52 protein-coding genes and 2 pseudogenes (2 of these 54 only partly in view) are annotated in these 56,753 nt (G+C 70.6%); 22 read left to right on the top strand and 32 right to left on the bottom strand.

Going from position 1 to position 56,753, the window contains the following annotated elements:
* Both AC0665_RS32175 and AC0665_RS32170 read left to right on the top strand, forming a co-directional pair.
* Positions 1-118, top strand: partial view of an MmpS family transport accessory protein gene (locus AC0665_RS32175; RefSeq protein WP_478608556.1) — the 3' end only. It extends 293 nt beyond the left edge of the window; the window shows 118 of its 411 coding nt (coding positions 294-411); its start codon lies beyond the left edge, outside the window; the stop codon is at positions 116-118.
* Positions 119-177: 59 nt separating this feature from the next.
* Entirely contained in the window at positions 178-495 is a 318-nt protein-coding gene (locus AC0665_RS32170; protein ID WP_468638824.1) for a DUF6980 family protein, read from the top strand.
* 13 nt (positions 496-508) lie between these two features.
* Here AC0665_RS32170 and AC0665_RS32165 read toward each other — a convergent pair whose 3' ends face one another.
* The 3 genes from AC0665_RS32165 to AC0665_RS32155 form a co-directional block, all read right to left on the bottom strand.
* Positions 509-1,039, bottom strand: a complete 531-nt coding sequence (locus AC0665_RS32165) for a GNAT family N-acetyltransferase (protein WP_478706382.1) — start codon at positions 1,037-1,039, stop codon at positions 509-511.
* 150 nt (positions 1,040-1,189) lie between these two features.
* Positions 1,190-2,419 (bottom strand): GNAT family N-acetyltransferase, encoded by a 1,230-nt coding sequence (locus tag AC0665_RS32160; protein ID WP_478608561.1) that lies wholly within the window; start codon positions 2,417-2,419, stop codon positions 1,190-1,192.
* Positions 2,420-2,597: 178 nt separating this feature from the next.
* Complete coding sequence (locus AC0665_RS32155; RefSeq protein ID WP_478706424.1) at positions 2,598-3,338, bottom strand: dienelactone hydrolase family protein; 741 nt, start codon at positions 3,336-3,338, stop codon at positions 2,598-2,600.
* A 101-nt stretch (positions 3,339-3,439) separates the two neighbouring features.
* Here AC0665_RS32155 and AC0665_RS32150 point away from each other — a divergent pair, with 101 nt between their 5' ends.
* The gene (locus AC0665_RS32150; RefSeq protein WP_478706381.1) at positions 3,440-3,922 is read left to right on the top strand and encodes a MarR family winged helix-turn-helix transcriptional regulator; all 483 of its coding nucleotides are present in this window, start codon (positions 3,440-3,442) and stop codon (positions 3,920-3,922) included.
* Between the two features lie 266 nt (positions 3,923-4,188).
* Here AC0665_RS32150 and AC0665_RS32145 read toward each other — a convergent pair whose 3' ends face one another.
* The 4 genes from AC0665_RS32145 to AC0665_RS32130 all read right to left on the bottom strand — a co-directional run bounded on the left by AC0665_RS32145 (position 4,189) and on the right by AC0665_RS32130 (position 7,846).
* Positions 4,189-6,174, bottom strand: a complete 1,986-nt coding sequence (locus tag AC0665_RS32145; RefSeq protein WP_478706380.1) for a protein-arginine deiminase domain-containing protein — start codon at positions 6,172-6,174, stop codon at positions 4,189-4,191.
* A 182-nt stretch (positions 6,175-6,356) separates the two neighbouring features.
* Positions 6,357-6,845, bottom strand: a complete 489-nt coding sequence (locus tag AC0665_RS32140; RefSeq protein ID WP_478608567.1) for a hypothetical protein — start codon at positions 6,843-6,845, stop codon at positions 6,357-6,359.
* A 38-nt stretch (positions 6,846-6,883) separates the two neighbouring features.
* Positions 6,884-7,258, bottom strand: a complete 375-nt coding sequence (locus AC0665_RS32135) for a peptidase inhibitor family I36 protein (RefSeq protein WP_468412430.1) — start codon at positions 7,256-7,258, stop codon at positions 6,884-6,886.
* Positions 7,259-7,423: 165 nt separating this feature from the next.
* Positions 7,424-7,846, bottom strand: coding sequence for a DUF350 domain-containing protein (locus tag AC0665_RS32130; RefSeq protein WP_363119634.1), 423 nt, complete (start codon positions 7,844-7,846; stop codon positions 7,424-7,426).
* 165 nt (positions 7,847-8,011) lie between these two features.
* Here AC0665_RS32130 and AC0665_RS32125 point away from each other — a divergent pair, with 165 nt between their 5' ends.
* Positions 8,012-8,758, top strand: coding sequence for a 2-phosphosulfolactate phosphatase (locus AC0665_RS32125; protein WP_478608569.1), 747 nt, complete (start codon positions 8,012-8,014; stop codon positions 8,756-8,758).
* 121 nt (positions 8,759-8,879) lie between these two features.
* Positions 8,880-9,935, top strand: coding sequence for an enoyl-CoA hydratase/isomerase family protein (locus tag AC0665_RS32120; RefSeq protein ID WP_478706379.1), 1,056 nt, complete (start codon positions 8,880-8,882; stop codon positions 9,933-9,935).
* 192 nt (positions 9,936-10,127) lie between these two features.
* Here the strand turns inward: AC0665_RS32120 and AC0665_RS32115 are convergent, their stop codons facing one another.
* Together AC0665_RS32115 and AC0665_RS32110 are read right to left on the bottom strand one after the other, a co-directional pair.
* The gene (locus tag AC0665_RS32115) at positions 10,128-11,168 is read right to left on the bottom strand and encodes a vWA domain-containing protein (RefSeq protein ID WP_363119631.1); all 1,041 of its coding nucleotides are present in this window, start codon (positions 11,166-11,168) and stop codon (positions 10,128-10,130) included.
* Between the two features lie 95 nt (positions 11,169-11,263).
* Positions 11,264-11,803, bottom strand: coding sequence for a phenolic acid decarboxylase (locus AC0665_RS32110; protein WP_468412422.1), 540 nt, complete (start codon positions 11,801-11,803; stop codon positions 11,264-11,266).
* Between the two features lie 94 nt (positions 11,804-11,897).
* Here AC0665_RS32110 and AC0665_RS32105 point away from each other — a divergent pair, with 94 nt between their 5' ends.
* Positions 11,898-12,329 carry a MarR family winged helix-turn-helix transcriptional regulator gene (locus AC0665_RS32105; RefSeq protein ID WP_478608574.1) on the top strand — a complete coding sequence of 144 codons (432 nt, stop codon included), beginning with the start codon at positions 11,898-11,900 and terminating at the stop codon, positions 12,327-12,329.
* Positions 12,330-12,532: 203 nt separating this feature from the next.
* On the opposite strand, the gene AC0665_RS32100 is transcribed toward AC0665_RS32105, so the two are convergent.
* The 5 genes and pseudogenes from AC0665_RS32100 to AC0665_RS32080 form a co-directional block, all read right to left on the bottom strand.
* Complete coding sequence (locus AC0665_RS32100) at positions 12,533-12,940, bottom strand: hypothetical protein (RefSeq protein WP_478706426.1); 408 nt, start codon at positions 12,938-12,940, stop codon at positions 12,533-12,535.
* An 83-nt stretch (positions 12,941-13,023) separates the two neighbouring features.
* Positions 13,024-13,404, bottom strand: a pseudogene (locus AC0665_RS32095) (Ku protein); the annotation flags it as partial.
* 71 nt (positions 13,405-13,475) lie between these two features.
* Positions 13,476-13,847 (bottom strand): hypothetical protein, encoded by a 372-nt coding sequence (locus tag AC0665_RS32090; RefSeq protein ID WP_468412416.1) that lies wholly within the window; start codon positions 13,845-13,847, stop codon positions 13,476-13,478.
* 326 nt (positions 13,848-14,173) lie between these two features.
* The gene (locus AC0665_RS32085; protein ID WP_478706378.1) at positions 14,174-16,381 is read right to left on the bottom strand and encodes an RICIN domain-containing protein; all 2,208 of its coding nucleotides are present in this window, start codon (positions 16,379-16,381) and stop codon (positions 14,174-14,176) included.
* Between the two features lie 77 nt (positions 16,382-16,458).
* Positions 16,459-17,844 carry a ricin-type beta-trefoil lectin domain protein gene (locus AC0665_RS32080; RefSeq protein ID WP_478706377.1) on the bottom strand — a complete coding sequence of 462 codons (1,386 nt, stop codon included), beginning with the start codon at positions 17,842-17,844 and terminating at the stop codon, positions 16,459-16,461.
* A 358-nt stretch (positions 17,845-18,202) separates the two neighbouring features.
* On the opposite strand from AC0665_RS32080, the gene AC0665_RS32075 reads away from it, so the two are divergent.
* Positions 18,203-18,994 carry a TSUP family transporter gene (locus AC0665_RS32075; RefSeq protein WP_478706376.1) on the top strand — a complete coding sequence of 264 codons (792 nt, stop codon included), beginning with the start codon at positions 18,203-18,205 and terminating at the stop codon, positions 18,992-18,994.
* Positions 18,995-19,021: 27 nt separating this feature from the next.
* Here the strand turns inward: AC0665_RS32075 and AC0665_RS32070 are convergent, their stop codons facing one another.
* The 9 genes from AC0665_RS32070 to AC0665_RS32030 all read right to left on the bottom strand — a co-directional run bounded on the left by AC0665_RS32070 (position 19,022) and on the right by AC0665_RS32030 (position 27,408).
* A complete protein-coding gene (locus AC0665_RS32070) occupies positions 19,022-19,645 on the bottom strand; it encodes a hypothetical protein (protein ID WP_478608583.1) in 624 nt (207 codons plus the stop codon).
* 50 nt (positions 19,646-19,695) lie between these two features.
* A complete protein-coding gene (locus tag AC0665_RS32065; protein ID WP_468412777.1) occupies positions 19,696-20,334 on the bottom strand; it encodes an HAD family hydrolase in 639 nt (212 codons plus the stop codon).
* Between the two features lie 141 nt (positions 20,335-20,475).
* Positions 20,476-21,615, bottom strand: coding sequence for an acyltransferase family protein (locus AC0665_RS32060; RefSeq protein ID WP_478706375.1), 1,140 nt, complete (start codon positions 21,613-21,615; stop codon positions 20,476-20,478).
* Positions 21,616-21,841: 226 nt separating this feature from the next.
* Positions 21,842-22,318, bottom strand: coding sequence for a hypothetical protein (locus tag AC0665_RS32055; protein ID WP_478608588.1), 477 nt, complete (start codon positions 22,316-22,318; stop codon positions 21,842-21,844).
* 104 nt (positions 22,319-22,422) lie between these two features.
* Positions 22,423-23,574 (bottom strand): S1 family peptidase, encoded by a 1,152-nt coding sequence (locus AC0665_RS32050; protein ID WP_478706374.1) that lies wholly within the window; start codon positions 23,572-23,574, stop codon positions 22,423-22,425.
* Between the two features lie 408 nt (positions 23,575-23,982).
* Positions 23,983-24,351 carry a peptidase inhibitor family I36 protein gene (locus AC0665_RS32045; RefSeq protein ID WP_468412402.1) on the bottom strand — a complete coding sequence of 123 codons (369 nt, stop codon included), beginning with the start codon at positions 24,349-24,351 and terminating at the stop codon, positions 23,983-23,985.
* On the bottom strand, positions 24,348-24,635 hold the full coding sequence (locus tag AC0665_RS32040) for an NAD(P)-binding protein (RefSeq protein WP_478706423.1): 288 nt from the start codon (positions 24,633-24,635) through the stop codon (positions 24,348-24,350). Before AC0665_RS32040 ends, AC0665_RS32045 begins: the two co-directional genes overlap by 4 nt.
* 493 nt (positions 24,636-25,128) lie before the next feature.
* A complete protein-coding gene (locus tag AC0665_RS32035) occupies positions 25,129-25,635 on the bottom strand; it encodes a DUF6624 domain-containing protein (protein WP_478608595.1) in 507 nt (168 codons plus the stop codon).
* Between the two features lie 288 nt (positions 25,636-25,923).
* Positions 25,924-27,408: an MFS transporter gene (locus AC0665_RS32030; protein ID WP_478706373.1), complete on the bottom strand. Its 1,485-nt coding sequence runs from the start codon at positions 27,406-27,408 to the stop codon at positions 25,924-25,926.
* Between the two features lie 243 nt (positions 27,409-27,651).
* Between AC0665_RS32030 and AC0665_RS32025 the strand changes: the two genes are divergently transcribed.
* Both AC0665_RS32025 and AC0665_RS32020 read left to right on the top strand, forming a co-directional pair.
* Positions 27,652-28,596 carry a helix-turn-helix domain-containing protein gene (locus AC0665_RS32025; RefSeq protein ID WP_478608599.1) on the top strand — a complete coding sequence of 315 codons (945 nt, stop codon included), beginning with the start codon at positions 27,652-27,654 and terminating at the stop codon, positions 28,594-28,596.
* 323 nt (positions 28,597-28,919) lie between these two features.
* Positions 28,920-29,087: a hypothetical protein gene (locus AC0665_RS32020; RefSeq protein WP_363119613.1), complete on the top strand. Its 168-nt coding sequence runs from the start codon at positions 28,920-28,922 to the stop codon at positions 29,085-29,087.
* Between the two features lie 122 nt (positions 29,088-29,209).
* On the opposite strand, the gene AC0665_RS32015 is transcribed toward AC0665_RS32020, so the two are convergent.
* Entirely contained in the window at positions 29,210-29,599 is a 390-nt protein-coding gene (locus AC0665_RS32015; RefSeq protein WP_478706372.1) for a thiol-disulfide oxidoreductase DCC family protein, read from the bottom strand.
* A 554-nt stretch (positions 29,600-30,153) separates the two neighbouring features.
* On the opposite strand from AC0665_RS32015, the gene AC0665_RS32010 reads away from it, so the two are divergent.
* Entirely contained in the window at positions 30,154-30,576 is a 423-nt protein-coding gene (locus AC0665_RS32010; protein ID WP_468638855.1) for a DUF6924 domain-containing protein, read from the top strand.
* 44 nt (positions 30,577-30,620) lie between these two features.
* Here the strand turns inward: AC0665_RS32010 and AC0665_RS32005 are convergent.
* Positions 30,621-30,924, bottom strand: a pseudogene (locus tag AC0665_RS32005) (IS5 family transposase); the annotation flags it as partial.
* Positions 30,925-31,172: 248 nt separating this feature from the next.
* Here AC0665_RS32005 and rox point away from each other — a divergent pair.
* The 5 genes from rox to AC0665_RS31980 all read left to right on the top strand — a co-directional run bounded on the left by rox (position 31,173) and on the right by AC0665_RS31980 (position 37,389).
* Positions 31,173-32,636: a rifampin monooxygenase gene (gene rox / locus AC0665_RS32000; protein ID WP_478706371.1), complete on the top strand. Its 1,464-nt coding sequence runs from the start codon at positions 31,173-31,175 to the stop codon at positions 32,634-32,636.
* A 169-nt stretch (positions 32,637-32,805) separates the two neighbouring features.
* The gene (locus AC0665_RS31995) at positions 32,806-33,312 is read left to right on the top strand and encodes a hypothetical protein (RefSeq protein WP_478706370.1); all 507 of its coding nucleotides are present in this window, start codon (positions 32,806-32,808) and stop codon (positions 33,310-33,312) included.
* A gap of 356 nt (positions 33,313-33,668) precedes the next feature.
* Positions 33,669-35,084, top strand: a complete 1,416-nt coding sequence (locus AC0665_RS31990) for a family 2B encapsulin nanocompartment shell protein (protein ID WP_468638859.1) — start codon at positions 33,669-33,671, stop codon at positions 35,082-35,084.
* Between the two features lie 70 nt (positions 35,085-35,154).
* Positions 35,155-36,486, top strand: a complete 1,332-nt coding sequence (locus AC0665_RS31985; protein ID WP_478706369.1) for a family 2 encapsulin nanocompartment cargo protein terpene cyclase — start codon at positions 35,155-35,157, stop codon at positions 36,484-36,486.
* 15 nt (positions 36,487-36,501) lie between these two features.
* Positions 36,502-37,389 carry a geranyl diphosphate 2-C-methyltransferase gene (locus AC0665_RS31980; RefSeq protein WP_478706368.1) on the top strand — a complete coding sequence of 296 codons (888 nt, stop codon included), beginning with the start codon at positions 36,502-36,504 and terminating at the stop codon, positions 37,387-37,389.
* A 63-nt stretch (positions 37,390-37,452) separates the two neighbouring features.
* Here AC0665_RS31980 and AC0665_RS31975 read toward each other — a convergent pair whose 3' ends face one another.
* The 4 genes from AC0665_RS31975 to AC0665_RS31960 form a co-directional block, all read right to left on the bottom strand.
* Positions 37,453-38,739, bottom strand: a complete 1,287-nt coding sequence (locus AC0665_RS31975; protein WP_478706422.1) for an APC family permease — start codon at positions 38,737-38,739, stop codon at positions 37,453-37,455.
* Positions 38,740-39,272: 533 nt separating this feature from the next.
* Positions 39,273-41,141, bottom strand: coding sequence for a GMC family oxidoreductase N-terminal domain-containing protein (locus AC0665_RS31970; RefSeq protein WP_478706367.1), 1,869 nt, complete (start codon positions 41,139-41,141; stop codon positions 39,273-39,275).
* A complete protein-coding gene (locus tag AC0665_RS31965; RefSeq protein ID WP_478706366.1) occupies positions 41,138-42,499 on the bottom strand; it encodes a hypothetical protein in 1,362 nt (453 codons plus the stop codon). The genes AC0665_RS31970 and AC0665_RS31965 overlap by 4 nt, the downstream gene beginning before the upstream one ends.
* Before the next feature lie 261 nt (positions 42,500-42,760).
* Entirely contained in the window at positions 42,761-43,474 is a 714-nt protein-coding gene (locus tag AC0665_RS31960; protein WP_478608623.1) for a FadR/GntR family transcriptional regulator, read from the bottom strand.
* Positions 43,475-43,682: 208 nt separating this feature from the next.
* Between AC0665_RS31960 and AC0665_RS31955 the strand changes: the two genes are divergently transcribed.
* The 3 genes from AC0665_RS31955 to AC0665_RS31945 all read left to right on the top strand — a co-directional run bounded on the left by AC0665_RS31955 (position 43,683) and on the right by AC0665_RS31945 (position 47,277).
* Positions 43,683-45,230, top strand: coding sequence for a fused MFS/spermidine synthase (locus tag AC0665_RS31955; RefSeq protein WP_478706365.1), 1,548 nt, complete (start codon positions 43,683-43,685; stop codon positions 45,228-45,230).
* Between the two features lie 288 nt (positions 45,231-45,518).
* Entirely contained in the window at positions 45,519-46,697 is a 1,179-nt protein-coding gene (locus AC0665_RS31950; protein WP_478608627.1) for a Cmx/CmrA family chloramphenicol efflux MFS transporter, read from the top strand.
* Between the two features lie 70 nt (positions 46,698-46,767).
* Positions 46,768-47,277 (top strand): hypothetical protein, encoded by a 510-nt coding sequence (locus AC0665_RS31945; RefSeq protein ID WP_468412368.1) that lies wholly within the window; start codon positions 46,768-46,770, stop codon positions 47,275-47,277.
* A gap of 24 nt (positions 47,278-47,301) precedes the next feature.
* Here AC0665_RS31945 and AC0665_RS31940 read toward each other — a convergent pair whose 3' ends face one another.
* Positions 47,302-48,225 carry an Imm49 family immunity protein gene (locus AC0665_RS31940; RefSeq protein WP_468638873.1) on the bottom strand — a complete coding sequence of 308 codons (924 nt, stop codon included), beginning with the start codon at positions 48,223-48,225 and terminating at the stop codon, positions 47,302-47,304.
* A gap of 432 nt (positions 48,226-48,657) precedes the next feature.
* Here AC0665_RS31940 and AC0665_RS31935 point away from each other — a divergent pair, with 432 nt between their 5' ends.
* The 3 genes from AC0665_RS31935 (at position 48,658) to AC0665_RS31925 (ending at position 53,033) form a co-directional block, all read left to right on the top strand.
* Positions 48,658-50,091, top strand: coding sequence for a 3-hydroxybutyrate oligomer hydrolase family protein (locus AC0665_RS31935; RefSeq protein ID WP_478706364.1), 1,434 nt, complete (start codon positions 48,658-48,660; stop codon positions 50,089-50,091).
* A 116-nt stretch (positions 50,092-50,207) separates the two neighbouring features.
* The gene (locus AC0665_RS31930) at positions 50,208-51,530 is read left to right on the top strand and encodes an aldehyde dehydrogenase family protein (RefSeq protein ID WP_478706363.1); all 1,323 of its coding nucleotides are present in this window, start codon (positions 50,208-50,210) and stop codon (positions 51,528-51,530) included.
* Positions 51,531-51,719: 189 nt separating this feature from the next.
* On the top strand, positions 51,720-53,033 hold the full coding sequence (locus tag AC0665_RS31925) for a phytase (RefSeq protein ID WP_478706362.1): 1,314 nt from the start codon (positions 51,720-51,722) through the stop codon (positions 53,031-53,033).
* Between the two features lie 125 nt (positions 53,034-53,158).
* Here AC0665_RS31925 and AC0665_RS31920 read toward each other — a convergent pair whose 3' ends face one another.
* Together AC0665_RS31920 and AC0665_RS31915 are read right to left on the bottom strand one after the other, a co-directional pair.
* Positions 53,159-54,223, bottom strand: a complete 1,065-nt coding sequence (locus AC0665_RS31920; RefSeq protein WP_478706361.1) for a fatty acid desaturase family protein — start codon at positions 54,221-54,223, stop codon at positions 53,159-53,161.
* Between the two features lie 162 nt (positions 54,224-54,385).
* Positions 54,386-55,909 (bottom strand): alpha/beta hydrolase, encoded by a 1,524-nt coding sequence (locus AC0665_RS31915; RefSeq protein WP_478706360.1) that lies wholly within the window; start codon positions 55,907-55,909, stop codon positions 54,386-54,388.
* A gap of 123 nt (positions 55,910-56,032) precedes the next feature.
* Between AC0665_RS31915 and AC0665_RS31910 the strand changes: the two genes are divergently transcribed.
* Positions 56,033-56,753, top strand: the 5' portion of a protein-coding gene (locus AC0665_RS31910; protein WP_478608891.1) for a helix-turn-helix domain-containing protein. The gene runs 224 nt beyond the window's last position; 721 of the gene's 945 nt are visible here — the first part of the coding sequence; it begins with the start codon at positions 56,033-56,035; the stop codon falls past the right edge of the window.

Below are 56,753 nucleotides of genomic sequence, written 5' to 3'. Positions count from 1 at the left end.
CGAGGGCTCCGAGGTCACCTGCAAGATCATTTACAAGGGCAAGGTCCTGGACGAGCAGAGCGCCAAGGGGCTGGTGACCGCCGGCGGCTGCACCGCGACCTCGCCGATCACGGAATAGCCCGCACAGGCTCCGCTCACGATCATGCTGTTGGACAACGAGGAGACGCGGCCCGAGTCATGACCGATCACTGCTGTGAGGCCATGACCAGCGGCGTGACCATGCGCTGCGACCGGCACGACGATCCCTTCGCCTGCCCGGACGCACTGGTCGACTTCAGCGCCAAGTTCCAGGAGTACGGCCTGATCATCCATGACGGTGGTCGATCCACCGTCACGATCGCGTTCTGCCCCTGGTGCGGACGGCGCCTTCCCGCCTCGCAGCGGGACCGGTGGTTCGACGAGCTGGAGCGGCGCGGCATCGACCCCTTCGAGGACGAGGTCCCCGCCGACTTCCAGGACGACCGCTGGCTTGCCGCTGTGGACCGGCAGAACTGAAGCAGCGCCACCCTCAGGACCACACGCCGAACCACTGCTCGGCGCCGAACTCCTCGAACCGCTCCACCTCGGTGAACCCCAGTCCGGCCGCGAGCCGCATCGACCGGGTGTTGGCGGTCTGGGTGCAGAGCACCACCGGCTCGCCGGGAAACGCGTCCGCGAACCAGTCGAGCACCGCCGCGCACGCCTCGGCGGCGTACCCGCGCCCCCACGCCTCGGGCAGGAACGTGTAGCCGAGCTCGGCCTCCTCGGCCTCCGGGCGGACATGGCCCGGCCGTTCGGGGTCCCGTCGATCGAGTGTGACGATGCCGATCATCGCTCCGTCGAGGTCGACGGCGAAGAGGCCAGGACGCCGTCCGGGTATCTCGGGCATGGCGCGCTCGAGCTCATCACGAGGTCGAGCACCTCCGAGGTAGGCGTACACCTCCGGTGATGCGAACAGCTCGACAAATGCCGCACGGTCCCGCGCCTCGGACGCGCGGAGCAGGAGCCGTTCGGTCTTCAGAGGGGCAGGTGGCCAGCTGACAGGCCCGAGTTCCGTCACGTCGGGCAACGTATCGCAGGCCGGGGGAGTGTGCCGCAACGTGCGTTGCTGCAAAGAGGGTTGACCGACAGCGCCCGACGGCGCGGGCCGGGCCGTTCTCACCGCTCCCGGAGGCACCGGGTGACGTCCCGACGCACTCCCGAGGCGACGTCAGAACCAGTGCAGACAGTGCGGGGGACGGTCGGGCCTGAAGAGGGCGTCGGCGCGGCCGGCCGCGTCGGCGTGATGGGCCCGGATGTGCCCCGCGCGCACCAGCGTGCTCGGGGCGGTGCCGCCGAGGTAGAGCGATCCCAGGTCGCTCACGTTCAGGGACAGGTCGGGCTCCCGGTCCGTCGGGACGCAGTCGGCCTTGCCGTCCTGGACGGTGAGCAGGTGGCGGCCGTGCTCGCCGAGGAACGGGTCCTCGACATCGAGGACGAGCTCGCCGTCCGCGAACCAGCCGCGCGCCGTCAGCGCACGCGGGACGTCGAGCAGCCGCACCCACAGCCAGTCCATGTCGTCGCCCACCTCGGCGGCACGGAAGTCCGCGAGCTGCCAGCGCAGCGGGTGCTGGGGCGGGACGTGGCGGATCACGACCTGGGAGACCAGGTCGTGATGCAGCACGAACCGGGCCAGGGCCGTGAAGACGGCGTCATCGCAGGCGATGGTCTCGTCGACCGTCAAAGTGCCGCCGTCGACCGCGTAGCTGGCGTACCCGTCCGGGACACCGTCGGTGCCCCGGTGGACGGCGATGTAGCGGGGCGCCGCGGAGATCGGGGGCTGACCCGCGCGCAAGGCCCACCAGCGGTGCGGCCGGGACAGCGCGCCGGGCTGGGCGCGGCGATACCGGTCGTAGACCTCCTCCAGGATCTCTCCGCACTCGGAGCGGCGCAGCACCTCGACCGAGCCGTTGTCCGCACCGGCCGCCGGTGCGCCGGCCGCCCCGTGCGCCCGTGGTGGGGCGAGGGCGGCCCGGTGGCGCTGCACCGTCAGCCGCTGCGTGTAGGTCGCAGGTCCGTAACCGAACCTGCCGTAGATCGGGGCCTCCGAGGCCAGGAGCACGGAAAGGAACTCCCCGCGGGCCCCTACCTCGGCGAGCTGATGCCGCATCATCGCTGTGAGCACGCCCTGGCGCCGGTGCGAGGGCAGGACGCCGACGGCGGTCACCCCCGGGGCCGGGACGACGGTCGCGCCGGGCAAGGTGAGTTCGAAGGCGTGCGTGGCGGCGGTACCGACGGCCCGCCCGTCCGCCGTCCGGGCCAGCAGACAGCGGTCCGTCTCGAGCGCCGACCACCACAGGCCCCCGCCGTCGACCGGGGTCTCCGGGAAGCGCCCGAACGCGGCATGGACGGTGTCGACGAAGACGTCGAAATCCTCGTCGGTGGTGGGACGGACCTCCATGCTGCCGCTGCCTCCTCGGGAAACCGGCACCACGGCGGGTGGTGCCCGGACACCATGCAGTCCTCACCCGTGGTCCGGTCAAACGAATTACGGCCGCGCCGGCGGTCGTGGTCCGCCCCGGCACGGGCCCGGGGCGGATGCCCCTCATGCCGCAGGCACTCGTGCGTGAGCCGGGGCCTCAACTGCCGTGCAGGGCGCGGCCGAGGAGAGGGAGCAGACGGTCCCAGTGGTGACGCAGGGCGGCGGGGTCGAAGGCATCCGTGTCGGCCATGGTGAAGCCGTGGACGGTGCCGGGGTAGATCTCGGAGGTGTGGTCGACACCTGCGGCGTCCAGCGCCTTGTTCAGCTCGGTCAGGGCCTCGGGCGTCAGGTCGCTTTCCGCATGGCCGAGATGGACCCGGGCGGTGATCCGGGAGAGGTCCAGGCGGTCGGACCCGTCGACGATCACGGGGCCGTGGAACGAGGCGACGGCGGCCACGTGACCGGAATGGGCCGCAGCGGTGCGCATCGCCAGGAGGCCGCCTATGCAGTAGCCGGTCACCGCCACCGGTCCCGCGGAGACCTCGGGCCGGGCGGCGAGGAACCCGAGGTAGGCGTCGGCGTCGCTCAGGACGCGTTCGGTGGTGTGTTCCTTGAGCAGGGGCATGACCTGAGCCATGACCCTGGGCCGAGCCTCTTCCCCGATGTGCTCGGGAAGGTCGATCACCGGTGCGGGGCCGTGGCGGTAGAACGGGTTGGGCACGAGCACGTAGTACCCGTGCCCGGCGAGCTCGTCGGCCAGTTCCCGCAGCACGGGCCTGATGCCGAAGCCGTCCGCGTACATGAGCACCCCGGGGTGCCGCTCGCCGTCGTCGGGGAAGGCGGCGAAGGCATCGGCCCGGCCGTCCGGAGTGGGGATCCACAGATTCTCGATCGGCAATGTCTTCCTCACGCGCCTTCGGATAGCGTTAGTCGCACTAACGTTTCTGTCCGGGTGAACGTACAGGGGCAGTCGGACCAGCACAACGGCGGATGGGTGCCATGATCAGCAGCGAAGCGGCGAACGGGCCCGGCGACGACGCGCTCAGGACTCCCGACCGGTTGCGGGGGCGGGCGAGCCGGCTGCTGTCGCAATTGACCGTGCGGTCGGACCGGCTGATCACCGACGGGCTGGCCCAGGCCGACGCCCGCAAGTGGCACTACGCCGTGCTCGCCTCGCTGGAGGAGTACGGGCCCGCCAGTCAAGCGGAGCTGAGCAGGCGTTCCGGCATCTTCCGCAGCGACATGGTCGGCGTGCTGAACGAACTGGCCGAGCGTGACCTCGTCGAGCGGACCCCCGACCCCGACGACCGGCGCCGCAACGTCATCACCGTCTCCGCCCGGGGCCGCCGCCATCTGCGCCGCCTCGACAAGGTGCTGGACGACCTCCACGACACCCTGCTCGCACCACTGAGTCCGGCCGAACGTGACCAGTTCGTCCGGCTGCTCACGCGCTTGCTCGACCACCACACCCGCACACCCTGAGTCGCGGACCGCCCGGTCGGCTCTGCCAGCCGACGGGATACCGCACGTTCCCCTGACCTGCGCCGCGCTCACCGCGATCGTCCACGTGACAGCCGTCCGCCCCCCGCACCCGTGCGCCGCAGCAGACCCTCCCCACCGGTCGCTCCCTCGACAGAGCGGCCACCGCCCCTTGACCCGGCCGCCTGGGAGCGGTCGGCCTCGCGGCGGCGGTTCCCAGCGGCGGCGGGACCGCAGCCCCCCAGCCGCTGGGAACAGCGCGCGGTCCCCTACGACCCATCGCGGTTGACGGCCGGCCGCCGCCACCACGCGGCGCTCGCGTCGCGCAGGGTGTTGGTGCCGCAGTGCACCTCACCCATGCCGAGGTGGTAGGTGTACCAGTCGTCGATGTACGACACCTTCAGACCGACCCGCTGGTAGACGGCGGTGACGGCTTCCGTGAAGATGTCCTTGCCGTCGATGACGGGCCCCCACTGGCGCGGGGCGAGGTAGCGGTCGCGTCCGAGGAGCAGGCCGTTGACCGCGCCGGGCACGTAGGCGCTGGTCGTCACCGTCGCCCGGGCCGCCGCACGCGAGGCCGCCGGGTTCTCGGCGAGCCACTTCTGCTGGCCGTGGTCACCGAGACCGTCCACGAGGTCGGAGCCGGCGCCCATGCGCGTCAGACGCGGCACGGGAATCCGCTGACCGTCGGCGGTCATCGCCTCCGAGTCACGGGTGTACAGCGCGGGCACCCGCACGATGTCCGCCTCGGTGATCCCCGTCTCGCGCTTGAGGATCTCCAGGTTGGCCGCGATGCGCCGCGCCGCCATCTCGTTGTCGGCCACCAGGTGACGGGAGGCGAGTGCCTGGTCGATCGTCTCCTTCGGCGCCGGCGTGCCGCTGCGGGCCGGGACGGAGAACATCTTCGTCCTGCCGTTGCCGTCGCGCTTGGCGTCGCGCAGCAGCCGCAGCCCCGCCTCGGGATCGGCCACGCCGACGCGCCAGCCGCGCGGGGTGTCGGCGGGCAGGAACTGCACGAACTCGTCGACGTGCCCCACACCCAGCCAGGAGGTGTCCAGCAGCAGCGGGTCCTGCAACCCCTGCGACGTGAGCATCGTCCGCATCACCTTCGACGGACGCGCCCCGCTGTCCTTGCGTTCGCCCATGATGATCCGCCCGGCCGGGTAGGAGTGGCCGGCGTGCGTGTAGGGCGGGATGGTCTCCAGGTTCCCCATGGAGTTGAGCGACCAGTCGTCCGGCTCCGCCCGGTCGGTCACCTGCACGACACCGACGTCCCGGCCGCGCACCTTCTCGAACAGCTCCCGGCCCGCGTCCCGGTCCGGCTGCGCGGAACGCAGCATCACGCGCATCACGTGCCGCTGTCCGTCCGGCCCGGTCATGCTGACGTAGGCCGGTTCGACGAAGTCCTGGGCCCAGCGGTCGGCGTACTTCTCGAAGGTGATCAGCGGGGTGGTGACCCCGGCCTTCTCGACCTCCTTCTCGAGGGCGGCGACGAACTCCCTCTGCAGGCGGCTGTCCGGGCCCTCACCCTGGACCTTCGACACCATCACCTGCTGGGTGTCCTGGAGGTGATGCTGGGTCAGCAGCGGTGCCACGCGCAGGGTCACGGCATCGGAGGTGGTCTTCTGCCCGGATGTCACCGTGAGCTGGACCACCACCCGGCCGTCCCACTTCACCCGGTCCCGGACGATGTCGGTGGCCTCGACTCCGAACTCCACGCCGGAGCGCAGTTCGGCGGCCGTGAGCCGCGTGCCGGAGGTCACGAGGACCCACTTCCCGTCACGCTTGAGGAAGAGGTGCGCGTGCGTGCCTCCGGTGGTGACCTTCAGACTCCCCTTGGCGTCGGCGGGGAGGCCGGGCAGGGGTACGGAGCGGACCCGGGCGAGGTCGGCGTCGTCCGCGGTGCCGTTGACCTTCGTGTCGGAGCCGTCGTTGCACGCGGCCAACGCGTCGTCCGACAAGGGCTCGCCTCCCGGCCCGGCCGACGGGCACCGCTTGGCGTCGTCGTCGATGTTGGGCAGGACCACGGCCCCGCGCTGGACGGACCAGCTGTCCTCCCACGAGCGGTCGGTGCCGCCGGTGACATCGACGCGTCCGTCACGGTTGACGTCCGCCCGCAGATCGGCCCGCCCGCTCGTATCGGCGGCCGCGGCGGATCCGGCCGGCCCGGCGAGCACGGATCCGGCAGCGGTGATGGCCAGCACCACCGACCCGGCCGGGTACAGGCGCGAACGTATGGGTCTGCGTGAACGCACTGCAGATTCCTCTCGGTTGTGGGGAGCTGCCCTGCAAGAGGAAGGACGGGAGCTGTGCGTTCACTGTGCGGTGGGAGTTGATGCCGAGGGTCGGCCCGTAGAAAGGGTGCCGGTGCATGACTCGGCCGTCCCACGGCGTCTGTGACGCGCCGCGGGACGGCCGGTGGCACCGCGGTGCCGGATCAGCAGTTACGGACGGACCACACCGGGTCCCAGTCCTGCGTCCCCACCTGCGGTGGGGTGAAGGCCCGCAGAACCTGGCCCTGGGCGTTGTAGAAGTACGAAGTGACCGAGCCGGTCTGCTTGTTGAGGTAGTAGCCGGTGCCGAGCCAGTTGGACAGGCTGTACCGGTTGCAGGTGTAGAGGAAGAACACCTTCCACTTCGCCACGGTCGGGTCCCACACCTCGAGGCAGAGATTGCCCGCGTTGCAGTCGAAGGTCTCGTTCTCCGCCCGGTGGATCCAGCGGGTGGAGGGAGAGATGGTGGGGGAGACAGCGGCGGGGACGGGCCGGGCGGCGGCCCCCTGCGGCGCCGGCGGCGCCACGAGGGCCCGGTCGCCACCGTGAGGGTCCGCCGGTGCCGCCGCCTGGGCCGGACCGGCCAGGAAGGTGGCCATCAGCGCCCAGGTCAGGACGGCGACGACACTGAACAGGGGACGTGTGAAACGCATGGAACGCGACCCTCCTTCGTTCGGCCGGACGTCGTTGCCTAGCACTCGCCGCGCCACACGACCTTGACGATGCGGGTGCCGGGAGCGGCATTGCCCTTGTAGGCGCCGGGCCCCGGGTTGTAGTGGAGGCAGACGGTCTCCGTGCCTCCCTCGACGGCGTACGTCATGTCGACGTGGTCGGCGCCCGGGAACCGGATGCCGTTGTTGAACGCGGAGCGGAAAGTGACGCTCCCGGACCAGTTCCCGGCGGTCTTCAGCACGAGTTGACCGGTCTGGTTCTCCCCGCTGTAGGCGCAGAAGTATTCCTTCGGACAGCCGGGCGGATTGGCCTCCGCGGAAGCACCCGGCGCGGTCGCCAGCACGGTGGCGAACGCGGCGGCCGCGACGGCACCGACAGCAGCACGCTTGCGCATGTCGTTGTTCCCCCTGTGGGTCGGTTCGTGAAGATCCTGGTCACGTGCGTCTTCAGGCTGCCCGGCGTGGCGCCCCCGTGCCAGGTCATTCGAACCCCGTCGAAAGCACCTGGTGAGCGCCGCCCGCCGAGGCAGGTCTCGAACCCGGAGGAACAGGCGGGCGGTTCAGGCGATGGACGCCGAAATGACGGCTGCGACAGCGAGGTTGCAGGAGGCCGTCACCCACACCGCCGGATGGGGCTCGGGTTCGACCAGCGTCGCACCCAGGCGTCCCGGCGTGACCAGGTCCACCACCCAGAACGCCACCGCCATCATCACCAGGCCCAGCAGCCCGAACGCCGCGGTGGACACCAGTCCCTTGCCGAAGTCCTCGTACGTCGTCCAGATGGACGTGAACACGATGCCGCCGATACCGAGCAGGGCGGAGCTGAGCACCGTGGCGGCGTTGCGATTGCGTTCCTGCCAGATCTGCCGGCCGAGCTTCCCGGGCGTCAGCACATCGACCAGGACGATGCCGAGGACCAACAGAATCAGCCCCAGACCGCCGTATGCCGACGCCCGCCCGAGTCCGTTGACGATGTCGCTCATGGGATTGGCAACTCCGAAGCGTAGAAGATCATGACTGATCGCGGTCAAGGAGAGGCAAAATCTAGCGCACACCTGCCGACCGCCGGACGGCGCCCGGGGGCCTCCGGGGACCAAGGCATCGCCGGTGGCGGGTGCTTCGAGTCGGTGATGCGGGATCATGACCGGATGGAGACCCGTTTTCATGGCATCGCCGAGATGGTCGAAGTCCCGTCCGTGGCCGTCGTGGTCGACGTCATGCGCGCCTTCACCGTGGCCGCGTGGGCCTTTGGCCGGGGTGCGGAGAAGATCGTCCTCGCCGAGTCGCTGGACGAGGCCCTGGCACTCAAGGCGCGCCACCCGGACTGGGTGGCACTCAAGGACGGCCCGCCCGCGCCCGGGTTCGACACGGTCAACTCACCAGGCCTGCTGCGCTCCCTCGACCTCGGCGGACGGACCGTCGTGCAGAAGACCACGGCGGGAACGGTCGGCGCCCTCGCGGTCAAGGACGCGTCACTGGTGTTGTGCGCCGGCTTCGTGGTGGCGGGAGCGACGGCTGGGCTCCTGCGCAGTCGGGACTGCGACAGTGTCACCTTCGTGGTCACCGGCGAGGACGGGCGGGCCGAGGAAGATCTGGCGTGCGCCCAGTACATCGCCCGCAGGGCCGGCGAAGGCGAGACGGACGCGGCCGGGTTCCTGCGCCGCGCCGCCGCCTCCCGTGCCGCCGCCGAACTGGCCCAAGGGGTGCGCCAGGGGGTGCACCCCGATGACGTCGCCCTCTGCCTGGAACTGGACCGGTTCCCCTTCGCCATGGTGGCGGCCGTGGAAGACGCGCTCATGGTCCTGCGTCCGCACGCCCTGTCTGCGACGACCGACCCCGTGCACGTCACCCCGTTCCCCCACCGGCTCGCCGGGGAAGGTCATCGGGCACCGTAGGGTCGCTGTGGCGAGGCGGCTCGTCGCCGGCAGCGGCGGGACGCAAGCACCGGCCCATGAGCGGAAAGGATCGACCAGACATGCGCGGCATCGTGGCCCACGGCCCGGGGGAGGCGTTCCGATGAGCGGAAACGAGGAACCGGAACCCGTCCTCTTCCACACCGGCGGGCGCGTCGCCCGCATCACGCTCAACCGGCCGCGGGCCCTGAACGCCCTGACCCACGCCATGGTCCGCCGCATCGACGAGGCGCTCACCCGGTGGGAGCGGGACCCCGCCGTGGAGACCGTCGTCATCACCGGCGCGGGGGAGCGCGGCCTGTGCGCCGGGGGCGACATCCGTGCCATCCACGACGACGCCCGCGACGGTGACGGCACGGCGACCGCCGCGTTCTGGCGCGACGAGTACCGGCTCAACGCCCGCATCGCCCGCTACCCCAAGCCGTACGTCGCCGTGATGGACGGCATCGTGATGGGCGGCGGTGTGGGTGTCTCGGCGCACGGCAGCGTCCGTGTCGTCACCGAGCGCTCCCGGATCGCCATGCCGGAGACCGGGATCGGCTTCGTACCGGACGTGGGCGGCACCCACCTGCTCTCCGCGGCCCCCGGGGAACTGGGCACCCACCTCGGCCTGACGGGCGCCCAGATCGGCGCCGCGGACGCGGTGCTGTGCGGACTCGCCGACCACTTCGTGCCGTCGGCCGAGCTGCCGGAGCTCCTCGACGCGCTGGCCCGGATGCCCGCGCGGGACGCCCTGGCCCGCTGGGCGCGCACTCCACCGCAGGGCGTCCTCGCCACCCGCTCCGACTGGATCGACGCCTGCTACGCCGCCGACACCGTCGAGGAGATCGTGCGTCGGCTGTTCGCGCACGGAGACTCCGCCGCCAAGGAGGCCGCGGAAACCCTGCTGGCCAAGTCACCGACCGCCCTCAAGGTCACCCTCGCGTCCCTGCGCCGAGCCCGGGAGCTCGGCCGGCTCGAACCGGTCCTGGACCAGGAGTACCGCGTCTCCTGCGCCGCCCTGGACACTCCCGACCTGGTGGAGGGGATCCGTGCCCAGGTCGTCGACAAGGACCGGAGGCCGCGTTGGTCCCCGGAGACCCTGGCCGACGTCACCGACGCCGATGTGGAACGCTTCTTCACCCCGCTCGGTGAGCGCGAACTCGGACTTTCGGACTAGGGGCTGTCTCGTAGGTGCTGGTCACGGGTGACGGGTCGAAGCACGACAGGTGTCACAAAGGCAGGCTTGTCGTCACCGGGACCACTCCTTCAGTGCAGGGTGATTCTCGCGGCGACGGCTCATGACGAGTAATCGGCGAGTTGCTGACGGGAATGTGGTCAGCAACTCGCGCGCATTCTTCTACGGCGTCGGTCAGAGCATGAGCAACAGCCGGGTGTTGGGGACAAGTTTCCGGTTGACGCTGGTGCTCTGCACGAAAATGGTGAAGTGGTCGTTGTGGTCCGGCTTGACGCGGACTTCCGTCTGCGGCAATCCGAGCAGGGTTCGCGCTGCCGGCCCCGTGTACACGCGGTCCGTCTTCTTCTCCAGCACCGCGATCTGCTTCTGCGCCTGTATCTTCTCGGACTTGCTGAGTTGGTAGAAAGCCGCACCGGTGCGATAGGTGTGCCCGCATTCGGTGACCCACTCCCTGATCCCGGCGTCGCGAGCCACCGGGATCAGCTGGTACTTCGCCGGATCGATCGGCGTGAGCCCTGCGGCCTTGATGGTGTCCTCGTTGACCGCTTCCGCGCCGGTGGAGAACACCGCACGGGAGCCTCGGATGCCCTGGGTGCGGCCCATCATGAAGTTCTCGGTGGCCTGCCGGATGACCTGCCCGGCCTCCTCCAGGCCCTGGGTGCTGGTGGCGTCCCAGATGGCGATGTTGTCCTTGGGGAAACCGCACTGCATGGCCTCGCGCTTGCCCATCTGGTCGGGCACCAGGACCGCCAGTGTCCAGTTGTCCTGCTGGGTCTCGATCATCCGGGCCACGGCCTGGACCAGCTGACGCGGATCCCGTGACGGGGCGTCGGGGCAGCGGTGGCTCGCGTTCTCCTGACCGTCGGTCAGCACGAAGGTAAGGAAGCTGTGGTCGCCGTACAGCTGGGCCGTCTGCGCCAGTTCACCCTGCGATTTCAGGGCGGCTGCGAGGAGGGCCGTCATTCCACCGGTCCGGTACAGCTGCTTCAGGGACGGCATGCGCAGGACGTCCTTGTCGTAGATGACGCACTCCACCTTGTCGGCGAAGACGTACACCGTGACGCGGGTTTCCTGGTCCAGTTCCCGAGAACGCCGGGCGAGATAGGCGATCTGCTGGTCGGCGACCTCGACGACTTTGCGACTCAGGTGCGACATGGACGAGCTCGCATCCAGCACGAGAGCGACGTGGTTGATGTAATTCTGGCTTTCGGACATCACAGCTCCCCCTTGTTCCGGCTTGATGTTCCGATCCTCTCACCCACCACTGACAATCGATTGTGGATCCGGTGCCGACGAGGCCCGCGGGCCGGTCAGTTGGTGCGGTCGGACCAGCCCTGCGGAAGGTCGCCGGGGGCCGTGGAGACGACGGTGTCGTCATCGGGGCCGACGAACTCGAAGAGGGTGATCCTGGCGAACTCCGGTACCACGTGGAGCGGGTAGGTGGGGCCCTCGTCGCGGTACCTGCGCATCTCGTCCAAGTGGTCGTTCTGGTACAGGACGGTGCGCTCGCCGTGCTCCTCGACCCAGCGGGGGAAGAAGATCACGCCGTGCAGACGGCGCTTGCCGGGCATGACGTTCACACAGACCGACGTGCCGGTCGGCTCGTTCCAGGAGACCTTGTAGTGGTCGTCGTCCAGTTGGACCAGATCGACCTCCTGGTCCTTGACCCAGCGGCCGCCCACCATGCCGGAGTGGATCCGGTAGTCGATGGTGGTCGCGTTCTTCACGTACATCTCGTACTGCCAGCCGTTGGCGTAGGTGTAGATGAAGCGGTGGCCGACGATCCCGGAGAGCTCCTGTGGGGGTACGGGGTTCTGGACGGTGGTCTCGTGTGCTCCCTGGCTGGCCATGCGAGGTGCCTCCTTGTCGTGCTGTGGTCGGTGACAATCAATTTTGTCACAAAACTGTTTTGCTGCAAAACGACATCGAAGGCATGATGAGCACATGGACACCGCGACTGCCCTCGGCCGCCTCATAGGGCCCCTGCGACGAGCCGTGCTGGTCCGCACCCGCCGCGCGGCGGACCTCCCGGACCTTCCCGAGGCGCAGATCGAGCTGCTGAGGGTTCTCGCCGACGCCGGAGCCCTCGCTCCGCGCGAGGTCGCCGCCCGCCTGCGCGTAGCTCCGTCGACCGTCAGCAATCTGGTCCGCGCCATGACCGCGGCCGGCCTCGTCGAGCGCAAGCCGTCATCGACCGACCTGCGTGCGGTGACCCTCACGGCCTCCCCTCATGCGCTCGACCTGCTCAGCCGGTACGACCGGGTGAGCGCGCAGGCGCTGAGGCAGGCCCTGACCACCTTGGCGCCGGACAGTCGACAGGCCATCGAGGAGGCGCTCCCCGCGCTCACCGAATTGATCGGCGCCCTGGAGGAGTAGCGCGGCTGACCGACGCCGGCGCGGCGGACGCTGGGCGCGCGTGGGCGCAGGGGGCTCCGGGGGCCGGTCCGGGCGACTCCGGGAGCCGGTTCGGGAGAGGGAGGCATGAGACTCACGGATCGGGGTAAGCGCTTGCAGCCGGACGGGAAGGGCCGCGACACCTGGGGAGGTCGAAGCGGCCCTTCCCCATCCTGCTCCAGGGGTCAGGCAGCGCTCTTCTTACGGCCACGCCCCGTGCGGGCCAACGCGTCGATGAGCTCCTCCCGGCTCATCTTCGACCGCCCGGGGACCTTCTGCTCGGTGGCCCGCTGGTACAGCTCGGCTTTGCTCTGCTGCCGTAGCTCGCGCTTGTCGGTAGTCCGTCCGACGCGGGGAGTGGAGGACGCACGGCCGGTCTTCGCCGGCCCCTTCCCGCGAGCCGACTTCCCGGCGGTCTTCGCGGCCGACTTCTGCTCCCCCTTCCGCGCCGGGCCGGACTTCCTCGTTCCGCGCCCGCCGCGTACCTGGTCGACGCTGCCCTGCAGCGCCTCCATGAGATCGAGGACATTCGCGGCCGCCGGTGCCTCATCGGCCGCGGCGATCTCCTGGCCCTCGGCCTTGGCCTTGACCAACGCGCACAACTTTTCCTGATAAGTGTCGGGTAGCGCGACGGCTCCCACGGCCCGCTGAGCGAGTCGACCAGCTGGAGCGCCATGTCCAGCTCCTTGCCCTTCCCCGCGCGGCCGGAGGGCAGCTCGGGCAGCTCCTCGCGCGGGTCACGCACCTCGTCGGCCCAGTGCAGGGTCTGGAGCACGAGAACCTTGTCCTCGGCGCGCAGGGCGGTCAGATACTGCTTGCCACGCATCACGAACGTGGCCACACCGACCATGTGGGTGCGGTCGAGTGCCGCGCGCAGCAGTTCGTAGGCCTTGGTGTACTCCTGGCCGCGCGGGGCGACGTAGTAGGTGCGGTTGAAGTAGACAGGCTCGATCTCCTCCAGGTCGACGAAGTCGGTGATCTCGATCGTCTGGGAGCGACCGGGCGCGATCTCGTCCAACTCGTCGGGTTCGACCAGGACGTACTCGCCCTCGCCCACCTCGTAGCCCTTGACGATGTCGCACCGGCGCTCCCCGTATGCCCGCGTGGGTCCGGGGGACGGCAGGCGCTCTACGACACCAGCATCCGCGTCCACACGACGGCCAGAAACGTGCAGGCGAGCGTGAACAAGCCCTGCACAACCGCCGTGACCGGCATCTTCAGACGGGCGTGGACGTAGGCACCGGTCGCCGCCACGACGGGGACACCCCAGACGACGCACCAGATCAGCAGGGGCGTGTCGCGCGAGTGCGCCGGACGGGAGGTGTACGGCGACTGAGCGGTTCCCATGCCCACAACGAGGAACATCACCACGGCGACGGCGACGATGACGGTGTCGGCGACGGCGAGCAGGAGGGCGACGGCGATGTCGGTCAGCCGGGAAGGGCGCTCGCCTCGAGCCGGTGCCGGGGAGTCCTGGTCGTCCGTGGGAGGTGAGGACATGACTCGACTGCATCACGGAATGGCGGGTTCGGCACCGCCCGGCGCGGTGAAGGAGCCGGACTGTGACCATCGAGCACACTGCCGGGGTCCGGCGGCACCTGCCGCCGGGCCCCGGTGGGTGTCCTCAGGGGCGCCCGCATCACCCCGGTGTCAGCCGGAAGCTCCGCCCGGCCGGGTCGTCGCACGGCCGTTGCACCAGTCGGGGGAGTCCCCGGTACCTCCGACCCACGTGCGGCTGTCGACGAGGAAGCGGTTCGGCCTCGCCGTTCGCGAGCGGGTTCCCGTCGGTGGCCGCCGTGCGGCTGACGTCGCTGCCGCGAGCCGCCTCACGGGTAGCTCACCAGGTTCGCCACATTGGTCGAGGAGTTCGAGGGGCCGCCCCGGTCGTTGATGACGTGCCGGATGGTGCCGGTGCCGCCGAGCGAGACGGTCACCATGTTCCGGAAACGCACGTTCGGATTGTTCGGCACCTCGAAGGCGTGCTCCGCGGTGACGGACGGGTTCACATTGAAGTAGCAGTAGCTGCCGAGCCCGTAGGCCTGGTGGCTGGTGACGGAGTCGGCGACCTTGTAGGCGGCGTAACCCTGGGTCGAACCGTTCATCCAGGCCGCCTGCTGGGGCGGGTCGTACGGCATCTCGTTCTGGTAGAAGTACGTCCGGCCGCCGTTGCCGTTCCAGATCGTCTGGTGCTTCTGGTAGTGCTCGACGAACAGGCCGTACATGGTCACGTCGTCCCCGTTGACGACGAGTCCGGTGTCGGCGGTGTTGGTGTTCCAGCCGATGCCCGAGCCGTGGTCACCGCGCCAGATCCACATGTGGTCGCCGATGACGTCGTCGCTGTTGACGACGAGACTGGTGGTCGCCTTCCCGACGGCGGCACCGCCGACGCGGAAGTACACGTCGTGCAGGGAGGTCGGGTTCGCCGTGTGGTCGGCGGAGGCTCCGGACGGCCCGATCTCCACCAGGGAACGGGAGTTGGTGGTGCCGGCGTCGAAGAGGACTCCGGCGATCTTCACTCCGTCGACGTCGGCGACGGTCATGGCCGTGACGCCGTTGTCCGGGATGAACGTGGCGAGGCCCAGCCCCAGCACGACAGTGTCCGGACGGGTCACCCGCAGGGTCTGATCCAGGTGGTAGACGCCCGGGGTGACCAGCAGGTTCTTGCCCTCCGCGAGGGCGGCGTTGATCTGCGTCGCGGTCGCGCCCGGCTTGACGACGTGGAACTGGTCGATGCCGAGCGAGGACCCGGCGGCGTTGCCGTTCGCCCAGGTGGTGGCCGAGGAGTCGGTCCGCACGGACGGGACGAATACCTTGTAGGCACCCGTGCCGTCCACGTACAGGAAGGGCTTTTCGCGGACGGTGGGGGTCTGGTTCACCGTCGCGTAGGGCGGGTTGGGGAAGGTGTTGCCCGGTGCCCCCTGGCTGCCGACGAACACCATGTTCCAGTTGGCGCCGGTCCAGCTGCCGAGCTGGGAGTTACGGGTGAGCCACTGCTGCTGGGTGCCGGAGCGCACCTGGCCGTCGATCTTGCTGTCGGCCATGAAACCGCCACTGGACCAGCCGCCGTCGCTGAGTTCGAGGTTGCCGCGGACGTGCATGCGCCGGTACCCGGACGCCTGGGAGACGGCCCACCGGTCGGTGCCGCCGGTCGGGTTCACCGACAGGTTCTCCGCCCCGCGCCAGAAGTTCTGGGTGGCGTTCTGCGGCGGGAACCAGTCGGCCTCGACGTGGACGGCGCCGTTGATGGTGACCGAGTCGGGTGACTGTCCCAGACCCAGGACCTGGGTGTAGAAGCCGACGTTAACGTCGTTGCTGTACGTGCCGGGCTTGAACATCACCGCGTAGCGCTGGGAGCCGAACTGGTTCGTCTCCTGCTGCTGGAAGATGGAGTTCAGCCGGCTCTGGATCGTGGACGACGGCATCGACGGATCGAAGACGGCCACGTTGGGACCGAGGTCCACGTCGCCCGGCGCGGTGCTCACCGGCGCGACCTGGAAGCGCTGCGCCGCCGTGCCGTTACAGGTGTACTGGACGAGCTGGACGCTGTCGGCCGTGGAGGCGGACGGGACGTCCAGACACTTGCCGCTGTGCCGGTTCACGAAGTGGTAGGCGCCGCCACCCTCGTCGACGGCCCGCCACTGCTGGTTGTCGCCGCCGCCGTACGTCCACAGGTGCACCGCCGCGTTGTCGGCGGTGGACACATCGCTCACGTCCACGACCTGCCGGGCGTCGTTGCGGTTGCCGATCCGCACGTAGCCGTCGCTCGTCGGGGTGAAGCTCCACTGCTGGGCGGTGCTGTTGTTGCAGGCGTACTGCTGCACGGCGGTGCCGTTGACGGTGGCGGCAGCCCGGGCGTCGAGGCACTTGCCGCTGCCGTTGTTCACCACCGTGGACCAGCCGGTGGGCAGGGCTGCCGCGGCCGAGGAGGCGGCCTGAGCCGGCGGGAGGCCGGTGAGGATCGAGGCGGCGGTGGCGGTGGCGGCGAGTGCCGCGGTCCAGCGTCCGGCGATGGGCGGTCGGGGGAGTCGGAACACGTCTTCTCCTGTGCCGACGAAGCGGCGTGACGGGGAGGTGGGGGGTGGGGGAGAGGGGCCGCTGTTCGTGCGGCGCGTCAGCCGCCGTACTGGGCGAAGACCCGGGTGAAGTCCCACGGTTGCTGGGCGACGCCCGAGCAGGTGTCGACCCCGCCACCGGTGCACGGCCGGTCGCGGTTGACCGACCAGAACGTCAGCCGCGCGAGGTGACGCTGCTGGGCGTATCCGAGGATGGTGCGAAAGTCGGCCACCGTGACGGTTTCGCCGTTGTCGGTGATCCCGTTCATCGAGGAGACACCGGTGTGCCGGTAGGCCTGGTCGTCGGTGTAGCCGTAGGCGTTCTTCACCGCGGTCTTCAGCCCCTCGGCTGCACGGACGCTGAGCTGCCCCATGTCCTGCCCGGCACCGCCGAAGTCGAACGGCATGATCGTCCAGCTGTCGACGGTGAGGCCGGAGGCCGCGGCCTTGCTGATCAGACTGCTGTCCGGACCGTTCTGGCCGGTGCCGAACGTGAGGTACACCTTGATGCCGGGATTGTTGACCTTGACGGTCTTCAGAGCGTCGACCGTCCGCTGCTGCACGGTCGGGCTGTCGTACGCCGCCGCCTCGATGTCGATGTCGATGGCCTTGAGACCGTAGGCGTTGATGACCTTCTGGTAGGCGGCGGCCAGTTCACCCGCGCTGCCGCACGAGCTCTCCAGCTTGTTTCCGCTCCAGCCTCCGAAGGACGGGATGACGTCGCCGCCGGCGGCCCGGACGGTGTTGACGGTCTGCTGGTCCACGCCCCCTGTCAGGGGGCGGCTGCCGTCCCACTGCGGGTTGCAGTAGCCGTTGCTGAGGACGAAGGCGAGCGTGAACCACTTGACGCCGGTCGCGTTCATCACGGTGGTGGGATTCGGCGGGCTGCCCCAGCCGTTGTAGAGGTAGGGCGCCACGGCCATCGCGCCGGGTGCGGGAGCCGGGTCGCCGCCGGCCGGCGCGGTCCACTTCTGGTTGGCCGCCCCGGTGCACGTCCAGATCTGCAGCCGGGTCCCGTTGCCCGAACTGTTGCCGGTCGCGTCCAGGCACTTGTCGGCCTGTGGGTTGACGATGTCCCGTGCGGAGGTGACGGTCCATCGCTGGGCGGCACTGCCGTTGCAGTCCCAGAGCTGCACCCGGGTACCGTCGGCCGTCCCGCCCGAGGCGACGTCCAGACACTTGCCGAGCGCGCGGACGGTGCCGTCGCCACCCACCGTCCACTGCTGGGCGGCGGTGCCGTTGCAGTCGTAGAGCTGCACAGCCGTGCCGTTGACCGTGGCGGCACCCGCCACGTCCACGCACTTGCCGCCGATGCCGGTGATCTGGCCGGTGGCCGCCGCGGCGCCACTGGCGGGGATGCCGCTGAGGCCGACGAGGAGGGATGCGGCTGCGGCCGTGCCCAGCACGTGCCGCCCGGTGCGGCGGGCCACTGATGTGGTGGTCATGGAGTCACGTCCATTTCTGGTGACGCGCGGCTCAGCGACCGACGTGCGCGTGGATGCCATGGGCATGACAGTCGACGTCATGGGCCGTGGTGGGAGGGGCCGGTCGGCGAGCGGGGGAGTGGGGAGTGAGGGGTTGGGGGGTGAGGGCGGTGGCGGGGGAGGCTTATCTCAGTTCATGATTTAAGAAGTGACGCAAGCGGGTGTCAAGAGTTTGGTACAGGCCAATAGCGCCTCCCTCCGGCGGATCTGACGGCTGGTGAGGCGGCTCCCCGCTGTTCGTGAACATCACGTTGCCCGTACGCCCCTCTGCCCGAGCCTGCGTCAATACTGGTCAGGCTGTCGAGAGGTGGAGAGCTTGATGGAGTGGACGATAGGGGCGGGGCTGGCGGCCGGTCTGCTGATAGCGACGGTCACGGCACCGGTCGGTGTCTCCGGTGCCGTCTTCCTCCTCCCCGTCCAGCTCAGCCTGCTCGGCGTGCCGAGTCCCGCGGTCACGCCCACGAATCTGCTGTTCAACGTGGTGGCCGGACCGGGCGCCCTGTGGCGTTACCACGGCGACGGCGCTCTGCGCGGCGAACTGGCCCGGCGCCTGGTCAGATGGTCGCTGCCCGGAGTGATCATCGGCGCCGTCATCCGCGTCCACGCCCTGCCCGGCCCGGACGTCTTCCGCCTCCTGGTCGCCGCGCTCCTCCTGCCACTCGGCAGCTGGCTGTGCCTGCGCACGCTGCGAGGGAACCAGGCCGAGTCGCATCCCGGCACCGAGGCCGAACCCTCGCCGGGCACACTGGCCGCCCTGGCCCTGATCGTCGGGGTGGTGGGCGGGGTCTACGGCATCGGAGGCGGCTCCCTGCTCGGGCCGGTCCTCGCCGCCCGCGGGATGCCCCTGACCCGCGTCGCACCGGCCACGCTCGCCGCGACCTTCACCACGTCCGTCGCCGGAGCCGCCACTTATGCCGTGCTCGCCCTGACGAAGTCCGGCCCGGTCGCCCCCGACTGGTGGCTGGGCCTGGCCTGCGGCCTCGGCGGACTCATCGGCGGCTACCTCGGCGCGCGACTCCAGGCCCGCATGCCCGAGACCGCTCTCCGCCTCCTGCTCGGCACACTCGCCGCCGCCCTCGGCGCGCTGTACGTGGTCCAGTCGGCGAGTTGAGGGTCGGGCACCGGACGAGTGCTCCGCTCACCGACCCGGAAAGACGCCCGCCGGTATCTGCGCGTCCCTCGCCTTGTCCCCGGCGGGGAGTTGATCGGCGTAGCCTGCCTCGGTCCACACGAGCTTCTTGAACTGTTCCGGAGTGAGAACCCCTTGCCACGGAATGCCTCCGGGGCAGAACACCGAGGAGCAGTAGGCGCAGTAGTACGCCGGTCGCCACACCCGCTCCGCGCGACCGGCGCCTGCCTCGGCCGCGGCCTTCTCCCTCCGGTCACCGCGCACGACCACGAAGGTGCCGATCAGGCAGAGCAGAGCGAGCACCACACCGCCGACCGTGTAGAGAGGCTTGTCCTGCCGGACACCCATGTCCGCGAAGACGATGCTCATTCCGGTCAGCACCATGCCCTGTGCGGCGTGCATCCATCCGTCGCCGCTCTTGTCCGGCCCCGGGGCCAGCCGGCCGTACAGGTCCTCCCGCATCGCCCCCTTGCCGCCGCGGGCTTGCTCGACGGGCCTGGCCTCACCGCCACCGCATTTCGGACACTGCACCTCAACCGGCCTTTCGGCCCCCACGGACTCCATGATGATCAGCCTACCGATGCTCCGCACGGCGTGACCCGCCGCCGTTTCCCGAACGACGACGAAGGACACCGGACGACGCGGACTAACGCCGACCGGACGGCAGGGCGTGGCGCAGAGGCTCAGACCGCGGCGGTTGCTCGCGGGTCCGACACGCACGCCAGGATGTGCGGGGCGGCCTCCCGCAGGGTGGCGAAGTGGCGGTGCACGCCTTCCACCGCGGCAGGGCTGTTCACGCCCCACACCGTCATCCCCGCGCGCAGCCCGGATTGCACTCCGGACGGGGCGTCCTCGATGACCAGACAGTCGCTCGGCTCGGCGCCCAGCCTCGCAGCGGCCTGCAGATAGGGCACGGGAGAGGGCTTGCCCTCCTCCACGCTCGCGGCGTCCACGATCACCTCCGGTACGGGCAGGCCCGTTCGCAGGAAACGGCCGCGCACCCGGTGCTCGTAGTTCGAGGTGACCAGCGCCCAGGCAGCCGGTGGCAGACGGTGCAGCAGCTCCGGCGCGCCGTCGAACGCCGCGTAGACGCCGGACCGGACGTCCTCGTCCTCCAGCTCGTGCAGCAGGGCCAGGCACTCGCTCGGATCGCGGTCTGCTGCGACCTGGGCGAACGTCTCCATCGGCCGTGTCCGCAGAGCGACTTGGTAGACCTCGTCCGCGTCCAGTCCGTATCGAACGGCCCAAGTGCCCCAGACCCGGCGCTGGTTGCTCACCGCGTCGATCAGCGTGCCATCGACATCGAACAGCACGTGCTTCATGCGGCCCGGCCGCCCAGGGGTCGTCGTCACGCGTCGATCATGCCAGGTGGCCGGCGCCCCGCTACGGGACACCTCTCACGACCGACGCGGGCAGAACACCGTTCGCTCGCCACCGGGCTTCGTGCGGCCGGGCCCGGACGGTCAGCGGTCGCCGCGCAACCGCGCTGCGTGCCCGGGCCCCGCGTCCGCTGCCGGTGAGGACCTGCCCTGTGCGGCCGGCCGGCTCCAGCGGCGCACGGCGGGCCGTTCGACGAGACGGTAGAGCAGCCAGGCCAGGAGCAGGGTGATCGCCACGGTCAGGCCCGCGTCGAGCAGGGCCCGGTTGACCGTCGAGTGCCCGTACCAGCCGTCCGCGTCGGCCATCTGCATCGGGCCGTACAAGATGACCAGCCAGTGGACCATGTACAGGGCGAAGGAGATCTCGCCCAGGAAAATCATGGTGCGCCTGCGGAAGAAGGAGGGGCGGCTGCGCACATCGGCCGTGGCTCCGGCGGCGATGAGCAGGGCGAGGAAGAGCGCGATCGCGGACGTCTGGCTGTACATCTCCGGCACGAACCCGGCGGTGATGACGAAGCTCACTCCCGCCAGCAGCATGGCCGGGAGGAGCGGCAGGCCGATCCAGCGGCCGCTGAGCACGATCTGCGCCGTCAGCATCCCGAGCATGAATTCCAGCATCCTGCTGACGGGGAAGTAGTAGGTGAACCACAGCGGCCACCACGGCACGTCGGTGTTGGTCATCATCGGCTGGTCCGGCAGCAGCAGCGCGACGAACGGCAGCGTGCAGATCAGCAGTGCTACACCGCCCAGCCACAGCCACAGCCGTTCGACGCGGATCCTGCGCAGCAGCGGGAGCAGCAAGGGGAAGGCCAGATAGAACAACAGCTCACAAGCCAGCGACCAGGTGGGGGCGTTGGAGGTGTAGTTCAGCACCACTTCCTGGTCGGGAATCCAGCTCTGCACCAGGAACAGCGTGGGCACGGTGTTGGCCGCGGTCACCGCGTGGTTCGTGAGGAGCATCAGGGCCACGGCGGCGCCCAGTGTGACGAGGTGGTTCGGATAGACCTTCACGAGGCGCCGGCGCCAGAAGCGCCGACTGGTGTCGCCCGGCCGCGCCGCCCAGGTCAGCACGAACCCACTGAGGACGAAGAAGAAGACCACGCCTGTGGGACCCAGTGCGTAGACGTAGGGCTCCGTCCAGTTGAGCCAGGGTTTCTGGACGCGAGGTACGAGGACGATCCCGATATGGCAGATCAGCACCATGAACGAGGCGATGAAGCGCATCCCCGTGAGGGAGGGAAGCCTTGACAACGATATCTCGGGCGCTGTGGGAACCGCCGGTGCCGCCATGGTGCCTCCATGGTTTCCGAGTCGAGCGAATGACCACGCACCGAGCCTCACCCCGGTATGCCCCGAACATGGACCGACCCGCTCGAGTCAGGCTCGCGGCCGCGGGGGAGATGAGCTTGACGACTGTCGTCCAGCGTCGAGCACGGGTCTTGCTCGGGCCTCAGTCCCACGCGTTGAAGAGCACTCCGCCCAATGTGGTGATGCCATAGAGGCGAATTTCACGCCACTCGCCCTGAGTGAGAACCGAGGTGTCGACGTCCGTGAGCGGCAGAGTGAGCTGCGCGCGATCAAGCACCGCGAACCCGAAGTCGACAAAGGCGCGAGCCCACGGTGGCGGTGGGAGGAACTCCTCGGCGTACCAGTCCCGGCGTTCCCGAGCGAAGGCGATCCAGGGGTGGTGGACGTGGCACAGGACGATGCGCTCGCCTCTGCCCTCGACGACCGTCGCGGTGTGGAACGTACGTGGGTATGCCTGCTCTTCCATCTCGCCCACGTGGCCTTGTGCCGCCCGGGCGGCGGCGTACAGCGCTGCCCGGAACGTCCGCACGTCGGTTGCCGGTAGCGGCCCGTCCTTCGGCCGGAAGAAGCCGGTGGCGCCTCTCGGCAGCGTGAACGCTGGGTGTTTGTCTTCGGCCATGTGGCTCATTCTGCAGCGAACAACCCCGTGCCACGGACCGCGGTTCGAGCGGGCCCCGCCGGCGGCTGCGTGGACGGGACCCGCTCGGTGTGCTGCGCAGTGGGTCAGGCCGTGTGCAGCCTCAGCCCGTAGCGGTTGAGGATCTCGTTGACGGGCTGGTGCCAGGTCTCGCCGCCGCCGGTGCAGTTGCCCCAGCCGCCGGAGGTGACGCCCTGGGCCTGGGCGCCGCTGATGAACGAGCCGCCGGAGTCACCGGGTTCGGCGCAGACGCTGGTCTTCGTCATCTGGTGGACGGCGCCCTGGCTGTAGTTCACGGTCTCGTTCTTCGCCAGCACGGTGCCGCAGTGCCAGTGCGTGGTGGAACCGGAACGGCAGACCGAGGCGCCGATCGGGGCCTCGGCGGAACCGCGCACGAGCTGGTCGGGAACCGTGCCCCAGCCGAGCACCACCGGGACGGTCCACCAGCCGCTGCCCACGTTGACCCAGGCGTAGTCGTCCCCCGGGAACGACGACCCCTGGAAGTTCCCGATGTAGGACCGGTCCCAGCCGTACACGGCCGCGCTCGGCCGGCCGCAGTGCCCGGCGGTGACGAATCCGCCGTGCACCGAGAAGCCTATGGAGCAGCGCACGTTGCCGGTGTAGAAGGGATCGCCACCCACCGTGCCGGCGGCGAAGGTGCGCGGCGCGGCGGGGGAGTGGCGCACCGACACCGGGCCGGCCTGGCGAGCTCGGGAAAGAAAAGCCCGGACATCGTTGTCGTCCCGGTGTGCCGCGACGATGTTCACGACGACCCTGTTGGCCTTCGGGTCCACATGCCAGCTGCCGACGCCGGAAGGCGCGGGCAGCTCGTCCAGCGTGGCCTTGACCGCGTCGAGTTGGCGGGCGCTGTACCGCACGATCTGTACGTCCGCTCCGGTCGCGCGTACGGCTTGGGCACGCGCGGCTCGGGTGACGGCGACGGTGAGTCTGCCGCTCTCGGCGTCGAACCACGAGCCGGCGTATGCCGGACCGGCCACGTTCCGCGCCTCGCGTTCGACGGTTGTCGCGGTCTTCTCGGCGGCCAGGCGTGCTGCGGCCTCGTCCCGAGTGAGGCCCAAATCGCGCTGCATGGCGGTGAGAAGCGCGGCGGAGGCCGGTGCCTGGGCGGAGCGCGCGGGACGGTCCGAGGCGGAGGCCGGCAGGGCACTCGCGGTCGCCCAGGTGCCGAGGAGAAGGAGTGCGGACAGTCCGGTGCGCAGGATGGTGGTGCGTCTCAAGGGATGCCCCTTCGTTGTTCCAGCAAGGGTGGGGTGGAACAGCAGAGCTTGAGAGCGCTCTCGGATACGCGCGGCAGAGCCTAGCCCGTGATCATGGGAAGGTCTAGGCCTGTGGCCGACTGGGTGTGCGATGGGGCCAGTGGCTCGGCGGGTGCGCCGGACGCGCCCGTGCCGCTCGGCGGATGCGTTCCGGCGCGGCGGCTGGTGCTGAGGTGCCGGGGTGGTGGTCACGCACCAGGCGAGTCCCGGCCGCTGTCGTGCGCGTGGCTGGTCCTGGAAACGGCTTCGGTGCTGGGGCGGGAGGGCTGCGCCACGGCGGTGTGTCATGACATGGCGTGGGGGCCGGACACATGCCCGGCCCCCCAACTTCAGCCGTACGCCTCGGTCGAGGCGGCGTGAACGTGAGGCTCAGCAGCGCCCGCCGTTGACGCCGTCGATCCGGCCGCCGAAATCGCCCTTGTACGCGCGACGCCAGTCACCGTTCTGTACTTGGCGCGTCTCCTTCGGCTGCCAGTTGATGAAGCAGGCATCGGTGCCGGCCACGAACGAGCCGACGTTGTCATGAAGCCCCGGCGGCATGTCGCGGTAGCCGCTGCCGGTTGTCCATTCCCAGCTCGTGCCGTGGAAGTCCGTGCCGCTGTAGAAGCAGACGGAACCGCCGGGACATTGAGGTGGCGCGGCGGCTGACGCGCTTGTGCTCGGCACAACGACGGTGGCAGCGATGAGAGCGGCGACGAGGCCCCAAGTGCGCATCTGCATGCGGTTCTTGTCCTTCACGAGGGAGGCGCGAATGGTCCCTCTGATCCTTCCGGAAGGGGGAACGAGCCGGTATCGCCCGGCGGAGTGACCTGAGGCTGCCGGTCACCGAGGTGTCGTCGCGTCGTTCCTCGCAGATCAGTGCTAGGTGGTCCCGTCCGGTGCCGTGAGTGGTTCCGCGCCGCGATCACCGGCCTGCGTACTGCGGCGCCGGGCGTTCGGCCGGTCTCCAGGACCAAGGTGTCGATGCCTCGGTCCACGAGCTGGGCGGCGGAGGCCAGGCCGACGGGTCCGGCCCCGATCACGACAGCAGGCAACTCGGTGACGACGGACGCGCTCACGGCGACTCCTCGCGTGTTTCGACGTCTATCGATGGCATCTGTCGTCCAGCATGGCTCCTGTACCGATGGGTCGGAGTGCGGTGCCCTGCTGCCCGCCGCTGACCGAGCGTCCGATGAGTGCCGAGGAGGCCGAGACGGCGGACTCCGCCACCGCGCTCGGGCTGGCACCCGTGCCCGCCCATGGCGGTACCGGTCGGCCAGGATGCCTCAAGAGTCACGCACGAGGGCGGGGAGGCGTGTGGTCATGGGGAACGGGTCCTGGTCGCATGGGGAAGCCTTGGCTCTGCCGGCCAGGGTGGCAGCCGACGGAGTCAAGGGTGGCGGCCTCGTCGCCGGCGACCGCCACGACCTCGGAATAGCGGCCAGACCACTCCGGACAGGGGTGGTCGGCGAATCAAGCCCGCGGGCAGGTGAGCGCCCGGGCGGGGATCTGCGGCACGCGACTGAGAACAGCGCGTCAGGCCATGGAGAACTTGGCTACGTACTCGTCGAAGGGTTCGATGCCGACTTCCGCGCGGAGTTCGTCCATGCGCTCGGGCTCTTCACAGGGCCACGGAATCGGTGCTCCGTCCTTCACACCGGCGATCTGAGTGCCGTAGATTTGCTTGCGACCCTCATTGACCAGCGTGCGGTCGCGCAGGAAGGCCAGCTCGCGCGGGCCGGCCGAGCCCGCCGACACCGCCTGCTCCATCAGATGCAGGGCGCGGCGCTGAATGTCGAGCTGCCGGTCGGCGTGCTGGGCGATCAGCCATGCTGCGCGCGCGGCCTCCTCACCGACCAGTTCTGCCGTCGGCCAGCCGTAGTCGTCCATGATCTCGCCCAGCCGGTCACCGTGCCGGGCGGTCAGCCGCCGCCAGGCCAGTTGCTCGGCAGGGTCGTCACTGTTCGCGCGGACTGCGGACCGGTGATCGGCCGCAGCCATGTCCGCGAGCTCCACGGCCAGCGCGGCAACGTCGTGCGCCACTCTCAACTCCCGTATGAGGTCCCGTGCGTTGTACCGGTTGCGCCAAGCCTAAAGGCGCGAATAGGGCTTAAAGATCATTCCGGAGAACGGTGACAGGCGCTTCCCCGCACGGCGATAATGGATCTACCCCCCAAGCCGCAGCCGGATCGCTACACCAGCCACGGTGCCCTGGAAGCGCCGTGGTCGGGCCTGGGGAGCGCGTCGTCCAGGGCCGGGACGAGCCGACCCAGGACAGGACAGCGGCAACCACGTGAGCTCCCGGCCCTCGCGTCCATGCGCGGGCGCGGCTCAACTGCGCGGCAGCGCCAGGCGGGAGAGTGCGGCGGTGGCGAGGAGGAGGGCCGCGACGGCGAGAAGGCCGATGCGCATGCCCGGGAGGGAGAAGCCGCCGTCGGACGGGCCGGAGAGCAGGCCGCCGAAGAGGGCTACGGAGAGTGCCCCTCCCATCTGGCGGCAGGAGTTGAGGAGACCGGAGGCGGTTCCCGCCCGCTCCTGCGGGACGGCGTCCATCAGCAGCGCGGTCAGCGCCGGGACCGCGAGCGCCCCGCCGACGCTGAGCGGCAGCAGCAGGACCAGTACAAGCCACACGGGCGTGTCCGCGGCCAGCGGCAGCATGGCCACCATCGCCGCGGTGAAGACCAGTTGTCCGGCGACGATCACCGGGCGGCGTCCGACGCGTTCGGCCATGCGCGGTGACACCAGGTTGGTCGCCGTCACGACCGCCGACATGGGGACGAACATCAGCCCGGCCGCGATCGCCGACATCCCGCGCACCTGCTGGTAGTACAGCCCGAGCAGGAAGATCCCGCCGTAGAAGGCGGCGTTGACGGCGAAACCGACGGCCAGGGGGACCGCCACCCGGCGGTCCCTCAGCATGACCGGCGGGACCATGGGCCGGCGGTGGCGGGCCTCCACCACACGGAATGCGTACCCGGAGGCGAGGGCGAGCGCGGCGGCACTCAGGACGGGGCCGCTGGTCCAGCCCAGGTGACCGCCCTCGATCACGGTGAAGGCGAGACCGGCCAGGGCCACCACGGCGGTGAGCTGGCCGCCGATGTCCAGCGCGGCGGGCCGGCGTGCGGAGCGCGGCACCCGGACCAGCAGGGCCAGGATCACCGCGCCCACGGGCAGGTTGAGCAGGAACACCGCCCGCCACCCGGCGGAGTCGGTGAGCAGTCCGCCGAGGACCGGTCCCGCGGCCATCGCCACCGAACCGCCGACCGTCCACAGTGCGATGGCCCGGGCCCGGGCCCGCGCGTCGTCGTAGGCGTGCCGGATCAACGCCAGCGAGGCCGGCATCACGATCGCGGCGGCGGCACCCTGCGCGACACGCGCGGCGACGAGCATGCCGATGCCTGGCGCGAGCGCGCAGGCGAGGGACGCGAGGGTGAACAGGGCGATGCCCCAGGTGTAGGCGCGGCGGGCGCCGGTGCGGTCGGCGAGGGCGCCCGCCGAGAGCATCAGGGCCGCGAACATCAACGTGTAGGCGTCGACCACCCATTGCAGCCCCGACATTCCACTGTCGAGCGAGCCGCGGATCGCGGGCAGTGCGATGTTCACGGCCGAGACGTCGATGGTGATCACCGTGAAGCCGAGCAGCGAGGCGACCAGCGCGAGGCCAGCGCTTTGCGGCCCGGCCGCGGTGGGCGCAGACGTTCCGCCCGTCCGGGCTCGCTCCGAGGGCTCTTCCCGTACCCCGGGAGCGGGGGGCTGCGCGCCGGGCTCGGAGAGGGAGGCGGTGGGTGGGGAAGAGGCGGGGGTGGTGGCCGACATGGTGGACTCCCGGGAACGGCGCGAACGGCTTCGGAATGACTGACGGGGCGGACGACCGCGGCCCGCCGGGGCCGCGGACCGGTGTCACGCACCCCCTGGGCTCCGGCGGCCGGGCCGCCCGCTCCGGCATCAACTCTCCGCTTCCGCACGGTCGATCGGCAGACCGCGATCTGCCCCGGGTGCGGCGTTCCAGGCCCTGACACGGCCCCCCAACGCCTCTTGACCACCTGCGACAATGACCGGATGGCAGCAACGACGGATGCGAGGGGCACAGAGCTCGGCCGGTACCTGAAGGCCCGCAGAGCGCAGGTACGCCCGGAGGACGTAGGTCTTCCGGCAGGAGCGGGCCTGCGCCGCACGCCCGGCCTGCGCCGCGAGGAGTTGGCCGCGCTGGCCGGAGTGAGTGTCGACTACTACATCCGCTTGGAGCGCGGCCGGGAGACCAACCCCTCTCCGGCCGTGGTGGACGCCCTCGCCCGCACCCTGCGGCTGCGCGGCGACGGCTACGAACGCCTGCATGAACTCGCGGAACTGGCCTCCGGCCGTTCGTCCGAGCCGCCCGCCTGCTCGGACCACACCGTGCGCGACTCGGTGCTGCGGATGCTGGAGTCGATGCGCCCGCTGCCTGCCTACGTGGTGAGCCGGTACAACCGCGTGCTGGCCGCGAACCCGCCCGGCCGACGCCTGATGCCCGGCCTTTGGGACTGGCCGGAGGAACAGCGCAACCTGACCCGCTACATCTTCCTCCACCCCGTCGGCCGGACGCTCTACGAACCGTGGGAGGAAACCGTCGCCCTGTCGGTGGCACATCTGCGGGCCGTCGGCGGGGCGGACCCGGACGATCCCGAGCTGACCGTGCTGGTCGGCGAACTGATGCTGAAGTCACCGGAGTTCGCCCGTCTGTGGGAGCGGTACGACGTGTGCGAGCGGGGCGGCGGACAGAAGTCCTTCCGGCATCCCAAGGCCGGCCCGATGACCTTGACCTACGAGGTGATGCGACTGGCCCGGACGGGTGGCCAGCGCATGGTGGTCTACCAAGCGGCTCCCGGCACCCCGGACGAGGCGGCCATGCTCACCCTGGAGTCCGCGGACACCCAACCGGCATCGCGGCCCTCGAAGGCCCTGGGGCAGAACACCGCGCCGCGTTCCCCGGCCGAGTCCTTTCCTGCCCCTGCCTCCACGAGCTGACTCCTGCCTCTGCACGTGTGGTACCCCGTCGCATCTGGCGGGGTATGCCGGGGAGTTGAGAGATCTGGAGGCGGACGTCGGTGATGACGACTGTCCATGGCTCGCCCGGCCGCCCCGGCGATTCGGTGCGCCCCGTCGGCGACGATCAGGTCTCAGCCCGGGCTGTGCCGTGCTCATCCACGTGCATCGCGTGGGCACATGGCGTGTTCTGCGCTCTGCTGCGGCGGAAGGGACTACCCGGTACGAGTCCGCCGGAACTCTGGTGTCTGCGAGGGCGGAGGCGGGGCATACGGGCTTCACCCCTTCTGAGAGGAGCTCGTTTCATGCTCGGCATAGTCGCGGCGGTGCTGTTCTTCTTCGCGTTTTTGATCAACGCGGCGGAGCTCGGTACCAACGATGTGTTCTCTTCGACGAACGTCATGTTGCTGGGTCTGTTGTGCCTGGCACTGCAGGTGGCCGGGGTCGGCGGCGGCTGGGCCCGCAGACGATGACCTCGTGCTCCGCGGCTCCGCCGATGTCCCGTCGGCGGAGCCGCGGAGCAGTCGCTGTCCCCGCCCGACCGTGGTGATCGGCCGATCCAGCGGCAGCGAGGCTCCCGGCCACACTTCGTGGGTTACGCCCGGTGCGCCTTCGCTGTGGGTACGGCACACGCCGGGGTCCCTCCCGGCAGTCGCCCGCGGTTGTCGGCCACGAGTCGGTAGACGCCGTGGGCGGCCCACCGCATGGGCGGCAGAGTGAGGACGGCTCCCGGCACGGACCACACGCCGCCCGCGCTGAGCAGCATCTTCGCCACCGCCTGTGCACCGCCGTACACCCGGCCGACGGGCGTCACCCACAGGGCCTCGTAACGGGCACGCTCCGCCGTGACGCCGAGCGAGGCGAGATCGGCGTGCTGCCAGGCCACGACGTCACACCGAGGCCGCACCAGACGCCTGGCGACGCCCACCGACGTGGTGCAGAAGCCGCAGTCGCCGTCGAAGACGAGCACTGGTCGTGTCCCCACACATCCATGGTGCCGCACTCAGGGCCGGTGCGGTGCCCGACGGCGGCTGTGACGCCGTCCACGCTGTCGGCCTTGTCGCCGCCGTCCCTCATGTGCTGCCCGGGCCCGGGGTGTTCAGAAGCCCGCGATGGTGGAACTGATCATGAGAGGGCAGCATGTCCTCCTGGGAAACCTTCCGGGAGCGGCCCGGGGGAGAGGCGGTGACGACGAGTGGGTGAGCAGGGCGGGCGCGACTGGGTGTGCATGACCCCGGACGATTTCGACCGTGAGGCGCCGCCGCGTCCGGAGGTGGACGGACGGATCCCGGCGGAGCTGGACGAGTGCGGCACGGAACCCCTGTTCGGCGACGAACCGGCATCGCCAGAGGCAGACCGGCCCGCTCCGTGTCTGGCCCGGCAAGGCTTCCAGGGGGAGCTGTTCTGACCTCTGCCCGGTGATGCTCGAAGAGCGTTGCGCCTCAGCGGGGTTGTTTGGCATCGCCGGGTTGTTTGAGGGGTTCCGCGGGTGCGGTGGGTGTGACAGTCGATGTCAGTCTCGGGTGAGAGCATCACGAGATGCCTCTGCCTCAGCCTGATGATCTGACCTCGTTGGTACTCCGTACCGACTTCGGTGACGACGGAGCTTGGGATGCGGTTCGAGCTGCGCTCGACGCGGCCGATGAGTACCCCCATGCCACGTATGTCAGCGAGCTTCGCTTTGCCGACGTGGAGGTCCGGACATTGCTGGACGAAGAGGCTGCTGCGGATGAAGAAGCGCAGATCATCCACGTCTTTCTGGCGGACGCGGCCACGATGAGGGATCCGGATCACTCGCTCCTGGCCGTGGATCTCTGGGACGAGCCCGGGCGGACGTTCAGGCTCCCCGCTCAGTGGTTTCCTGAGGTCTCGGCCAACCTCAGCATCGCCAACATGGACTTCGCGGAGTTCGCCGACGCTGCTGATGGATCAGGGACCTTCCGCGGCTTTGACGAGGGCTGAAGCTCTATCCGGGTGAGCCATGTCTCGCGCCGGTTCAGCGCGGCTCAGCGGGTGAGGCGCCGGCTCATCAGGTCGATCATCGCAAGGCGGCCGAAGGTCCGCTCGCCGACCCAGTGCGGGATCACCTTGAAGTCTTTCCCGGCCGGGTCGCCATGGACGTCGATGCCAGACGGGCTCCGTGCTCGATGGCCGTGATTCGGTAGACGCTGTCGGCCCAGGCCTTGGTCACGCGCAGGTGAGCCCGCGAAAACGTGAGAGCACCTGGATACCGCCGGCGTTGTCGGGGACGCTGGCGGTGGTGACCAGCACGGCCAGGAGGAGGCCGAGTGTGTCGACGCCGATGCGACGTCAGCGGCGACGCCCGCCGCTGACCTTGCTGTGGCGAAGCCGCCGGGCTCGACCAGGGTGCCGCCAAAAGCGTTGGACGGCGCGAGGCCCGCCCTTGTAGCTTGCCGGGGACCGAGACACCGCCCGAGGAGGTGAGACCCATGAACGCTGTATCGATGTGGGTGCTCCCCCTTTCCGTCACGGTCAGGCGATCGACGTAGGTGTCGCCGGGAGTGCCTCGACCTCAGGCACTCCGAAAGGCAACACCCATGACCTCTTCGCAGTTCACCGTTGATCACACGCCCTTCGACCACGACGTGATCATTGCCGGGTGCGGACCGACCGGCGCGACGCTGGCCGCCGAGCTGCGGCTGCACGGCGTGCGGGTCCTCGTCCTGGAGAAGGGCACCGAGCCCGTGTCGTTCGTCCGCATCGTCGGCCTGCACATGCGCAGCCTCGAGCTGATGGCCATGCGCGGACTGCTGGACCGCCTGCTCGAACACGGGCGACAGCGTCCGGCCGGCGGGCTCTTCGCCGGCATCGACAAACCCGCTCCCAAGGGCCTGGATTCCGCATATGCCTACCTGCTAGGCATCCCGCAGCCGGTCATCGTCCACCTGCTCGAAGAGCACGCGGTCCAACTGGGCGCGCAGGTACGGCGCGGCCGTGCGGTGGCCGGTTTCCAGCAGGACGACGAGGGGGTGACCGTCCGTCTCGCCGACGGCGAACAGCTGCGTTCGCGCTACCTCGTCGGCTGCGACGGCGGCCGCAGTACGGTGCGCAAACTGCTCGGCGTCGCCTTCCCCGGCGAACCCTCGCGGACCGAGACGCTGATGGGCGAGATGGCGGTGGGCGTACCGCAGGAGGAGATCGCCGCCAAGGTGGCCGACATCAACAGGACCAACAAGCGGTTCTGGCTCAGACCCTTCGGCGCAGAGACGTACAGCGTCGTGGTCCCCGCCGCCGGGGTCAGCGAGCGCACGGAAGCACCCACCCTGGAGGATTTCAGACAACAGCTCCGAGCCGTCGCGGGAACCGACTTCGGCGTCCACTCACCCCGCTGGATGTCCCGCTTCGGAGACGCCACCCGGCTGGCCGAGAGCTATCGGGTCGGGCGGGTGCTGCTGGCCGGGGACGCGGCGCACATCCACCCGCCCACCGGCGGGCAGGGCCTCAACCTGGGGGTGCAGGACGCGTTCAACCTGGGTTGGAAACTGGCCGCGGACATCCACGGCTGGGCACCGGAAACACTGCTGGACACCTACCAGGCCGAACGCCATCCGGTCGCCGCCGACGTGCTGGACAACACCCGCGCCCAGATGGAGCTGCACTCCACCGAACCGGGCCCCCAGGCCGTGCGCAGGCTGCTCACCGAGCTGATGGACTTCGACGAGGTGAACCGGTATTTGGTCGAGAAGATCGCCGCGATCGACATCCGTTACGACTTCGGTGAAGGACCCGACCTGCTCGGCCGCCGCATGCGCGACATCGACCTGCAACAGGGCAGCCTCTACGGCCTGTTGCGTCTTGGCCGTGGCCTGCTGCTGGACCGCACCGAACGTCTGACCACCGGCGGTTGGTCGGACCGGGTGGACTACGTCGCTGATCCCGCTGCCGCACTGGACGGGCCAGGCGTCCTGCTGCGTCCGGACGGCCACGTCGCCTGGATCGGGGACGACCAGCGGGACTTGGACGGCCACCTCTCCCGCTGGTTCGGCAAGCCACTCGACTGACCCTGCTCCACCAGAGCAAGCGGCTGCTCCGGCCGGAACAACCACCCAGGACGAGACCCTTGGCGCTCCCCGTAGGCTACCGATCGGTCACCTCGGGGGAGGGCTCGTCCGGGGACTTCCGGGCAGACCACTGGACCCTGGTCGAAGGTGAGGGGGAGGGAAGAGAGCGATGTCCGACGTGGACTTCTACGCCCACGTCGCCACTCGGGGCGATGTGCTGGGCGTGGGCATCGGCGCGCAGCCCGCCGAGTGGGAGTCGACGCTCGGCGCCGACTTCCTCGACACCGAGGACGGCGGCCTGCTGCGCCGGGACCACGGACTGGTGGAGTTGTCGTTCCAGGAGCAGGGCGAGTCCTGGCCCTGCTTCGGGGTGAGCGTTCAGGCGCACCGTCTGCGCTGGGACACCGAGTCGTCCGTACCGGTGGCCCTGCGCGGCGCGTACGGCGCGTTCGCTCCCTCGACGCGATTCGGGGGCCTGGCCGTCGCGATCGCCGGACTCGGCTGCTCGGTCGAACCCGAGCCGGACGAGGGCGGCACGACAGGGGACCTGTACCGCTACCGGGTGCCCGAGTCCGGCGTGCGGATCTTCGTCCGCGCGGACGAACCCGGCCAGGGGCGGGCAGGCGAGGTATGGAGCCTCAGTGTGTCTCCCGCGTGGTGGCACGCGGCGGGCTGACAAGTCCGGCCCCCGGAACAAGCCGTGCGTCACGAGCGGACCGTGACGTCTCTCAGCTACGGCTACGGCCCCGACCCGACGCCGCCCTGCCCGGAGGGCAGTTCACCGACCTGCCCTCATGCAGCGCCCCCGGCAGCGATCTACCTCGCGGGCCGATAAACCGCAATCAACAGATTGTCACTGCTTCGAGGTAAGCACCTCGTCTTCCCAGTGGATGCGGCCCGGTCAGTGGTTACTTTTCTGCGGGTGGACGGATCCGCGTGGTCCTTCCCGTTCGTCGCCCACTCCTCCCTGTCTCCCGGTCGGCGCACCCTGTGCGTCGGGCGCCCCCGCCGTGCAAGGAGAAACACCCTCCGATGACCGTTGACAGCACCCAGGAAACGCAGACCACCCGCGACGCGCCGCAGCAGTCCCTCAGCACCGCGGCCGCCCGCAACCTGGCCACGACCACCAAGTCCGCACCGCAGATGCAGGAGATCACCTCCCGCTGGCTGCTGCGGATGCTGCCCTGGGTCGAGGCCGAAGGCGGCGCCTACCGGGTCAACCGGCGGCTGCGACACACCGTCGGTGACGGGTGCGTCGAGTTCGTCCAGGAGGGCGCCACCGTCCGCGTGATCCCCCGGGAACTCGGTGAACTGGCCCTTCTGCGCGGATTCGAGGACACCGAGGTCCTCACCGCCCTGGCCGGCCGCTGCGCGCAGCGCGACTTCGAGGCGGGCGAGGTCCTCGTCGAGCGTGGTGGTTCCGCGGACGGCATCCACCTGGTCGCCCACGGCCGGCTCAGCCAGACCACCGAGGGCAAGTACGGCGAAGAGATCACCCTCGACATGCTCGGGGACGGCGACCACTTCGGTGAGCACGCCCTGCTCGACTCCGACGCCCGCCACGACTGCACCGTCACGGCCCAGACCTCCGGCACCCTCCTCACCCTCTCCCGCGCCGACTTCACCGCCGTACAGGCCTCCGCCCCCGCCCTTCAGGCCCACGTCGACTCGTTCCGCTCCCGCGCGCGGCAGCGGCAGAACAAGCACGGTGAGGCCGAGATCGCCCTGTCGGCGGGCCACGTCGGCGAGGCGGAACTGCCCGGCACCTTCGTCGACTACGAACCGGCGCCGCGCGAGTACGAACTCTCCCTCGCGCAAACCGTGCTGAGGGTCCACACCCGGGTCGCCGACCTCTACAACGGGCCGATGAACCAGACGGAGGAGCAACTCAGGCTCACTGTCGAGGCCTTGCGCGAGCGGCAGGAACACGAGCTGATCAACAACCGTGACTTCGGGCTGCTGCACAACGCCGACTTCAAGCAGCGCATCCAGCCCCGCTCGGGGCCGCCCACCCCGGACGACATGGACAACCTGCTCTGCCGCCGGCGCGGCACCAAACTGTTCCTCGCCCACCCCCGGACCATCGCCGCCATCGGGCGTGGGTTCAACGCGTGTGGTCTCTACCCCGACCACGTGGACCTCGGCGGCCAATCCGTCCCCGCCTGGCGCGGCGTTCCCATCCTGCCCTGCAACAAGATCCCGGTCAGCAAGGAGCAGACCAGCTCCATCATCGCGATGCGCACCGGCGAGAAGAACCAGGGCGTCATCGGCCTGCACCAGACCGGACTGCCCGACGAGTACGAACCCGGCCTCTCCGTGCGGTTCATGGGAATCAACGAACAGGCGATCATCTCCTACCTGGTGAGCACCTACTACTCCGCCGCGGTGCTCGTACCCGACGCCCTCGGCGTGATGGAGAACGTCCAGATCGCCCCCACGCCCCACTGAGGTCAACAAGGCACAGTCGCCCGCATCACGTCGCCCGTGATGGGGCACCCACCGCAGCAAGGAGCCGCCGATGCCCGACTCCGGGCCCATCGGACCATCCCATCGTGAACAGCAGTCGGCAGCGCCGTCGGCCGTGCCGGACACGGCCACGCCCCCGGTAGGCGACCGCCCGGCCCGGCCGCCGGCCCCGCAGTTCCTCGCCGCACTGCATCCACCGGTCACCCTCCCCACCCCGTCAGCACCTTCGACGGCCGTCTCCGCCCCGCGGGACACACCCGTCGCGACCGCGGACGACCACTTGGCCCTCCAGCGGATCCTGCGCGGACCGGCCGGAGTCGGCACGACCTCGCTCTCCGTGGCCCGCAGGCCCCAACTCCCGTCCCCGGACCCGGTGGTGCCCCCTGCCCCCGTGCCGCCCGCCGAGGGGCGAGCCGTCCCCGGCCTCTACCACCACCCGGTCCCGGAGCCCGACCCGGTACGTGTCGAGGAGGTGAGCCACCGGATCAAACGCTGGGCCGAGGACGAGGTGCAGCTCTACCCCGAGGAGTGGGAGGGGCAGTTCGACGGGTTCTCCGTCGGCCGTTACATGGTCGCCTGCCACCCCGACGCCCCGACGGTCGACCACCTGATGCTCGCCACACGGCTGATGGTCGCGGAGAACGCGGTGGACGACTGCTACTGCGAGGACCACGGCGGCTCACCCGTCGGTCTCGGCGGGCGCCTCCTGCTCGCCCACACCGCGCTCGACCCTCTCCACACCACCGCGGAGTACACGCCGGCGTGGCAGAAATCGCTCCTGTCGGACGCGCCGCGCAGGGCGTACCGCAGCGCGATGGACTACTTCGTCCGCGCGGCCACACCCTCCCAGGCCGACAGGTACCGGCACGACATGGCGCGGCTGCACATGGGCTACCTCGCCGAGGCCGCCTGGGCCGAGACCGGTCACGTCCCGGAGGTGTGGGAGTACCTGGCGATGCGCCAGTTCAACAACTTCCGCCCCTGCCCCACGATCACCGACACCGTCGGCGGCTACGAACTGCCCGCCGACCTGCACGCCCGGCCGGACATGCAGCGGGTCATCGCCCTGGCCGGCAATGCCACCACCATCGTCAACGACCTGTACTCGTACACCAAGGAACTCAACAGCCCGGGCCGCCACCTGAACCTGCCGGTGGTGATCGCGGAACGCGAGCAACTCCGCGAACGTGACGCCTATCTGAAGGCCGTCGAGGTCCACAACGAACTCATGCACGCCTTCGAGGCCGCCGCCGCCGACCTCGCGGCGGCGTGCCCTCTGCCGAACGTGCTGCGATTCCTCAAGGGCGTGGCCGCCTGGGTCGACGGCAACCACGACTGGCATCGCACCAACACCTACCGCTACAGCCTGCCCGACTTCTGGTAGAGAACGGACCATTCTGTGACCACTGAGACCACCTCCACCTCCCCCTCCACCGCCACCGTGAAGATCCCGGCCCCGGCGACGCCGTACCAGGGAGACATCGCCCGCTACTGGAACAACGAGGCACGGCCGGTCAACCTGCGCCTCGGTGACGTGGACGGGCTCTACCACCACCACTACGGCATCGGCGCCGTGGACCACGCCGCGCTCGGCGACCCGGAACACAGCGAGTACGAGAAGAAGCTCATCGCCGAGCTGCACCGGCTGGAGTCGGCCCAGGCGGAGTTCCTCCTGGACCACCTCGGTCCCGTCGGCCCCGACGACACCCTCGTCGACGCCGGCTGCGGTCGCGGCGGGTCCATGGTCATGGCCCACCGCCGCTTCGGCTGCAAGGTCGAGGGCGTCACCCTGTCCGCCACCCAGGCCGACTTCGGCAACCGGCGCGCGGCCGAGCTGCGGATCGAGGACCATGTCCGCTCCCGCGTGTGCAACATGCTCGACACGCCCTTCGAGAAGGGCAGCATCACCGCTTCGTGGAACAACGAGTCGACCATGTACGTCGACCTCCACGACCTGTTCGCCGAACACTCCCGCTTCCTGAAGGTGGGCGGACGGTACGTGACGATCACCGGCTGCTGGACTCCCCGCTACGGCCAGCCGTCGAAGTGGGTCTCCCAGATCAACGCCCACTTCGAGTGCAACATCCACTCCCGTCGCGAGTATCTGCGCGCCATGGCCGACAACCGGCTCGTACCGCAGACCATCGTCGACCTGACCCCGGACACCCTGCCCTACTGGGAGCTCCGGGCCACGTCATCGCTGGTCACCGGAATCGAGAAGGCGTTCATCGAGTCCTACCGCGACGGCTCCTTCCAGTACGTCCTGATCGCAGCCGACCGGGTGTGAGCCCGCCCTCGCGGGCCGGGGCCGGGGCCCACCACCGGCCCCGGCCCGCGAGGCACGCTCTGTTCAGACAGGCTTCCGCTCGTCCTCGTCGTCCTCGTCGGCCCGCCGGGTGCGCCGCGCGGCGCTGAGGGCACCGAGCACCGTTCCCACCGTCACGATCGCCAGTCCGCGCAGCCACACCTGGGCCTCGATCTGCGTGGCGAGCAGGACACAGGACGCGATGCCCAGCACCGGCAGTGCGGTCGGGGCGCGGAAGTGGTCGGCCTCGCCCCGGTCGCGGCGCAGGACCAGCACCGCCGTGTTGACCATGAGGAAGACGACCAGCAGGAGCAGAACCAGGGTGGACGCCAGGGTGGCGACGCTGCCGGTCAGCGCGAGGAGCATCGCCAGCAGCGTGGTGACCGCGATGGCGGCCCACGGCGTACGACGCCCCGGCAGCACCTTGGCCAGAGCGGCGGGCAGCAGTCCGTCCCTCGCCATGCCGTAGGCCAGGCGGGAGGACATGATGCCGGTGAGCAACGCCCCGTTGGCCACGGCGACGAGCGCGATGGCGCTGAACAGGCGGGTCGGCACGCCTCCCGCCTCCTCGACGACCTCCAGCAGCGGCCCGCTCGACGCGGCCAGCCGGGCGGTCGGCACCGCGGCCGACGCGGCGATGCCCACCAGCACGTACACGGCCCCGGCGGTGGCGAGCGCACCGAACAGGGCGCATGGGTAGGAGCGCCGCGGGTCACGGGTCTCCTCGGCGACGTTCACCGAGGTCTCGAACCCGACGAAGGAGTAGTACGCCAGGACCGAGCCGCTCAGCACGGCCGCCGCCGCCCCCTTCTCCGGCGTGCCCAGTTGTGTGAGGCGCCCGACGTCGCCGTCACCGCGCAGCAGCAGCCACGCGCCGAGGACGACGATGACGACCAGTCCGCCCACCTCGATGACGGTGGCGACGACGTTGGCGCGGGTCGACTCCTTGATGCCGCGCGCGTTGACCAGAGCGAGGAGGGCCAGGAACAGTACCGCCACGAGCCCCACGGGCAGCGTCACGAAGGCCGACAGGTAGTCCCCGCCGAAACCGCGGGCGAGGGCCGCGACGGAGACGATGCCGGCGGCCAGCATGCAGAACCCGGCGACGAAACCCGCAAAAGGCCCGAAAGCGCGCGTTGCGTAATGGGAGGCTCCGCCCGCCCGGGGATACTTCGTCGCCAGCTCGGCGTAGGAGGCGGCGGTCAGCAGCGCCAGCAGCAGCGCGACGACCAGGGGCACCCACACCGCACCTCCGGCATCGGCCGCGATCTGGCCGACCAGGACGTACACTCCGGCGCCGAGCACGTCCCCGAGAATGAAGAAGTACAGCAGCGGGGTCGTCAGCGCACGCTTGAGTGCCGGTCCCCGCCGGTCCCCTCTCTGTTCCCCTGTCTCCGCCGCCACTGTGTTCCCGACTTTTCTCGCCATACCGCGTCGTGTCCCCCGTACCGCGGAATGCACGCTCGGCTGTGACCAGGCGTTCGGTCGGCATCAGGCGTACACCGGCGAGGTGCGAGCACGCAGGGGCGGGCGGTGCGGCTACGCGGCACTGCCGTGGCCGGCCTCGTCCGGAGCACCCAGCGGCGGCGTCGGACCGTCGTCTTCCCTCACCCTGCGTCCCGGTTCCGTCTCGTCCAGCTCCCAGTGATGACGGCACTCCTCACACCGGGGGCCTTCCACCCCCACGTCGAGCACCTCCCCGTTGGGGCAGTCCGTGCCGTCCCCGCGACCCTCACACGCTTCCCCACCGTCCCCCATGTGTTCGACCGTGCCGCCGACCCCGGCCCGTGCGGGAGGGCGCCGGTGGGGGCGCACAGGCGCTCACCGGCGGTACAACGTCTCAGCACCCACTCGACGAGTCCGTGTCACCGCCCGTCACGGCGGACGGCCCGCTCGGTCACGGCGCGTGCCAGGGCCATGATGGTGATCTGCGGGTTCACACCGGGGGACGACGGCAGCAGGCAGGCGTCGGCGACCAGCACTCCTTCCGTTCCGCGCAGTCTCCCGTCGGGACGTACGGGGAAACGCTGATCGTCCGCTCCCAGGGCGGCGGTTCCCGTGGGGTGGAACGCCGACAGGTGGAGGCGGCGGTGACCGGTGCGGCGGACGACGTCGTCGAGGGCGTCCGGTGAGGTGACCGACGGGTGCGCCGGTATGCCGGTGAGCACTTCGCGGGCGCCCGCGGCGAAGAGGATGCGGCCCATGTGGGTGATGGACCGCAGGAGTCGGTGACCGTCCTCGGCGTGCAGGGCGTAGGAGGCGACCGGGCGGTACGCGCCGCGTACGCGTCCGGAGGAGCGGTCCGACACCATCGCACCGAGGAGGCCGAGGTTTCCGGCGTCGTTCAGCTCGCGTTTCAGTTCCCTGCCGAGGTGCGGGAGGACGAAGGACGTCATGCCGGGAGGTGCCGCGGTGGCCTCGATCAGAATTCCGTCGTGATGCCATTCGTCGACACCGACGCTCTGCAGGACGTTGGGGCCCGCGCCCGGACCGGTGACGGGCTCCGCGAAGCGCCCGGCGACGCTGACAGCCGGGTGGATCGCCAGGTTGCGCCCCAGCCGAGGGTGTCCCGCCAGCCCTGACCGCCGGAGCAGGGCCGGACTGTGCAGGGCCCCCGCCGCTACGACGACGAGGCCGGTGCGCAGAGTGAAGGTCGTGCCGTCCGGACGTGCCGCCTCTACGGCGATGGCGCGCCGGGCGCCCGCCTGGTGTTCGGTGATGACGCGGGTGGCGCGGGCGCGGGTGACGATACGGGCTCCCGCCGCGCACGCCGCGGGCAGCACGGACAGGTGCACCGCCTGCTTGGCGCCGCTCGGGCAGCCGGCGACGCATTCGCAACAGCCCCCGCACTCCGTGGCGTTGCGGCGCAGCGCGGCGGCGGACCAGCCCAGGCGTTCGGAGCCGAGAAGAGCCAGACCGCCATTGCGGCCGAGGACCGACGGGTCGGGTACGCCCACGCCGAGGAGGGTCTCCACGTAATCCATGTGACGGGCGAAGGAGGCGGGTTCCGCCAGTGCGACCCCGTGCGTGCGATGCCACCGTTCCAGCACCGGGCCGGGTGTGCGCAGACATGTGCCCGAGTTGACCAGTGTGGTGCCGCCGACGGCCCGGCCGAGTGGCAGCAGCACGGGCGGCACGCCCCAGGCCAGGGTGGCACCACCGTCACGGTAGGCGTCGGCGAACCGGTCCAGGGGCGGGCGCGAGGCGAGCTCCTCCGTCGGGAAGTGCCGTCCTTCCTCCACCACCACGACCGAACGTCCGGAGGAGGCGAGGGTGAGCGCCGCCACGGCTCCGCCCGCCCCGGAACCGATCACCACCGCGTCCACTCGGTCCTCGTCTGGCCAGTCGGACGACGGGCAGATGTCCAGCAGGGGATCGGCCCGGACGAAGGGCCGGACGGGCCGCGACGAGTGACGGCTCGCCCCCGCGGCCAGCAACAGGGGGATCTTCACACTGTCCATAAGGACCTCGAAGCCCGGCAGCCGGACCAGTCGCCTGAGCAGCCGCTCCCGGCTGTCCGGCGGCAGGCAGTGGGCCCGCCGCCCCGTGGTCAGCAGGGAGAATCCATCGAACGCCAGGTCCGCCGCACGCAAGCCGGTCCGTACGTACGGCGGCAGGGACGACAGGAAGCGGAGCAGGCGATCCGGCACCTGCCGCTCCCACTCCGGGCCGTGGGCGTCCTCACCGACGTCCAGCAGGACCGCCGCAAGGGCACGGCCGCGATCCGCCGTCACCGCAGCCCCACCTCCGCGTGGGCGGTGCCCCGCACGTCCCAGACCTGCTCAGGCCGCCAACGGCCACCGCGCCGCCGCTCCAAGGAGACCTGGACATCGGCCCGCTCACTGTTGTGACAGGTGGCCCGGCTGCCGTCCGGGTCCGTGTAACCGACAGCGGTCCGGCTCTCCTCGGGCAGGTGCACCCGCACCGCGATACGGCGCCCTCCCGCGCGGCCCCGCACGGTCCAGGTCGGCAGCCGGGGCCTCCCTCGGAACCGTCCGGCACCCAGGAAGCCCAGCGAACTGCGCCAGTCGCCTCGCGGCCAGTCCCGTCCAGCCCGGCGCAACCGGAGGAACACCAGCGGCGGCAGAAGCCGCAGCAGGGGCAGGCCGGAGACGGCCGTCACCACTTCAAGAACGGTGTCGTCGTCAAGGTCGGCGTGCAGCCAGGCCCAGTGGTGGGCGTTGCCTCGGCCCGCGATACGGGCGTTCGCCCCCAAGGCGCCTGCCAGAGGGAGCGGTTGACCGTCCAGGCGCACAGAGCCGGAGTAGCGTGCCCGTGCCTGCGGGACGGCGTGCACGGCGGGCAGCACCCGGCGCTTCCAGGCCAGCCGGGGAAAGGTGTGCAGGGGCGCCGAGTCCGCGGTCACCTTGAGATCCCAGGCCAAGCGCCCGGTCTGTCCCCGCAGTTCATGAGGGGTGGCGGAGGCCGAGGGGGAGTGGAAGCCCGGCAACTGCCAAGGGGAGCTGTCGCCGTCCGAAGAGGCCGTGCCGTCCGGCAGGTCGTGCGGGCCGAAGCGGTCGAGGACCGGATGCGCGTCCGGCGGGTACACCGCGGCCCAGCCGTGGGTGTAGGGGGTGCCGCTCACCGGGCGCACCAGCTCGTGGTGGAGCCAGTATCCGGTCCCGGTGTCCGGATCGGTGAAGGTGCTGTACCAGACATTGAGGCGGTCTCGGCGAGCCGCCGTGAGGACCTCGGCGGAATCGGTGGCCGCGGGAAAGCGCCAACTCGCCGCGAACGAGGGCAAGCTGCGCAGACGGAACCGGAGCAGGCCTTCGCCGGTGACGGAGGAGGAGAGGTCTCCGTCGGGTCCCTCGGCCGGGCGCACACGGATCGGCAGGACCGTCATGGAACGCAGCGGACTGTGCCAGACAGGGGACTTGTGTCCCTCCAGGACATAGGCGTGGCCGTCCAGGCCTGTGAAGCGCACGTGGTAGTCGATCCGGCCCTGTGACAGCGGTGCGATGAGCATGCGGCCGGAGGCATGCAGGTCGTCGGCCCAGCCGCCGACGCGAACTCGGCCGCTGAGAACGGCCGTTGTGGAGCCACAAGGGCGGATGACGCTGGGAGCGTCGACCCGCAGGTCGAGTGTCACGGGTCGGCTTCCGCTCCCTGCCATGTCAAGCCGCAGTGTCCCCTTCATGGTTTCCGCGAAGCGCGTTCCCCGGCGTGCTGCCATGTACGGCACCCTTCCTCTCCGAATGGTCCGGGTCGTCCGCCGCGGGCCGCGCGGCCGGGATCGAGGCTCAGTGGCTGAGTGGCTCATCCACTGAAGGCAGAGAACCAGCCCGTCTCCACCAGGTCAAGCCCTCAACGCGCTTCCCCGCCCCGGACGATGTCCGTTCGCCCCCCCGTGCTACTTCCGCCGACGCCTGTGTCGTGCCAGGTCGGCCGCCATCTCCTCCGCCGTCACCTGGAGGTAGTCCTCCGCGGCGCGCCCGGCTTCCTCCACCTGGCCGCTCGCCACGGGGTCCACCACCTGCCGGAGTCGGTCCGCGGCAACCGCCGGGTCCGCGAACGGCGTGCTCATGGCATGGCGGACCGGCAGGTAGGCATTCAGCAGGGTGTTGGTGAGCAGCAGGTAGACGCGGTTGCCTGTGGCGCGGGCCAGCTCCCGGTGCACTTCCGCCTCCGCGAGTTGCGCACCGGCCGAGTCCGCAGCCTTGGCCACCGCGTCGACCACGGCATGGAGCCGGACGCCCTGCGAGGCCCTGCACCGGGAGGCGGCCTTGCGCGCGATGATCCCGCCGATGGCCCGGCGTGCCTCGAACACGTCCGGCAGCCACCGGCCGTCCTGACCCACGAGCAGGGGAAGGAGGTCCACGCCGCCGGACGCGAGGAAGTCCAGGACCCGCGTGCCCACGCCGTGCCGCGTACGCAGCAGTCCTGCCTGCTCCAGCCGGGACAGCGCGTGCTTCAGTGTCGTGCGGGTGACGCCGTAGGACGCGGCGAGTTCCCGCTCGGGTGGGAGCAGGGAGCCGGGCTGGTGGGTGCCGTCCAGGATGTCCGTGCGCAGGCGCTCCTCCAGTACGTCCACGACGGACTGGCGGACGATCGCTTCGGCTGGCATGGCCGCACTCCTTCGGTTCGGTCCGCGCCCCGCCGGTCGATCCGGGGGGCGCGTGTCGAATCTACGCGGGCAGTGGACCAGCGCGAACTTCCCACCGTCAAGCGGCATCCGCCTGCGACGGGGCGGCCACCCGCCGGGTGACGGCCATGCTTGCAGGGGCCCCCGAGCAACCGGTGAGACGGCATCCGGAATCGAACCGCGTGCAAGAATGTCGCCCGTGACCGGATCGTCGTCATCGTCGCCTGTCGCCGAGAGCACGCCCGGCCGTGCCGGTCTGGGGCCCCGCGCCGCCGCCACGCTGGTGTTCGGATCATCGGCAGCGGTCCTGGTGGTCGAGATCGTCGCCTTGCGGTTGCTCGCTCCCTACCTCGGCCTGACGCTCGAGACCAGCACCATGGTGATCGGCATCGCGCTCACCGCCATCGCCTTCGGCTCCTGGCTGGGCGGACACATCGCGGACCAGGTCGATCCACGCCGGCTCATCGGCCCTTCCCTCGGGGTGTCCGGAGCCGTGGTGGCGGTCACCCCGGCCGTGCTGCGCGGCAGCGCGGAGTGGGCCCCGGCGGTGCTCCTGGTGATCGCGTCGCTGACCATCCTGGTGCCGGGCGCCTTGCTGTCCGCGGTGACCCCGTTCGTGACGAAGCTGCGTCTGACCAGCCTGGCGGAGACGGGGACGGTGGTCGGCCGGCTTTCGGGAGTCGGCACCGTCGGCGCCATCGTCGGCACCGTGCTCACCGGCTTCGTCCTCGTGTCGCGGTTGCCGGTCAGCGGCATACTGCTCGGCCTCGGAGCGCTGCTGGTGGCCGGCTCGGCGTGGTTCGAGTGGCGAACGCGCGGGTGGAGCGGCGCCCCCGCCCTGACGCTCGTGGTCGTGGCAGGCGGTCTCGCCGTCACGGCCGCGCCCGGGGCCTGCGACGTGGAGACCAAGTACCACTGCGCAAGGGTCGTCGCGGATCCCGACGGAGGCGGCGGCCGCACACTCGTACTGGACGGGCTGCGGCACTCGTACGTCGACCTCGACGACCCCACCCAGCTGAAATTCGCGTACGTGCGCGCCATCGCGTCGGTCGTCGACGCCGCCTTTCCGCACGGTGAACCGCTTGTCGCCCACCACGTCGGCGGCGGTGGGCTCACCCTTCCGCGTTACCTGGCGGCCACGCGGCCCGGCACGCGCAGCCTCGTCTCCGAGATCGACGGGGGAGTGGTGGGCATCAACCGCGAGCAACTCGGTCTGCGCCCGGGGGCGGGTGTCGACGTACGCGTCGAGGACGGCAGGCTGGGCCTGCGGCGACTGGAACCGGGAAGTCGAGACCTCGTCGTCGGCGACGCCTTCGGGGGAGTCAGCGTGCCGTGGCACCTCACCACGCTGGAAGCGATGACCGAGGTACGGCGGGTTCTCGACGAGGGGGGCGTCTACGTCGCCAACCTCATCGACCACGGTGGCATGGACTTCGCACGCGCCGAAGTGGCCACGCTCGGCGAGACGTTCGAGCACATCGCCCTCCTCGGCGAACCCGCCGACATCGGCCACGGTCCGACCGACGACTCCAGGGGCGGCAATCTGGTGGTGCTCGCCTCCGACCGGCCGGTCGACCTGCGCGCGGTCCAAAAGGCGCTCGACGCCCGGCAAACCGGCTGGAAGATCACCACCGGAGAGGACCTCACCTCCTGGACCGGCGATGCCCGACTCCTCACCGACGATCACGCACCCGTGGACCAGCTCTTGCAGCCCAACAGTCCGCAGAACGGCCGGTGACGGCGAGGCCCGGCCGCAGAAAGCCCAGCGGCTCGACGACGTCGGTGACACAGGCCGAGTCAGTGAAACCGAGATGCCTAGAGGGGCATCGGTCGGGTAGCGTGCGGGCCATGTCGAGTCCTGAGTCGGACACGGTGGGGGCTTTCGGTCACGCCGTCAGCCCCCTGAACCATTGAGTTCGTAATCCTGCCGTCGCGCCGCCTTCAGCGGCCCGGCGCGTCAGCTCTCGGGGCTGGCCGCGGTGACGAGATGACCTTCTCGTGCTTCTCCTCACCTCGGAGCCACTCGATGCCTCTCCCGCTGTACCTGCTTGCCATGGCGGTCTTCGCCATGGGCACCTCGGAGTTCATGCTCGCCGGTCTCCTGCCGGAGATCGCCTCGGATCTCGACGTGACAGTCGGGACGGCAGGCGCTCTCACCTCGGCCTTCGCGATCGGCATGATCGTCGGTGCCCCGCTTGTCGCCGCGCTTGCCCGCCACTGGCCCAGGCGCTCCGGCCTTCTCGGGTTCATCCTCGCCTTCGCGGCGGCTCACGCCGTGGGCGCCGTCACCACCAGCTTCACCGTCCTGTTCGCCACCCGGGTCATCGCCGCGCTGGCGAACGCGGGGTTCCTCGCCGTCGCTCTGACGGCCGCCGCCTCACTGGTCCCGTCCGACAGGAAGGGACGCGCGCTGGCCGTGCTGCTGTCCGGCACGACGGTGGCCACGATCGCCGGTGTCCCCGGGGGCTCGGTGCTCGGCACGATGTTCGGCTGGCGGGCCGCCTTCTGGGCTGTCGCCGCCCTCTGTCTGCCTGCGGCTCTCGGCGTCCTCAAGGGGATCCCGGCAGGGCGTGACGAGGTTGAGGAGACCGGCAGGCCGGCGTTGCGAGCGGAGCTCACCCGCCTCGCACGGCCGCGGCTGATCCTGGTGATGCTGCTCGGCGCCCTGGTGAACGCGGCCACCTTCGGAAGCCTCACCTTTCTCGCCCCCGTGGTGACCGACAGCGCTGGGCTGGGTGAGCTGTGGGTCTCTGCCGCTCTGGTGCTCTTCGGTGCCGGTTCCTTCGTGGGCGTCACCGTCGCCGGCAAGCTGTCCGACCGGCGTCCCGGCCCGGTCATCGCGGTCGGCGGTCCGCTGCTGCTCATCGGCTGGCCGGCCCTGGCGATGCTGGCCGACGAGCCGGTCGCCCTGTTCACCCTCGTCTTCGTGCAGGGCGCCCTGTCGTTCGCGCTGGGCAGCACGCTGATCACGCGGGTCCTCTACGAGGCCGCGGGAGCCCCCACCATGGCGGGCTCGTATGCGACCGTTGCGCTCAACGTCGGCGCCGCCGTCGGCCCCGTCCTGGCCGGAGCCACCCTCGGTACCAGAGCCGGAGAGCTCGGACCGCTCTGGGCAAGCGGCTGCCTCGTCGCAGTCGCGCTGCTCATCGCCTTCCCCCTGCTCACCGCTCTCACGGCGGCCCGGAGCACCGAGGTTCTCCGGTGACACCTGCATCGTCTCCGTAGGATCACAGCGTGGCCTTCATGGCCTCGACCGCGATCTGAAGCGAGGGCCCATGGTGCGGCTGTACCGGCGCGAGAGCGGCTACTGCGAACCGGAGGAAGTGGATCCGGGGTTGCGGGAGGCGATCGCTGGCCATGCGGAAGCGTGCTCGCTCGGGGACGTCCTGGCGAACGCGGTCGCCTGCTGCCTGACCGTCAGCACCCGCCTCTACACACCGGGCCTGCTGTCCCGCTGGAAGGGCATGGCCGACCCGGACCCGGAGCACCGGACGCTCGCCCTGTTCACACCGCGCTGGTTCGTCGTGGCGGTGACCAGGTCCTCGACCGGAACGACGGTCCTGTCCGCACGGCTGGACGGCATGACCCTGGCCGAGCACAGCGCACTGGCCGACCGGTTCCCCGGGCGCCGCCGCCTGCCCGAGGACAGTGGTGTCACCATCACGGCCCTGTGGTCCGGCCGATCCGAGCAGAGTTCCTGCCATGTCGCGCTGGGCGACGACGCCGACGGCAGCTTCTTCTCGCAAGCGCTGCGCGAGGCAGTCGCCCGTGCCAAGCGGAGCTGAACCACGCGGGTGGGTCGTACCTCGTCAGTGGTGCGGGGCCTGCAACAGGGAGTCGGGCAGGTAGTCGGACCGGACGCCCAGCTTCCAGCCGTGGGCGAGGCAGGCGAGCGCGGCCACGGCCACGGTCCGGACCGGGAGCAGGGTGCGAGGCGCAGGGTCGGTGCCGACGCTCGCGCGATGCTCCAACAGCCTGTCGGCCAAGGCCTGTTCGAAGACCGGCTGGTCGTCGGCGAGCAGGGTGCGCAGCAGCCGCTGGTCCGGGTCCAGGGGGCCGGCCGCGTCGAGCCGTTCAGCGGCGCGAAGGCGCACGTCGGCCGCAGGCCTCTCCAGCGGGACGGGGCCGGGAAGAGCGCCGGGACGAGGCCCCTGCACGATGGTGAGGTAGTCGCAGAGCGCGTCCATCTCGGCGAGGCCGGACGGTGTGGAGACCGACTCCCGCTCCGAGTAGGGCACCGCGTCGCGGATGGCGGGGGCGTAGTCCTTGCTCAGCAGCGGGCCGATGACGCGGCCACGCTCCCACACGAGGCCGCTGATCACGCACAGAGCGAAGGCCCGGACCCAGGTCTGCGCGGTGGTCGCCGGTGCCGCCGGTTCCCAGCGTTCGTCGTAGTGCATCTCCTCGCTGGTGAGCGTCTCGTCGACGAGGGGGAGGGGAACGTCCCAGTCGCCGTTCGGGAAACAGCCCAACGTCAGCTCCCCGAGAGCGCACTCCGCCGCCGTGAGCAGGATCTGACGTGACTTCGGCGTCTCCAGCGCGGGGTCCTCCAGGGTGCGGGCGGCCACGAAATCGAGGAGGTCGCCGCCCATCTCCCGCAGCCCCTGCCGGAGAGGACGGCCGCCGTGGCGCAGGTCGGACCAGTGTCCGATGGCCCGGCGGATACCGCGGTGGAGGGTGTCCTCCACGCGCTCCTCGGCAACCTCGTGGCGTACCACGTCCATGATCGTCATACCCGCCATGATGCCAGCGGCCACTGACAGCGAGCCGGGGCCGCGCACCGCCGACCGGCGAGGAAGACGCCCAGCGAGGTCAAAGAGACAGCCCACAGTGCGATCGGGGGACTGACCGGCCGAGATTCCGCCTGAGTTGACCTCACGAACCGCAGCCTACGTCGATCACGGAGGGCCACCGCCTGCGGTCGGCGGCACGCTCGATGCGCCGACTGAGCAGCAAGTGGCCGCCGCCGGATCAGGCCGGCCAGCCCGCGTCGCCGACAAAGGACGTGTCCCGGCGGACCGACGTTTCCTGGCATACCCGTCGGGGTCCGATGGTGCCGGCAGCCACGCCACGGCCCCGGATAGTGGGCGGCGGCCCCATAGGGAGCGGCGAAACCGCGCTATAGCGTCCCGCGCATCCCAGTCCCCGACCGCGGAGGCTCACGCATGCGTTTCTCCTTCCGCCCCCCGGCATCCTCGCGGCGACGCGGCGGACCGGCGGGCCTGGCCCTGGCCGCCCTCGTCGTCACCCTCACACCCGCGCCCGCGGTGGCCGTACCGACCGGCCCGGGCGGCCTCCACTGCACGGGCCTCACCCAGGTACGTGTACCAGGGGCGGAGTACCAGCGGGCAGCCTGCCTGGACGAGCTGACCACGGCGGGCACGGTCGCGTCGGGCCACACCGATCCGGCCGACTGGGCGGGCCTGACCCCCAAGGACCTGGCCGTACCCAGCGGGGTCCCCGGCCTTCAGATCGACGGCTACTTCCCCGACACCTCCACCACCAACACCAACCACGGATGGAACCACGACGCCCAGTTCGTCATCCGCCTGCCCGACCGGTGGAACGGCGGTCTGGTGGTCGCAGGCACCCCCGGCAACCGGGAGCAGTACGCCAACGACCGGGCCATCGCCGACTGGGTGCTGTCCCGCGGCTACGCCTACGCCGCCACCGACAAGGGCAACACCGGCCTGGCCTTCCACCGGGACGGCAAGGAGCCGGGCGACGCCATCGCCGAATGGAACGACCGGCTCACCCAGCTGACCCGGGCCGCCCGGGCCACGGTCGCCCGGTACTACCACCGACCCCCGGCACGCACCCTGGCGACCGGGATGTCCAACGGCGGGTACCTCGTGCGCTGGCAGTTGGAGAACCGTCCGGGCCTCTACGACGGGGGAGTCGACTGGGAGGGCACCCTGTGGCGCTCCGACGGCCCCACCCTGCTGAACTTCCTGCCCGAGGCGCTGCGCCACCACCCCGTGTACGACGCCGGGGGCGAGGAGGCCGACGCGGCACGCAGAGCTCTGCACACCGCCGGTTTCCCGGCCGGTTCCGAGTTTCTCTGGCCGTACCACCACAAGGTCTACTGGGACCTGACCCAGCGCATCTACCGCGAGGAACTGGACCCCGGATTCGACGGCCCCATCGAGGCGGGCACGCCCTTCTGCGCACCGGGAACACCGGCCTGTGACGCCGACTACGACTATGCCGCCCGGCCCGGCGAGGTTCACCGAGCCGTGGAGAAGATCGCTCTGACCGGGCGGATCGGCAAACCGCTGATCACCCTGCACGGCACCCTGGACGTCCTGCTGCCCATCGGGCAGGACTCCGACGTCTACGCCCGTATGGTGCGCCGAGCCGGCCGCGGCCCCCTGCACCGCTACTACCGCATCGAAGGCGGCACCCACACGGACGCCCTCGTCGACACCTTCCCGGGGCGTCTGCGCCCGCTCACGCCGTGCCACCGCTCGGCCTTCACGGCCCTGGAGAGCTGGCTCGAGCCCGGACACCGACCGCCCGCCTCCCACACCGTCCCGATGCCCGCACGCGCGGACGCCGCGGCACTCCTGCGCGACTGTCCCCTCGATGTCCACTCGTAGGAGGAGGCTCCGGCCTGCTGTGACACACGGCACGGACGGGGTGCGGAAAGGATGGAATCAAGGGGAGCGGTCAAAAGGTTGCTATATACATCCGACTGTGAGCCTGTGAGGTACCCGTGAACCACTCCGCCCCTGAGCAGCCCGCCGACGTCGTCGCCCGGCTGCGCGCCACCTTCCGCACCGGCCGTACCAAGCCCGTCGAGTGGCGCACGGCCCAGCTTCGCCGGCTGCGCGACCTGCTGACGGAGCACGGCGCCGACATCGCCGTCGCCCTCCACGCCGACCTGGGCAAGAGCGCCACGGAGGCCTACCGCACCGAGATCGACTTCACCGTCCGGGAGATCGACCACACCCTCGACCACCTCGCCGACTGGCTGCGCCCCGAGTCCGCCCCGGCGCCGGCCCACCTCGGCACCGATGTGACGGTCTGGACGCAGCACGACCCGCTCGGCGTCGTCCTCGTCATCGCCCCCTGGAACTACCCGGCCCAGCTCCTGCTGGCCCCCGTCGTCGGCGCCCTGGCCGCGGGCAACGCGGTGGTCGCCAAGCCGAGCGAGCTGGCCCCCGCCACCTCCGCCGTCCTGGCCCGCCTGCTGCCCGCCTACCTCGACGCCGACGCGGTCGCCGTGGTGGAGGGCGGGGTGCCCGAGACCACGGCCCTGCTGGCCGAGCGTTTCGACCACATCTTCTACACCGGCAACGGCACGGTCGGCCGCATCGTGATGCGCGCCGCCGCCGAGCACCTCACGCCGGTCACCCTCGAACTCGGCGGCAAGTCCCCGGCGTTCGTCGACCGCGAAACCGACCTGACCGTCGTCGCGGACCGGCTGGCCCACGGCAAGTTCCTCAACGCCGGACAGACCTGCGTCGCCCCCGACTACGTCCTCACCGATCCGGACACCGCGGCGGCTCTGGAGCCGCTCCTCGCGAACGCCGTGCGGGCCCTGTACGGCAGCGACCCGGCCGCCTCCGGCGCGTACGGGCGGATCATCAACGAACGGCACTTCGACCGGCTCACCGGCCTGCTCGACTCCGGCCGCACCGTCGTGGGCGGCACGGGTGACCGGACGGCGAAGTACCTCGCGCCGACCGTCCTGGCCGACGTCGACCCCGACTCGCCCGTCATGCGGGAGGAGATCTTCGGTCCCATCCTGCCGATCGTGACGGTTCCCGGCCTCGACGAGGCGATCGACTTCGTCAACGACCGGGACAAGCCGCTCGCCCTGTACGTCTTCACCGAGTCCGACGGGACGCGGCGCCGGTTCGCCGACGAGACCTCCTCGGGCGGCCTGGGGTACGGCCTGCCGCTCGCCCATCTCACCGTCTCCGACCTGCCGTTCGGCGGAGTGGGGGAGAGCGGCATGGGCAACTACCACGGGCGCTACTCCATCGAGACCTTCAGCCACCGCAAGGCCGTCCTGGACAAGCCGCTGCACTGACGGGGGACGGGCGGCGCACGTCGCCGCACAGCCCCTTCACCGCGCCGCTCACGCCCGTACCGTTGGGCGGTGAACGGCAGTTGGCGTGCGGTCGGCTCCACCGTGATCACGTGTACAGAACGCCGCCTCCTGCGTGCAACGTTCTCCCCGCACGATGGCATGTCCTCGACGTCGACCAAGGAAGTGGCTGTGAGAACACACCGCACCCGGCGCAGAACCGCCCTCGTCCTGTCCGCCGCCGCACTCCTCCTCCTGGCCCCCGCCCGGGCCGGGGCAGAGGGCGGGGCCCTGCCGACGGTGACGCCCGTCGCCGAGACCCCGCCCCTCTTCGACGACGAGGCGGGCGGCAACTCCGACGCCGACGACCCGGCGATCTGGCGCAACGCGGTCGACCCCGGCCGCAGCCTCGTCATCGCGACCGCCAAGGAGGGCGGACTGCGGGTGTACGACCTCGGCGCCCGCCTGGTGCAGACGCTGCCCGCGCCCCGTCCGCCCGCCGAGCACGACGCGCCGGGCCGGTACAACAACGTGGACCTCGTCACCGGCCTGCGCACCGCCACCGGCCGGGCCGACGTGGCCGTGGTCAGTGACCGCGGCACCGACCGGCTGCGGATCTACCGCATCGACCCGTCGAGGCCCGGCGGCCCGCTGACCGACATCACCGACCCCGCCGTCGCCCCGGTCTTCTCCACCGGCCAGGACGAGATCAACGACCAGCGCACCGCGTACGGCCTCGCGACCTGGAAGGACACCTCCTCCGGGCGGACCTACGCCCTGGTCAGCCGGCGAGAGCGGACCAGCCTCGCACTGGTCGAGCTCAGGCCGACCGCCGGCGGGACGGTCACGTACCGCAAGGTCCGCACGCTCGACCTGCCCTCGTCCTTCCGCCTGCCGAACGGCACGACGTGGTCCCCCTGCGCGGAACCGGGTGAACTCCCGCAGGTCGAGGGCATGGTGGTGGATCCCGCGACCGGTACGCTCTACGCCGCTCAGGAGGCGATCGGCATCTGGCGGATGCGCGCCGACCTCACCGCCGAACCGGTCCTGGTGGACAAGGTCCGCGGGTACGGCGTCCCCGGCGTCTACGACGAGGAGACCGAGGAGTGCACGCCCGGTGCCGACCCCGGCTTCGGCGGCGAGCGGCTCTCCGCGGACGTCGAGGGCCTGACGCTCTTGCAGGAACCGGACGGCGACGGCTACCTCTTCGCCTCCAGCCAGGGCGACGACACCTTCGCCCTGTACGACCGCGAGGTGAGCGAGAAGAACGAGTACGAGGGCGGCTTCCGGGTCGGGGCGGCCTCCGCGACGCTCGACGGGTCCGAGGAGTGCGACGGAGCCGCGGTGCTGAACGCGCCGCTCGGTCACCGCTACCCCAACGGCCTGCTGGTCGTCCAGGACGGTCACGACACCCCTGACGTCCCCGACGGAGAGGGCAGCACGCGTACCGCGACCGGCTTCAAGTTCGTCGACCTGCGCGACGTGGTGGACGCCGCCGACCTGTAGGGCCGGCCGGTACGTCGACCTCACCGCCGCCGGGTGCCGCACCGCACCCGGCAGCGGATGCGCGGTCGGGGCGCCCGCCCGGCTCCTGAGGCGGCCCGGTCACAGCCGGGCCGCCCGCCGCCGGGTCAGCCCTCGGCCGGGGCACGCAGCGGTTCGCCGACGCTCCTGAGGTGACGTAGCGCCTCCCGGTGCGAGGCGATCAACCCGGTCCGGTGGTACGGGATGCCCAGCTCCGCGCAGTACCGCTCGGTGATGACCTGTGCCCGGGCCAGCGCGGGGGTCGGCATGCTGGGGAAGAGGTGGTGCTCGATCTGGTAGTTGAGCCCGCCCATGAAGGCGTCGATCACCACGCCGCCCCGGACGTTGCGCGAGGTGAGGACCTGGCGGCGCAGGAAGTCCAGCCGGGTCCCCTCTTCGATCATCGGCATGCCCTTGTGGTTGGGCGCGAACACCGAACCGAGGTAGACGCCGAACAGCGCCTGGTGCACGACCAGGAACACCACCGCCTTGGCGGGGGAGAGGACGGCGAACAGGCCGCCGAAGTAGAGCACGAAATGCGCTACGAGCAGCGTGCCCTCGAGTACCGGCCGTTTCACCGACGTACTTTTCAACGCCCGGAAGCTGTTGAAGCTGAGATTCAGGCCTTCCAGTGTCAGCAGCGGGAAGAACAATGCGGCCTGGTGCTTCCCGACGAAACGCGGCAACCCTCGGGCCTGACGTGCCTGCCGACGCGACCACACGAGAATGTCCGGTGAGACGTCCGGGTCCTTCCCCTCGTGATTGGGATTCGCGTGATGCCGGGTGTGCTTGTTCATCCACCACCCGTAGCTCATGCCCAGCAACAGGTCGGCGACCAGCAGCCCCCCTGCCTCGCTGGGACGCCGACGGGTGAAGACCTGCTGATGGGCGAGGTCGTGCGCGGCCAGTCCGAGCTGGCCGAAGACCACGGCCGACGCGACCGCGACGAACAACTGGCCCCAGCTGTCCCCCAGCGCGAGAAAAGCGCCGACGCATCCCGCAAGCGCCAGGGCGACCAGTCCGAAACGGACCGTGTAATACAGCGGACGGCGACGCAGCAGCCCCTCCTCCGCTATGCGCCGGGACAGTTCGGAGAAGTCGCTACCCCTGTTCTGCTTCTCTCGTCCTCCTCGCGTCGGCGGGTCCACCGGAAGCACCATTGAATTGGTCATGGGCCTGAGTATTCAGATCTTCCGCCCTGGGCAGAATGGCGCCCGCCCCCAGAAGAAGGTGGAGTCAGCGCCACCCCAGGACCGGGGGAAGACCGCAGCACACCCGAGCGGCGGCCAGGGGCACTCGCCCCCGGCCGCCGGTGGTGCCGGGTGGGGCGGGAGTCAGCCGGCCAGGTGGCTGACCACCGCACGCATCGCCCGGCGCAGGGCCGGGACGGTCTCCTCCGGCGCGTCGAGCGTCTCGAACGCGTGGTGGCCGTTGGGGACATCGACCAGCTCGAGCCGCGCCGCACAGTCGGCGGCCGCGGTCACGAACGCCTCGACGGTCGCGGCGATCTCGGGTGCCTCCCGACCGGCGCGGAGGAGGACGAAGGGCAGAGCGCCCGCCTGATCGACCGCCCTTGCGGGATGGAAGCGGCTGCCGGCCATCCCCCACGCGGGAAGAGGGGCCAGGACGGGATAGGACGCGGCCAGGCAGCGCAGCCAGGCGGGCGGCTTGATCAGCCAGTCCGTGGTGAGGAGGCCACTGCCGGAGAAGAACCACAAGGCGATCCGGTCGGCGTCCACCCGCGAGTCGGCCCGCACCAGTTCCACCCCTGCGGCGATGTCCGCCGCCGCGCGGTCATAGTCCGCGAGGTCGTGGAGGCCGTGGTCGAGCGTCACCCCGACCATGCCCTCGGCGGCGGCCAGGCGGGCGTACCCCACCAGGGCCGGCCACTCGCGCGGGCGTGGCCGCGCCCCGGCGGGCACCGGCCCGCCGTGCACGAAGACGACGGCCGGTCGCGGGCCCTCCCCCTCGGGGACGTACAGATCGACGCTCCCCCGGCGGTCCCGAGGCAGCTCGGGGACGTCCAGCGGGAACGGGCGCAGATGGGCAGGCGCCGTCGCGTCGTCCCCGGCCGGACGCAGGCGGTGTCCCGCACCGTCCGCGGCCCGCAGCAGGACGTCGGCCAGCGCGGCGGGGCAGGACAGCATCGGCCAGTGCCCGGTGGGCAGTTCGAAGAAGGTGACCTGAGGTTCGGTCAAGGCGGCCAGCGCGGGGTCGCCGAAGTCGACCAGCCGCTGCACCTGGTCGATCGTGGCGCCGTTCCGGGCGCACAGCACACCGGTGACCGGAACCGCGGCCACCGCTCCGGTCAGCCGCAGCGGCTGAAACAGAGTTCCCAGCGGCTGAGGCATCGCCAGGGCGGTCAGCCGTTCCATGGCCGCCTCACCGACACCGTCGGTACTGCCCCAGCGCTCCCACCCGGCACCGGCCGGTGGCGCCAGCACACCCTCGCGCTCGCCCGCCTCGGCGCGTCCGGCCAGTTGCGCGCGCAGAGCCTGGTCCGGTACCGCGGCCAGCGCCGGAACACCGTTTCGCGGCATCCCGCAGTCCAGGTACACCACGCGCGCGATGCGCTCCGCCCGCCGGTCGGCGGCGCCGAGCACCGGGTGGATCCCGTAGTCATGACCGACGAGCACGATCTCACGCCCGGACGTCGCTTCCACCGCGTCGATCGCCGCGATCACGTCCTCGATGTGCGTCTCAAGACCGACGTCCGCCGGTGTGGCGGGCCGGTCCGGGTCGATGCCCGTCAGCGCGACCGAGTGCACCGCGCTGCCCGCCGCGACCAGCCGCTCGGCCGTCTCCTGCCACACATGGGCCCCCGTGAACGCCCCCGCCACCATGATGAACACCCGCACAAAACCCTCCCGCAACTCGTCACACGGCGCGGCGCCGTTCGCGCACGCCATCGTCCGCGGGCCACGGCGTCGGCCCTCGCCCGCGCCCCGGTACCGTAGGAACTCCCCCTGAGGGAGGTTCAACTGTCCACGTCACGCGAGTCGTTGTGGAGCATCGGGGAACTCGCCGAGCGCGCCGGTGCCACCGTGAAGACCGTCCGTTTCTACTCCGAGCAGGGCTTGCTCCCGGAAGCCGCCCGCAGCAGTGGCGGCCACCGCCGCTACGGCCCTGCGGCCCTGGAGCGGCTCCAGCTGATCCGCTCCCTGCGCACCCTCGACCTGCCCCTGACCGAGATACGCCGCGTCCTCGACGACGAGGACACCGCCGGAGGCGCGCTGGAAGACGCCGTCGACAGCCGTCTGCGCGAGCTGGGCAACGAGGTGAAGGCCCTGCGCTGGCGGGAAGCGGCACTCCACCTGGTGCGGGACTGCCCGCCGGCCCAGCGTGCCGGGCGACTGAGACTGCTCACCGCGCTCGGCACCCCGCCGAGCACCGCACCTCTGGCGAGGTTCTGGCGTACCTGGCTGCCCCCGCGCATGCCACCTCGGGCAACCGCGGCCTTCCTGGACGCGGCCGTTCCCCAGCCGCCCGACGAACCGCACCCCTCCCAGGCCCTCGCCTTCGCCCGGCTGCACGCGATGACGACGGCTCCCTGCCCGGACGGCCGGCAACCCCAGCCGGAGGTGCACCGAGTAGCGGGAGCCGGCGGCGCCGCCCAGCTGTACGCGGGCCTCCTCGAAGCATTCGAACTCGCCGCGCCACACCTGCGCAGGGCACACGACCCGCATCCGGGCGAGGCCCTTG

Source organism: Streptomyces sp. NPDC043685 (genome assembly GCF_056436585.1).
Note: the sequence above shows the minus strand (reverse complement) of the source record. Positions and strands in the feature narration are given on the sequence as shown.

What these genes read in the sequence shown, in the direction of transcription:
- AC0665_RS32170 (WP_468638824.1), top strand. Translation starts at nt 178, where the DNA reads ATGACCGATCACTGCTGTGAGGCCATGACCAGCGGCGTGACCATGCGC.
- AC0665_RS32160 (WP_478608561.1), bottom strand. Translation starts at nt 2,419, where the DNA reads ATGGAGGTCCGTCCCACCACCGACGAGGATTTCGACGTCTTCGTCGAC.
- AC0665_RS32150 (WP_478706381.1), top strand. Translation starts at nt 3,440, where the DNA reads ATGATCAGCAGCGAAGCGGCGAACGGGCCCGGCGACGACGCGCTCAGG.
- AC0665_RS32140 (WP_478608567.1), bottom strand. Translation starts at nt 6,845, where the DNA reads ATGCGTTTCACACGTCCCCTGTTCAGTGTCGTCGCCGTCCTGACCTGG.
- AC0665_RS32135 (WP_468412430.1), bottom strand. Translation starts at nt 7,258, where the DNA reads ATGCGCAAGCGTGCTGCTGTCGGTGCCGTCGCGGCCGCCGCGTTCGCC.
- AC0665_RS32130 (WP_363119634.1), bottom strand. Translation starts at nt 7,846, where the DNA reads ATGAGCGACATCGTCAACGGACTCGGGCGGGCGTCGGCATACGGCGGT.
- AC0665_RS32125 (WP_478608569.1), top strand. Translation starts at nt 8,012, where the DNA reads ATGGAGACCCGTTTTCATGGCATCGCCGAGATGGTCGAAGTCCCGTCC.
- AC0665_RS32120 (WP_478706379.1), top strand. Translation starts at nt 8,880, where the DNA reads ATGAGCGGAAACGAGGAACCGGAACCCGTCCTCTTCCACACCGGCGGG.
- AC0665_RS32115 (WP_363119631.1), bottom strand. Translation starts at nt 11,168, where the DNA reads ATGTCCGAAAGCCAGAATTACATCAACCACGTCGCTCTCGTGCTGGAT.
- AC0665_RS32110 (WP_468412422.1), bottom strand. Translation starts at nt 11,803, where the DNA reads ATGGCCAGCCAGGGAGCACACGAGACCACCGTCCAGAACCCCGTACCC.
- AC0665_RS32105 (WP_478608574.1), top strand. Translation starts at nt 11,898, where the DNA reads ATGGACACCGCGACTGCCCTCGGCCGCCTCATAGGGCCCCTGCGACGA.
- AC0665_RS32090 (WP_468412416.1), bottom strand. Translation starts at nt 13,847, where the DNA reads ATGTCCTCACCTCCCACGGACGACCAGGACTCCCCGGCACCGGCTCGA.
- AC0665_RS32080 (WP_478706377.1), bottom strand. Translation starts at nt 17,844, where the DNA reads ATGACCACCACATCAGTGGCCCGCCGCACCGGGCGGCACGTGCTGGGC.
- AC0665_RS32075 (WP_478706376.1), top strand. Translation starts at nt 18,203, where the DNA reads ATGGAGTGGACGATAGGGGCGGGGCTGGCGGCCGGTCTGCTGATAGCG.
- AC0665_RS32065 (WP_468412777.1), bottom strand. Translation starts at nt 20,334, where the DNA reads ATGAAGCACGTGCTGTTCGATGTCGATGGCACGCTGATCGACGCGGTG.
- AC0665_RS32060 (WP_478706375.1), bottom strand. Translation starts at nt 21,615, where the DNA reads ATGCGCTTCATCGCCTCGTTCATGGTGCTGATCTGCCATATCGGGATC.
- AC0665_RS32055 (WP_478608588.1), bottom strand. Translation starts at nt 22,318, where the DNA reads ATGGCCGAAGACAAACACCCAGCGTTCACGCTGCCGAGAGGCGCCACC.
- AC0665_RS32030 (WP_478706373.1), bottom strand. Translation starts at nt 27,408, where the DNA reads ATGTCGGCCACCACCCCCGCCTCTTCCCCACCCACCGCCTCCCTCTCC.
- AC0665_RS32025 (WP_478608599.1), top strand. Translation starts at nt 27,652, where the DNA reads ATGGCAGCAACGACGGATGCGAGGGGCACAGAGCTCGGCCGGTACCTG.
- AC0665_RS32020 (WP_363119613.1), top strand. Translation starts at nt 28,920, where the DNA reads ATGCTCGGCATAGTCGCGGCGGTGCTGTTCTTCTTCGCGTTTTTGATC.
- AC0665_RS32010 (WP_468638855.1), top strand. Translation starts at nt 30,154, where the DNA reads ATGCCTCTGCCTCAGCCTGATGATCTGACCTCGTTGGTACTCCGTACC.
- rox (WP_478706371.1), top strand. Translation starts at nt 31,173, where the DNA reads ATGACCTCTTCGCAGTTCACCGTTGATCACACGCCCTTCGACCACGAC.
- AC0665_RS31995 (WP_478706370.1), top strand. Translation starts at nt 32,806, where the DNA reads ATGTCCGACGTGGACTTCTACGCCCACGTCGCCACTCGGGGCGATGTG.
- AC0665_RS31990 (WP_468638859.1), top strand. Translation starts at nt 33,669, where the DNA reads ATGACCGTTGACAGCACCCAGGAAACGCAGACCACCCGCGACGCGCCG.
- AC0665_RS31985 (WP_478706369.1), top strand. Translation starts at nt 35,155, where the DNA reads ATGCCCGACTCCGGGCCCATCGGACCATCCCATCGTGAACAGCAGTCG.
- AC0665_RS31960 (WP_478608623.1), bottom strand. Translation starts at nt 43,474, where the DNA reads ATGCCAGCCGAAGCGATCGTCCGCCAGTCCGTCGTGGACGTACTGGAG.
- AC0665_RS31955 (WP_478706365.1), top strand. Translation starts at nt 43,683, where the DNA reads ATGTCGCCCGTGACCGGATCGTCGTCATCGTCGCCTGTCGCCGAGAGC.
- AC0665_RS31950 (WP_478608627.1), top strand. Translation starts at nt 45,519, where the DNA reads ATGCCTCTCCCGCTGTACCTGCTTGCCATGGCGGTCTTCGCCATGGGC.
- AC0665_RS31945 (WP_468412368.1), top strand. Translation starts at nt 46,768, where the DNA reads ATGGTGCGGCTGTACCGGCGCGAGAGCGGCTACTGCGAACCGGAGGAA.
- AC0665_RS31940 (WP_468638873.1), bottom strand. Translation starts at nt 48,225, where the DNA reads ATGACGATCATGGACGTGGTACGCCACGAGGTTGCCGAGGAGCGCGTG.
- AC0665_RS31935 (WP_478706364.1), top strand. Translation starts at nt 48,658, where the DNA reads ATGCGTTTCTCCTTCCGCCCCCCGGCATCCTCGCGGCGACGCGGCGGA.
- AC0665_RS31920 (WP_478706361.1), bottom strand. Translation starts at nt 54,223, where the DNA reads ATGACCAATTCAATGGTGCTTCCGGTGGACCCGCCGACGCGAGGAGGA.